Source organism: Sulfitobacter sp. 1A12056, from assembly GCF_043558125.1.
GTDB classification, from domain to species: Bacteria; Pseudomonadota; Alphaproteobacteria; order Rhodobacterales; family Rhodobacteraceae; genus Sulfitobacter; species Sulfitobacter faviae.
Genome location: NZ_JBIFFY010000008.1, coordinates 55,828 through 110,386 on the forward strand (window position 1 = coordinate 55,828; position 54,559 = coordinate 110,386).

A 54,559-nucleotide genomic window follows, 5' to 3' on the forward strand; every position below is an offset into this window, starting at 1 on the left:
TTCTCAACCCTGCCCACACAAGACGCACAGTTCATGCCGGAAACGGATAGACGTATCGTATTGGGGTCGGTCATGAGGGCCTCCTCGGTTGAACTTACCCTGATATAGGGCTTCCAGTTGCTGGAAGCTCAAGAGAGTATCTAATTTTTTTTGATATTTGCTTGACCTTCCTCCCGATGGAACGACCAAGTCTGAGGTTGTACCAAAAATGGAGGCCTTCATGATTTTTTCCGTCCCGAAAATGAGCTGTGGACACTGCACATCCGCTATAGAAAGCGGCATCAAGGCAAAGGATCCATCAGCCGTTGTCACGGCCGATCTGGACCTTCGCCTTGTCACTGTCCAAAGCACATTGGAACAGGCGACCGTGCGGCAAGCCATCGCTGACGCTGGCTACGACGCTTCAGCCGCGTAGGATTGTCCTTATTCGGCGGCCCGTGCCTGATCGACAAGCTCGATCATCTGGTCCGCCTGGATCAGGCCCGGCGCAAGACTGTCGCCGATCACAAATGAAGGTGTGCCACTGAACCCCAGAGATTGCGCAAGCCGCATGGAAGTCTGTATGTGTTCTTCGATTTCCGGTCCGTTCATGTCGCGACGCAACTGTGCAACATCGAGGCCGATGTCTTCCGCAGTGCGGAGAATCGATGCTTCCTCTGCGCGTTCCTTCAGTTGCATCATGGCCCAATGAAACTCTTCATATTTGCCCTGGTTTCGGGACGCCAGCGCCGCGCGGGCGGCAAAAACCGACCCGTCCCCCAGAATGGGCCATTCCCGGTAAACGACCCTGACGTTGGGATCAGCAGCGAGCAGGGCCTCCATTTCAGGTTTAACCCGGCGGCAATAGGGGCAGTTGTAGTCGAAGAATTCGACAACCGTGATATCGCCATCCGGATTGCCCAGAACGGGCGCATTGGGATCATTTTCAAGCGTGGCTTTTTCCGTATCGAAAACCTGCGCTGCGGCTTGCGCCTGCAACGCCTGCTGTTGCTGTTCGAACAACTGCGCGGCCTCGAACACGATGCCCGGATTCTCGCGGATGGCTTCCAGCACCAGTTCCTTGATCCGGTCTTCGTCCATGCCGTCTGCAATCGCAGCGATCGGAAGCATTAACAGTGCGGTGGTAGCCAAGAATCTTTTCATTATCCGTCTCCTTGTGAGGCAATATCCTGGGCCGTGCGCTCGGCTTGCGTGGCGCGTTCACGCTCCGGCCATGTTGACTTGATGTATGCGAGGATGTCCCAGATTTCCCCGTCGCTCAGTTGGTCGCCGAAACCGGGCATGCCGCTGTTGAAGTCAACGCCTTGCGCCGCGAGAACCTCGGCGCCCCCCAGCTTGGTGTAGGCGAACAGCATGCTGTCCGCGTGGTGCCAAGTGTGGCCGCTTGCATCATGCGGCGGTGCGGGCAGGCTTCCGTCATCACGCGGACTGCGCCAGTTTTCTTCACCTTCCAGATTTGCGCCATGGCACGCGGCGCAATTTTCGGCATAGAGGACTTCGCCCGCGGCCACATCGGCTGAGGAGTTGATGAGGTTTTCCGCCGTATGGTCGGTTCCGCCGGACCGGGTCCACAGGAATATGGTAGCCACCGCAACGGTAACTACGCCCAACGCAAGATAGACGGATCGCGGGGTCATCCAACGACGATCTTGGTCATCATGCCCGAAGCCGCATGCGACAGCATGTGGCAATGTAGCAGCCATTGGCCCGGGTTGTCCGCCACAAAGGCAATCTCGCGCGTCTGACCCCGTTCAAGAAGGGTCGTGTCACGCAGCGGTCCGAGGGTGCCGTTTTCGGCGACCTCGTGGAAGTGAATGCCATGCAGGTGCATCGCGTGCGGAAACGCCGTGTCGTTCACGATCTTCAATCGTACATTCTGGCCGCGGTCCAGCCGCGCAAGGGGATCACCGTTGATCCCGTCCACTTTGCCGTTGAACGACCAGAAATACCCGGCCTCGACGATCTCGCCGATCGGCTTGAGTTCGCCCCCAAGGGAAGCGGACCTCATCCGCCCCATGGCACCGCCTTCCATACTCAGGCTGAGCATCGTGGCTTCACTCAAGTCGACCATCCTGTGGTCGTTCGGCGGCAAGGCCAAAGGCGCGTCTCGACGATTTTTCGAGCCCCACTCAACGACCTCGAATGTAACCTGGCTGAAGGCCTCTTCCCGGCCGAACTGAAGAATATGAGCCGTTTCACCAACATCCGCGACCACATCGACGATCAGGTCGATCCGTTGAGCCGGAGCGAGGATCATCGGCTCCGTCACCTTAATGGGTGCAGCCAGGGGCATGCCGTCCAAAGCAACCGCCCAACCGTCAAGGCCTTCCAGCCCCAGTTGGAAATTGCGCGCATTGGCAGCATTGATCAGCCGCAAGCGCAGTCTTTCGTTCTTGCGTGCACTCAGGCCCAGATTGAAGGTTCCATTGGTCGTCAGCAGGTTGCCGATGCGCCCTGCGTGGCTGAGATCATGAGGCGCTCCGAAGTCGTCTTTGATCTGCGCGGTTTCGGGGTCAATAAGCCAATCATCCAGGATCAGGACTTCCTCGCGATCAATGTCGAGAGGCTCGGCCTCTTCCACGATCAGTGCACCGTAAAGCCCTCTGCCCACCTGCTCAAACGACCTATTATGGGCATGGTACCAATAGGTCCCGGCATCCGGGACAGTAAAGTCATAGTCGAATGTTTCCTCCGGCTGGACCACATCCTGTGTCAGGCCGGAAACGCCATCCATCGCATTGTCGATGCGGATGCCGTGCCAATGCGTCGACGTTCCCTGAGAAAACCGGTTGACCAATCTGCGCTGGACACGCCCCCCCTGCGCCACGCGAATCTCCGGACCGGGTGAGCCGCCGTCAAAGCACCAAAGCGATGTCTTGCCATAGTTGCCGGGCAGCAGCTGCACGTCGCTTTGCTGGGCTGTCAGGGTCGCGAATGGCGTGCCCGCAAATCCAGTGCTGGCCGACAGACCACTGAACGCAGCAGATGTTGCCAGAAATTGGCGGCGATTGAGCGTGATCATTCGTGGGTTCCCAAGATTATGATTTGTTGTCCAGCAGGTAGGTGGCCATCGCATTCAGGTCTGCGTCGCTCAGAAAGCCCGTGCCATAGCGCACGACTTCGGCCATTGATCCACCAAATACGTCGCCAGACGGCGTTATGCCAGATCGCAATGCATAAGCCATATCGTCTGTTGTCCAGCCTTCGGACACAAGATCGCGCGTCCGGATCGAAGGTGCTTTGCCACCTCCCGGCAAGGCGTCGTTGCCGGAAAACCTCTTCGATACTATGCGTGCGCCTGCAAAGTTCCGCGTTGTGTGGCAGGCAGCACAATGTGCCGCCCCGTTGACCAGCAGCTTGCCCCTGTTCCAAGCATCGCTTCGGTCCGCCTCTGGTGCGGTGTCAGGCTTTGTCAGAAAAGCCGCCCGCCAAAGTTTCATCCCCCATCGCTGATCGAACGGAAAAGGCACCTCATGGGACGGGGTCGGCACATTCACGGCTGGCACGGTCTGGAACGCGGCCCACAGATCGGCAATGTCCTGATCCGTGTAATTTGCATAAAACGGGTAGGTGAAGGTGGGATAATAGGGGTCTCCGTCCGGGGAAATTCCCTGCCTTACCGCTTTTGCAAACTCTTCTACTGTCCAGCCGCCAATCCCGAATTCGACATCGGTGGTCAGATTTGGCGGATAGAATGTCCCGAAATCGGTCCGGAGTGGCGCTCCTCCTGCCAATGGCGCCCCGCCAGCTTCAAAGTTGGTGTGGCACGCAATGCATCCACTGGCGCGCGCCAGATACGACCCCCGCTGGGCATCGCCTTGCAGGGTCAGGTCCGAGACTGGCGCACCGATCGGCCAGGCTATCGTTGCCGCGACAACGCCGATGCCGCCGACGACCCCCGCACCGATGATCCAACGCCACCACCGCATCTGATCACTTGTCCTCTTTGCGGAACTTCTGGTGGCAGGCCGAACAGGTCTGGGCGACCATCGCGAACGCACGGTCGGTCGGCATGTCCGCAAACATCTCGGTCGTCATGGGAAGGTCCGATCCCATCATGCCCCCTCCCATTGCAGGCGCGGACCCGCCACCCATCATCCCGTCAGTGGCGCCGCCCATCATTGATTCGCTACCGTTGCCCTGTGCTGCGGCCAACCCATTGCCTGCGCTCAACTTCAATCCTTCGGCGGCTGTTCTCAACTCTTGCGCAAGGGCCGCGAACTCTTCGCTGTTTTCCCAGACCGACGGCAACGCCTTGGACACTCCGCCACCCGAGCCTTCAGGAAACAGTCGCGTCATTTGCTCACCGGCATGGCCGATCATCGCGCCAGCTTCCCTGCGGACGACATCGGCGTCATAAGGTACCTGACCCCGCATCATGGGTGATAGCGTCTTGAGTGTTTTGGCCATCGCGGACATGCCCTGCATCCGCTCCAGCACCACGCCGGTTGCTCCGGAATGCGCCAAGGCAGCAACGCCGGTCGTCCCGATCGCAATGGCAGTAATCCATATCTTCATGTTCAAGTTGGTCATTCCTGTCAATTGATCCCGTTGGCGCGCTGAAGTTCCCGCACATATGCAACAACCATCTTCACATCGCCGGGCGTGACGCCTTCAACTGGCGGCATATTGCCAAACTTCCAATGGTGCGCTCTGACACCTTGTTTCGCGGCAAGCAAAAAAGCGGCGTCACCGTGATGGCTCGGTTCATAGATCTTGTGGACAAGCGGCGGTGCCACGCCATTCTGTCCGGCAGCATTCGCACCGTGACAAGCGGCGCAAGCGCCATCGAAAACACGCTTTCCCAATCGGGCATTTGCTGAGAATTCAGCAGGCACAACCACGTCTGCAATCGGCGCGCCCTCTTCCGTCTGCGAAAGATCAGGCGTTGTCATTGTGTGGCCGGGCATCGAAGACGATGGCTGCAATTGCTGCCAGATCACAACCGCGCCACCGACGACAAAAAACGCCGCAATCAGGATGCCGGACTTCGACATCAGATTAATCGTACCTGCGTGCCGACCGGTGTCCTTTCGAACACCTCGATGATTTGCTCGTTGTAGAGACCGATACACCCGCTTGAAGAGCGTCTTCCGATCTTGCGCGTATCATGGGTGCCGTGAATCCTGTAGTACGTCCAACTCAGGTGCAGGGCACGGACGCCCAACGGGTTATCCGGCCCGGGCGGCATATAGGCTGGCAAAGACGGGTCACGTTCGCGCATGGAGGGTGTAGGGGTCCAGTCAGGTTCGGGGTCCTTGAACGTGACTGTCGTGTAGCCGCGCTTTGTCAGCTCGTCAGACAAGGGAACCGATGTCGGATAAATGCGCATTTCGCCATCGGCCGTCCAGTGTTGCATCACGCGGGTAACGGTGTCTGCGATGATGATACCCTTGTCCAAAGCGTCAAAGTGGTCTTGCCAAGCGTGTGTACGAAACGATGAGATATTCCTTCGGACACTGGTTTGATCCACCTGCGCACGCAGGATGGACGGGGCCGCGAAAGCTGCCGATGCGGCACCTGCCGTGAATGCTCGACGCGTTACACGTGTTTGCTTGCGGGTCATCATATGGCCTCATGTTGTTGTCTGCCTATCCACTAGACTACCCGCCTGGTCGCATTTCATGAACAGTCCGGGGCCTGATATTATGTAACGATATGTATCCCGGCCAACGGACACGTCTTCGCGCTGCTGCCTCAAACCTCGATGGGTTTCAGGACAACACGCGTGTCGAGCGGGACCTTCTCATAGAGTTCGATGATCTGATTATTGGTAAGCCTTGCACAGCCGTTTGAGACACGTCGACCAATCGTCTTCGGATCCGTTGTGCCGTGAATTCTCAGGTAGGTGTCCCCACGCCCTGGCTGGTAAAGATACAAGGCGCGGGCACCGAGTGGATTGTTCAGCCCACCGGGCACACCGCCCGCAAAACGAAGATATCGGTCAGGATCTCTGGCTATCATGGCGGGTGTGGGCGTCCACCGCGGCCACTTTTGCTTGCGCGCGACATAGAACTCGCCGGATTCATAGAGCCCCTCCCGGCCAATTCCGACGGTATACCTGATTGCCCGATTGTTCGGCAAAGTCCAAAATAAAGCGAACTGGTTCGGATCGACATGTATTTCTCCCGGTTTGTCTGCCTCGGTGAACGGAACCTGGCGCGGCAACTGCTCCGGGGGCACCACAGATGGCCCGACGCGCCGGTCGTGCTCTGCGTCACTATGCGCGAATGCTGTTTTTCCACTCACCGAAAGAGCTGCAACAGAAGTCAGGAAATATCTTCGTTTCATATACTTGCCTCACTAAACTAGTCGGGTTTGAGGTGACGAACAACCCGCGCCATATGTGGCGAGCCTTCCTCTTTCGGGGCTGACTCGGCGCTTTGTTTGACGGGCAGCGTGATTTCAGCGCGCAGACCCCCATCAGTGCGGTTTTTCAGTTCGATAGAACCACCGTGCTCAAGGATGATGCTGCGCGCAATCGACAGCCCCAGGCCATGACCGCCGGTATCCTGTGATCGCGACGTCTCGAGCCTGACATAGGGTCCGAAAACAGCCTCCAGCTGATTGTCGGGAATACCGGGCCCCTGATCGTCGATGGCGACCACTACCTCACTGCCCATGCGTTGCCACGAAACCCTGGCCTCACTCCCGTAGCGGATCGCGTTCTCAATCAGGTTTCTCAACGCGCGCCCCATCGCGCTTGGTTTCACGGATACGATGAGTGGACCTTGGCTGGTCACCTGAACCTTGTCCAAGCCCATACCAGTGATCAGATCGTGCAAATCAACCGATTGGACCTCTTCATGCTGTCCGACGCCCTTCGCGAAATCGAGGGTCGCATCGACCATCCGTTGCATCTCTTCACTTGACGCCACCAAGGACGTGCGCGTGTCTTCGTCGTCCACCATTTCGGCCCGCACCCTAAGCGCCGTCAAAGGCGAGCGCAGATCATGCGCAAGCGCTGCAAGCATCTGGGTCCGGTCACTGACAAATCGCGTCAGGCGATCCTGCATGATGTTGAATGATCGGGTCAGATCCCGAACTTCCTTCGGCCCTACGACCGGCAGATCGCCCTTGGCGGCGCCGCGACCCAGACGTTCGGACGCAGTCGCGAGATCGTTGAGTGGTCCGGTCAATCGGGACAGGAGAAACCAGAAACTTGCAACCAGCAGAAGTCCCGCAGTCAGTGCAAAGGATATGTTGGACGCCAGCGACCTTTGCAGAGGCGGCCGTTCGAACCGCGTCTCGATGTTGAGCCAATTCCCACCGGACAGCGCAATGGACAGCTCCATCTCGATGGCCGCAAGGCTGCCCTGCATCATTTCGGCGTGCATTTGCGCCATTTCCGGTGACAGGTTCGGAAGGGGCAGCAGACCTCCCTCGATTTCATGAACCTCAACCCGGATATCCCGGCTGTAGCTTTCCTGAAGCAGTGCCCGTATCCGCGCTTCGACCGCTCCACCGTCATCGTGTTGTCCGTGTGCAACCGACGGCTCGTCTGTAAGGTCGAACCGTACGAGCGGAGACGTTGCCGCGCGGACGATCTGGGCATGCAATTCCGGGGGTGCGCCTTCAATCAACTGTGCGACATTTGCGGCCCTTCCGGCGGCTTCGGCACCGATGGCGGCCTGAATGGCTAACGAGCGTTCATCAACGAAAAACCAAAGACTCAGAGCTTGCGCGAGGATCAAGACACCGAGGACCAGAAGGGCAATCTGTGCACGCAACGTCCGCGGAAGCAGCTTCATTCGCAAATCTCGACATCGCAGGAAAGACTATACCCCCCATGCCGGACAGTCGCGATGATCTTCGGGCGCAAAACGTCCTCTTCCATCTTCCGGCGCAACCGGCTCACCTGATTGTCGATGGTTCGGTCCAATGGACCGGCGACCCGGCCGGTGCTCAATTTGAGCAGCTCGTCGCGGCCAATGACCGTCCTTGGCCTTTGCAGGAACAGGGTCAGGAGTTTGAGTTCACCGGATGTAAGTTGCGTACGCGAACCGCCTTGGTCAATCAGTGTGCGGCCATCGAAATCCAGCTTTAGGTGTGCAAACTTCAACGTTTTCCCCGCAAAACCATTCGGTTTTGGGATCAGCTGCGTCCGACGCAATATCGCGTTGATCCGCGCCACCAGTTCCTTGGGATTAAACGGCTTGGCGAGATAATCGTCTGCCCCGCCATCCAGACCCGCGATGCGGTCTTCGTCGTCACCCAATGCGGTCAGCATCAGGATCGGAATATGCCCTTCCTTGCGCAATCGCCTGCACGCGGACAGCCCGTCTTCCCCCGGCATCATCACATCGAGGACAATCAGATCGAAATGCGCTTCCGCCAGCCTTGCGTCCATCTCAACTGCATTTTCCGCCGCTGAAGCACGCATGCCGTTGCGTTCCAGATAACTGGTGACGGATTTCCGAATCTCTGAATGGTCATCGACGACAAGGATGCGTGGCAGATCGCTCATGCCGCCAACATAGTCATTTTCACCAAGGGACGCCCATCCCGTGTTTGTAGCCAAATGTAACAGCGCGGGCAGTCGACTTCGGGATACCGAGCAACTATTTAAGGAAGAACATCGAGGAGTTTTAAGTGAACCGACGTGAATTTGGCCTTACGGCACTCAGCCTGGCCTTGGCCGGGCCTGCTTTGTCGCAAACCGCCGCACCCACGTTGCAGGTGACAAAGACACCGACCTGCGGCTGCTGCGGCGCTTGGGTAAATGAGATGATCGCTGCCGGTTTCAAGGCATCGGTCGAGGACGTGGATTACGACACGCTTCAGGTTCTGAAGCAGAAACACGGCATCGCGCCGGAACTGGCAGGATGTCACACTACGTCCGTGGGCGGATATTTCGTCGAGGGTCACGTGCCTGCGGCTGACATCGGGCGGTTGCTGAGCGAAAAACCTGTCGCGCGCGGACTGACAGCACCGGGAATGCCCATGGGTTCGCCCGGCATGGGCCCCCAAGGTGATCCCTATGATGTGCTGCTTGTACTGATGGATGGGTCGACGCAAGTCTTCGCAACCCACGGCTGACGTGTTTGCCCGCGATACGTTCCGACAAAGTTTTTCGCCGACCTTACCATTCGGCAGATTTTGTTGGAACGTATCCGTTCTGAGCTTGGCAAGCATATTGCCGTTCCTGCTTGTCTACATCCTCGCAACGCCTGGTTTTGCGACGCTGCTGCTGACGAATGGGACCGCGCTCTCGCGCTTCCTCCGGCAGGTCTTTACCAATGGGTTTGTGGTCGTTTTCCTCGTGAATTACTTGGGGTTCGTTTCCGCATCGGTCGCGCTGAAGCAGTACCAGCATCGGCCGATTGTTTACCTGGTTTTAGATGGCCTGCTGCGGAGTGTCGCATTCATTGGGGTTCACATTGCCGTCTATGTGATGTCGGCCGATCTGTTCGGCTCGTTCAACGGCAGCCGTGCAACAGCTTTGAGCGTGGTCGGACCAACGCTCGAGCGGTCGTTCATGTTTGGGAACATCTCGGGCGTATATCTCTATGCCCTGGCGCCCGGCACCTTCATCGCGCTTCTGGTGGTTCTGACAGAACCTTCTGGCGAGGCATCGAAGCCTACCATGTTCAGGACAATGAGCATGGCCTTGCTGTTCAGCCTGACCCCGATCCCCCTCGTCACATTCCTGTCCTATGCGTTGGATCTGGCAACCTGACGGGCCAACTTGGTCAACGACCCGCAGGCTGTCATCTGATCAAATTGTATCCGAATGTACCCTTGACCTTGCCTCACTGGAATGTCGCAGAAGAACACGAGCATATTCTGGAGAGCTACATGTCTGACAATCAAAGTCAAAAATCCACCGGTTCATCGAAACTGATGCAGTATGGTATGATGGCCTGTTGTGCCGTTATGTTGTTTCCAGTCGCCGCATTCTTTATTGCAGGCGGCACGATCGCGGGTCTGTGGGGCAACGTCGGCCTTTTTGCGCCGCTCGCACTTTGTCTTGGTGCGCATGTCGTCATGCACAGGATGATGGGAAAGTCGTGTCACGGGTCAAGAGTTGAACAGGCGAACGAGGCGACTGTGGATGCAGAATTTGAAGATGGCCAAGCTCCCGAACGAGAACTGGTACGCGCCCGCTAGAACGCGGCTGACAATCGGAATTCCGATTGCAGGTATTCTGGCCCTCGGCGGTTGTGCCCAGTCGGCCTCGGGCAAGCTTTGCCCACTTGAGCCCCCTTCCGTGACACGGGATGCGGCACACGACGTCATGCTTCCCGTAGGATGTCGCTTGGTCGGTCAGTCTGAAGGTACTACCCACGAAATAGTCTGTGACGACGGCCGGACCGGATGGGCTTTCGATTAAGCGCCAAACCTTGATCCTGCCTCACATTCACCTGCACAGCGACGGTCGCCCACGCCACTACGGGCGCAACCGTTCCAACGCGCTTTGCACGGCTTGACGGCGCGGGTCATCTCCCGGCACCTCCGACAACAGGATTTCAGCGTGTTCAAACGCCGCGATTGCCGGCGCGGTATCACCCAGAACCGAATAGGCATTGCCAAGCCGCATCCATCCATCAAGATCGTCAGGCTCATCTTCCAGCCGCGTGGCCAGCCGTTCGACCATCGAGCGGATGAAATCCTGTCGTTCCTCCACACTCATGTCCTGCGCGTTTTCGATGTCTTCCTGTGTCGGGCCGGACGCACTGGTCTTCGGGGCATAGTCGGCCAGCGAGATCGGAGCCTTGCCGATCTTCGCGCCAATCCGGTTGGCTTCGCCAACAAAGCTTTCCATCCACGGGAAAAACCTATCCGCATCGTCCAGCCGGGCCACCAGCGTTTCGTGAGCCCGAGCCTCATCGCCCTTCTGCTCGAGCGAGACTGCCTTGAAAAAGGCAGCACCGGGATTGGAAGGATCCAGTTCGTACGCCCGATCAATCGCGGTGTCCGCTTCAGGTGTCACCACACCTTGCTCTGCGTAGATCAGAACCTCGGCCAACATGGAGAAGACGGCGGAATCGGCCTCCGGTCGTTGTGCGACAACTCTATATGCATCGGCTGCATCCGCATACCGGCCCATTTTCGAATAGGTTTGCCCCAGCAGCATCCAGCCTTCCGAAGGCCCGCCTTCGGGGTCTGAACTGAGCCGGACGTACAGACGATCTGTCAATTCGGCGATTTCCGCCGCTTCCTGCCGTTCAGTGGCACGTTCGGCAAAGGCGACACCTGGGATCTCTGGCGAGCCCATTGCGGAGTAATATCCAAAAGCGAAGACCGGCACGAACACTGCGCTCAGAACGACCATCAAGCGGCCCCCTGCCGCCGGTTTCCCATCTGACAGAACGGACCGGCGCGACTGCACGAGGATCCGTCTCTTGATCTCCTGCTCCGCCGCCGTGGCCTCGGTGTCGGAAATGACACCGCGCTCAAGATCCCGCCGAACCTCATCCAACTGATCCATGAGGACCGCATCCGTGGCGTCAGCCGGGACGGGTGTCCGCGACGACCGATGGCGCAGCGGCAGGCCCATGAAAAGCAGACCTACAACGGATAACAGGGCGAAAACCAACCAGATCATGAACCGTCCTTTGAAGCGTTCTCTTCAATGAAACGCGCAATTTCCGCTTTTTCGTCATCGGAAAATCCCGTTGCGGCAGCCCTGCGCCGGCTTCTCGAAATGACGGTCCAGCCGACAAGCAGCGAAACAAGCGCAAACACGAAGGGCGCCATCCAGAGCGCGAGAGTGGCGCGATTCAGGGGCGGGCGCATCAGGACATAATCGCCATACCGGGCGTGGATGTACGCGATGACCTCCTTGTCGCTGTCACCGGCAACAAGCCTTTCGCGCACCAGTATGCGCAGGTCCCGCGCAACCCCGGCGTTGGAGCTGTCGATGTCCTGATTCTGGCAGACAACGCAGCGCAGTTCCCGTGATATTTCACGGGCGCGTTGCTCCAGTACAGGATCCTGCAACATCTCGTCTGGCTCGACCGCCAAGGCCGTCACCGGAAGCAGCAGGAGGAAAGCAAATGCGATATACCTCATCCGTTCTGGCCCCTTGCTAACGCGCCAGCCTGGATCAATGCTTCCCTGAATGTGGAAATCGCCGTTTCGCCCACGACGGGGCCGACATATCTGAACAACACCGTCCCGTCAGAGCCGACAATGAATGTTTCAGGTACGCCCGAAAGGCCCCATTCAATCCCCACTCTGCCGCTCAGATCAGACCCGATCCTTTCGTAGGGATTGCCAAGCTCAGCAAGCCATTTAGTCGCATCCTCCGGCTTGTCCTTGTAATTGATCCCGAACAACGTCAGCCCGTCCTTTTCGACCATCTGGGTCAGAACCCCGTGTTCGGCCCGGCAGGGCACGCACCACGAGGCAAACACGTTCACGATGACCGGTCGCGGGTTCCCGACCAGATCGGCGCGGGAAAGCCCTGGCGTCTCCAACCCGTCGACAGCGGCCAGATCGAATTCGGGTGCCGGCTGCGAGATCAGAACCGAAGGAATGTTGTTCGGGTCCCGGTCCGGGTTCAAGCCCCACAGAAAAAACCCCCCGAAAATGGCCGCGATTGCCAGCGGAATGAATGCCAGTATACGTCCCATGCCTACTCCGCAGGAAGTGCTGCGGGCGCTGTCGCCTTGCGACGGGGTGCCCCGACGCGCAACCGCCGGTCAGACAGCGAAAGACCCCCACCAAGCACAAGCATCGCCGATCCGATCCAGATAAAGTTGACCAGAGGTTCATACAGGATGCGCAGGGTCCAAGCCCCTTGCGTGCTCTCGTCCTCGGCGGCCGGATTTGCGATGGACGCATAGAGATCACCGGCCATTGTCGATCTGATGGCGCTCTCTGTGGTGGTGGTTTGCGCGACCGGATAGGTACGCCGCTCCGGGAAGAGATCGGTGACATAGTTCCCCTCCCGGGCCACACGAAGCGTGCCACGATCCGCGAAGTAATTTGGCCCACGCACACGTTCGGCCCCCTCAAAGGTGACATCGAACCCACCAATGCTGACCTCTGTACCGGGCCGGACAAAGATGATTTCCTCGGATTTCCAGACCGTCGAGCCGATAAATCCGAACATCGCCATCGCGAGCCCCGCATGAGCCAGTGTCATCCCATGAGAGGATCTGGGCAGGTTGCGTGCACGGCGCACCGATTCCGGGAACGGTGCCTCAAACAGCTTTATGCGCATCGCCCATTCCCGCAGGGTTGAGAAAAACAGCCAGAATGCAAGCATCAGCGACAGATACCCCAACACCGGACCGCCCTCGGCGAGATACCAGGTCACCAATGTCGCGAGCACGGCCAGAACGACCACGAAACGCAACCGCTGCAGAACGCCCGCCAGATCGGCACGTTTCCAGGACAGGTAAGGCCCCAGCCCCATCGCAAAGACGAGCGGCAGCATCACGGGAATAAAGGACGCATTGAAGAAGGGCGGCCCCACCGACAGTTTTTCACCGCCCGTCGCGGCTTCGTAGAAGAGCGGGTACAAGGTGCCGAACAGCACAATGCCGGTGGCCGTGGCCAGCAGCAGGTTGTTCACCAATAGCCCCGCTTCCCGGCTGATCGGCTTAAACAGGCCGCCGGGCTCCATTGTCGGCGCGCGCCAGGCAAACAGAGCAAGGGAACCGCCGATCGAAACGGCCAGCAATCCAAGGATATAAAGTCCCCTTTCCGGGTCGACCGCGAATGCATGCACAGAGGTCAGCAGGCCCGATCGGACAATGAACGTGCCCAAGAGCGATAGGGAAAAAGTCAGGATCGCCAGAAGGATTGTCCAGCTTTTGAACGCATCCCGTTTCTCCGTCACGATTGCGGAATGCAGCAGTGCCGTGCCCATCAGCCATGGCATGAAACTGACGTTCTCAACGGGATCCCAGAACCACCAGCCGCCCCAGCCAAGCTCATAATAGGCCCACCAGGATCCCAGCGCGATGCCTGCGGTCAGGCTCATCCAGGCAGCCAGCGTCCACGGACGTACCCACCGTGCCCAGGCCGCGTCCACCCGCCCTTCGATCAGGGCGGCAACCGCGAACGAAAAGACAATCGAGAACCCGACATACCCGAAGTAGAGAAGCGGCGGGTGCATGGCGAGACCGACATCCTGCAATAATGGGTTGAGGTCCTGACCGTCGTCTGCCGGAGGGAAAACGCGGTCGAAGGGATTGGACGTCAGCAGCATGAAAGTCAGGAAACCGACACTGATCCAGGCCTGCACCGACAGCGTTCTTGCCTTCAGCGACAGAGGAATGTTCGATCCGAAGAGGGCGACCGCCGCACCAAACACCGTCAGGATAAGGGTCCACAGCAACAGGGATCCTTCGTGACTGCCCCAGGTGCCTGCCACCTTGAACAGCATCGGTTTGAGTGAATTGGAATTCTCCACCACGTTCTTGACCGTGAAGTCGCTTGTGACGAAGGCTTGCATCAGCGCCAGAAACGCGATGCCGACAAAGAAAACCTGACCGAACGAGGACCATCTGGCAGACTGCATCCACAGGATGTTTCCGCGCCCCGCACCGAGGATGGGCAGCACACTTTGAACAAGCGCCATGGCCAAGGCCAGTGCCAGCGCGAAATGACCGATTTCAGGTGTCAAAGGATCATCAGCCTCTTCAATGAATTCACTGGATCGACGTCTGTCTAGCAAATCGTCCGGCGAACTGTGAGTGGTTGCTTTGTCACCGTTTGTAACAGGATGCTGTGACAAATGATTACAAAACGGCCCGCGCTTGGCCTTTAATCAAAGCGCTATAACGCCAATGTATCTAGGGTAAGTCTGAAAGGAATGAGAAATGAAAAAACAAGAAATTATTGCGCTTGGCGTGGTGATCGCGGTTGGCATGGCGCAAACAGCATTTGCGGAATCCGACGGGGCTGCCGACAGCAAGCCTGACAGCGGGAATATGTCCGGCATGGCGATGGGCGATGGCGACAATCAGATGGGCATGATGGGCGGGGACATGATGCCGATGATGCGAAAAATGATGAAGATGCATGCCGCTATGATGGGTGGCCAGGGCAACATGATGGGAATGATGGATCGGGACATGATGTCGACAATGATGTCCGGTGGACAGCCTCATGAAATGGCCGCGCAGATGTCCGAAAAAATGCGGGAGTTCGATGCGAATTCCGATGGAGCGTTGACACTTGACGAGTTCGAAGCCTTGCATATGGACGCAATGCGCGCGCGCATGGTAGATCGCTTTCAGCATCTCGATGCGGACGGTAACGGCCAGATCTCTCAGGACGAGATGGAAGATGCCGGTACACGGATGAGCAAAATGAACGGTACTTCCACCGGAACGGACATGGAAGGTCATCATGACAGCGAATAAGGGTCAAGCCTGCGGCACTCAGCTTGATGGGGGCAAATTATGGCCTTCTTTCTGACGCGCCGCGGCGCAAGCCTTGCGATGTTGGCCAGTTCCGTTGCACCTTTCTCGGCTGTCGCCCAGACCGCCGAGGTCTGGTCGGCGGACATGGCAGCAGATGCGCTGCAACAGGACCTGATCCGGATGATCGACGTTCGGTCGCGACCGGAATGGACCGACACCGGCGTTGCCGACGGTACCTGGCCCATCAGCCTGCATGAGGACCGTTTCGCCGAGCGGCTTTTTGCCGCCCGGGAACGGGCCGAAGGGCGGCCTGTCGCGCTCATCTGTGCGACAGGCGGGCGGTCTGGCCGCGTCATGCGAAGTCTTCGGCAGGCTGGCTACAGCGGCTTTCTTGACGTATCCGAAGGCATGCTCGGTTCTGCCGCCGGACCGGGCTGGATCGCGGGCGGTTATCCGGTCGTCAGTGTCGATATGGCTCTGGCGGCGCTGCCAGAGGAATTGAGTTGAAGTGAAACTGTTGAACCGTCGAGAACTGTTGGGCCATGCCGCAGGCTTTGGGGCTGCATTTGCCCTGCCATCGGCTGCATTCGCGGCATCGGACAAGAGGCTCGCGTATCCTCCCCTTCTCGATGCGACGACATCCCGGCTTTTTCAGCTGGAAGCCCGCACGGGCGAGACCCGTTTTGACGACGGTGCCGCCAGCGAAACGTTCGGCTACAACCAGGGATACCTTGGCCCGACGATCCGGGTGCAGGCCGGGGTCGAGACACGGGCAGAGGTGCACAACACGCTTGGCGAGCCGATGTCGGCGCATTGGCACGGGTTGGTTGTTGCCGGTGAGTTCGATGGCGGACCACATCAGGCCATCGCACCGGGAGACACCTGGAAGCCGGTGCTGGACCTTGACCAGCCCCCGGCAACGGCCTGGTATCACAGCCACATTCACGGCGCGACGGCACGGCAGGTCATGCTGGGGCTGGCGGGTGTTCTGCAGGTGACGGATGACGCGGATGACGCCCGTGGATTGCCATCCGCCTACGGGGTCGATGATCTGACCCTTGTATTGCAGGACCGTCAGTTCAACTGGCGCGGACGCCTGAAATACGATCCCGGGATGCACCAGTCCATGAACGGGTTTCAGGGCGACACAATGGTTGTGAACGGTCAAATCGGCGCGTCGGCAGCGGTTCCGAAGGGGATCGTGCGGTGCCGTGTCGTCAACGGCTCGAATGCGCGGGTTTACCGCCTGTCCATGTCTGACAGCCGGTCGCTTCATCTCATCGCGACAGATGCCGGATTTCTGGATCGACCGATTGCGCTGAACCGCCTGACCCTTGCACCAGGAGAGCGCGCAGAAGTGCTTGTGGATTTCACAAGCGGGCGGGACAGTGTTTTGAAGTCCGACGATATCATTAATTCGGCCATGGGCGGAATGATGGGCGGCGGCGGTTCCGGCAGTCCATTCACCGTGCTGCCTTTCGCTGTCGACACAACCCTTCCGGTTCGCATCGACGCCCTGCCCGGCTCTCTGGACGGGCAGTTGCCTGATCTTGCGGTCAAGGACGCGCCAGTCCGACGTCTGTCACTGGATATGTCGATGGGCATGGGGATGATGTTCTCGCGGTCCGGTAACCGATTTTCGATCAACGGCGCGTCATACGATTCGGGAACGCTCAATTTTTCCACCAAACTCAACAGCATCGAGCGTTGGATTGTGCGTGGGGCCATGATGATGCACCCGTTCCATGTTCACGGCGTCCGGTTTCAGGTCCTGTCGGAAAACGGTACGGCACCGCGTGCAGAGAACAGGGGTTGGAAGGATACGGTACTGGTGGATGGTGAAGTGGAGCTTGCGATGAAATTCGAAAAACCTGCCTCAGCGGCTGCGCCCTACATGTATCACTGCCACATTCTGGAACACGAAGACGGCGGCATGATGGGGCAATTCAGTGTTGCTTAGCGCAGAAATCCCTTTACCCTCCGCTGACAGGAACCTTTAGGGGAATCCTATTCCTCGATAGAGGTTTGAGATGAAAACCGAATTGCACATCAAGCGGCTGACCCTCGCCGGCGGGCTGTTGATCGTCATCTCTGCGCCTATGCATTTCATCTTGCCCGAGCAAAGGCCAATTGTCTTCGCAGCTCTCTTTCTTTTGGTGCTCCATGCCGCTTAGCAAACCGCGCCTGCATCGGGTTGGGCTATGGTTGGTGGTTGCGCTTGGCGTACTTTTGATAGCCATATGGGCAATGGGATATGGCCCGGCGATAGCCCGCGAGACTATCGAGGTCTGGATAGAGCGGGCCGGCGCTTTGGGACCGTTGCTCATCATCGTGCTCATGATGGTTTCGATCGTGGCAAGCCCCATTCCAAGTGCACCGGTCGCACTGGTGGCAGGCGCGGCGTATGGTCATGTTGCCGGAGCTGTCTATGTCGCCATCGGGTCGGAACTGGGTGCACTCGTGGCATTCATCATCGCCCGCTATATCGGGCGCGACCACGTTGAGCGCTGGCTTGGGGATAAGGCCGGTTTCGGGTTATTGGGCTCTCAAAATCTGTTGATGTTGACGGTGTTCGCGTCTCGCCTCTTGCCCTTCATCTCGTTTGACGCAATGAGCTACGCTGCCGGTCTCAGCCGCCTGCGCCTTTGGCGGTTCCTGATCGCAACTCTGGCAGGCATTCTTCCAGCCAGTTTCCTGCTCGCGCATTTCGGAGCAGAGGCCATGTCGGGAGATTTCGGCACTGCTGAGTGGATCATCATCGGTCTTGGATTGATGACTGCCGCACCGTTGCTGGTCGCAGCGCTCTGGCGAACAAATCGGTCAACCAACGCTTCCTAAGTCTGAGTATGTCAGCAAAAATGAAAACCGTGATTGCCTACTTTACCATTGACCTTCCCCCACAGGAAGCTGCGACCGTGAATCGCTATGGATACACAAACACCACAACTCCGCCGGGATTTCCTGTACTACGCCACCGCCGGAACGGGCGCGGTTGCCGTAGGGGCTGCGGTCTGGCCATTGCTCAATCAGATGAACCCATCCGCCGATGTCCGCGCGCTGTCCCAGATCCGCGTCGATATCTCCGGTGTGGAACCCGGAACGCAATTGACTGTCAGTTTTCTCGGCAAGCCGGTGTTCATCCGGCACAGGACCGACGCGGAAATCGCGCAGGCCCGTTCGGAAGATGTGCTTTCCCTTCCTGATACCGTCGCCAGAAATCCCAACATATCCGGAGATGACCTGGCCACCGATGCAAACAGGGCAGTGGCGGGAAATGAGAATTTCTTGGTCATGATAGGCGTTTGCACGCATCTGGGATGTGTACCACTTGGTGACGGAGCCGGCGATTTTGGTGGTTGGTTCTGTCCCTGTCATGGCTCCCATTATGATACAGCAGGACGCATTCGAAAGGGTCCGGCACCGGAGAACCTGCATATTCCCACGATGTCCGTTTCGGAAGACATGATACTGACCCTGGGCTGACAGGAGCTTCGCGCATCGCGAAGGCCCATAAAATTCATACGCAGCGTTGTAGGAAGAGTCTTGACCCTCCAGTAACTGGAAGGGTTATGTGTTCAATTGTCTTGAAAACGGGAATTAGAAGATGGCCACGGACCAAGAACATCATCACGACATGACGCGCACCTCGACCGCATCAGACCCAGATACAGCGACCGACCCGGTGTGCGGCATGACCGTCGAGATAGACGAAGACACGCGCAGTGCCGAGTATGATGGAGAGGTCTTTCATTTCTGCTCGGAAAACTGCGAAACCAAGTTTGGCAAAGACCCATTTTACTATGCGTCGGGAAACGCCCAAAAGACACCAGCACATGGCGAGGCCGGTACGCAATGGACCTGCCCGATGCATCCGCAAATCCTGAAGGATGAGCCCGGGTCCTGTCCGATCTGCGGCATGGCGCTTGAACCGATGCTTCCATCGGACGAGCCGTCAGAAGAGTTGTCCGATTTCACAACACGCATGTGGATCAGCGCGGCAGCCGCCGTTCCGCTGGTTATCCTGACGATGGGTGAACTGGTCGGCCTACCTGTGCGGGAATGGATCGGACATCAGACGGCTGTCTACATCGAATTCGTCCTCGCAACCCCGATCATTCTCTGGGCGGCTCTTCCCTTCTTCAAAAGGGGGTGGGAATCGATCAGGAATATATCGCCGAACATGTGGACCCTGATCGCGCTTGGCGTCGGGGCTGCCTATATCTATTCGCTTGCCGCAACATTCCTGCCCGGCATTTTCCCCGAAGCGTATCGAAACGGCCAAAGCGTCGGGACATATTACGAAGCTGCGGTTGTGATCGTTGCGCTGATCTTTGTCGGTCAGGTGCTCGAGTTGCGCGCCCGCGAACGGACGGGTGATGCCATCCGTGCATTGCTCGATCTCGCACCAAAAACGGCGCGGCGGATCCTGCCGGACGGGACGGAATATGACGCACCTCTCGAACACATTGTTGAGGGTGACATGTTGCGGGTACGCCCCGGCGACAGCATACCCGTCGATGCCGAGGTCCTCGAAGGGCATTCATCTATCGACGAAAGTATGATCACCGGAGAGCCGTTGCCGGTCGAGAAAACACAAGGCGACCGGGTCACAGGCGGCACGATCAACAAGAACGGCACATTGGCGATCCGGGCCACACAGGTCGGTGCGGACACGGTCCTGTCCCAGATCGTGGACATGGTGGCAGGTGCAAAGCGGTCGCGCGCGCCGATTCAGGGTCTGGCGGACCGGGTATCGTCCGTCTTTGTTCCGACGGTTGTCGTCATTGCGATCATATCCTTCGTTGTCTGGCTGTTCTTAGGGCCCGATCCCGCGCTCGCCTTCGCTGTTACTGCAGCCGTATCCGTTCTTATCATTGCTTGCCCCTGTGCCTTGGGCCTTGCGACGCCCATTTCGATCACAACGGCGGCGGGCCGCGGGGCACAGGCTGGCGTTCTGATCAAAGACGCCGAAGCACTGGAACGCATGGCGCGTGTCGATACCGTCATCGTTGACAAGACCGGAACACTCACCGAAGGGCGCCCCAAGCTGACAGACGTGGTGCCCACGGGGGACAAGGCTGAAAATGACCTGCTGACAATGGCTGCGGCCCTCGAACGGGGCTCCGAACATCCGCTGGCCGAAGCAATAGTCGAGGGTGCGCTGGCACGGGGGCTGACGCTTCCGAACGCAACGGAATTCGAAGCCGTGACTGGCAAGGGCGTGAAAGGCATGGTCGATGGCCAGGTCGTGGCACTTGGGAATCCCGCCATGATGGCAGAGATCAACGTTGACGCTTCGATTGCGGAATTTGCTGCGGACGACCTTCGTGAATCTGGAAAGACAGCAATGCTTGTGGCGATAGATGGCACTTTTGCCGGCATTGTCGCTGTTGCCGATCCCATCAAGGAGTCCACGGCAGACGCCATCGATGACCTTCATCGCCTCGGTCTCAGGGTCATAATGGCAACCGGTGACAATCAGAAAACCGCCGAAGCCGTCGCCGCAAAGCTGGGTATTGATGAAGTCCACGCAGGCGTCTTGCCCGAAGACAAGAAGGCATTGGTGGACTCCCTCAGACAAGAAGGGGCCCGGATCGCCATGGCAGGAGACGGCGTGAACGATGCCCCTGCCCTGGCGGCGGCTGATGTGGGCATTGCGATGGGCACCGGTGCCGACGTTGCCGTGGAAAGCGCAGGCATCACCCTTCTGGGTGGTGATCTTGTCGGCATCGTGCGTGCGCGCCGATTGGCAAAGGCAACGGTGCGAAACATCAAGCAGAACCTGTTTTTTGCCTTCGCCTACAATACCGCAGGTGTGCCCATCGCGGCTGGTATTCTCTACCCGTTTTTCGGCCTTCTTCTGTCGCCGATGATCGCCGCCGCCGCGATGAGCCTGTCTTCGGTCTCCGTCATTAGCAATGCACTGCGGCTGCGACGGGTACGGCTTTAGTCGCAAACTAAGGAGATAGATGATGGCAGGCGGACATCAGGGGCATATGCCGTCCGGCGGCAAGGGGCTGGCGATATCAGCCTAGTTGACCGGCATCTATTTTGTGATTGAACTGGCGATTGGCCTATGGACAGGGTCAATCGCGGTCATCTCCGACGCGTTCCATACCTTTTCGGCCGTGGGCGGTGTGCTGGTCGCCATTGTCGCGGCGCGTATGGCGTTGCGTCCGGCGGATGAAGAGCGGAGCTTTGGCTGGGCGCGCGCCGAAATCATCGGCGCCCTTGTGAATGGCGGCTTCTTGCTGGCCATGGCGGTTGTTGTCATCGCGATGGCTGCCATGCGCATGTCTGCGCCAATTGATCTTCCAACGGGTCCGATGCTGATTGCGGCTGCCGGGGGGCTCTTTACGGAGTTCATTTCGCTTGCGCTGATCTGGAAGCAAAGCAAGGAAGATCTGAACACGAAGGGAGCGTTCTGGCATATCATCCAGACCTTTGTTGGCAGTCTGTTGATCATCGTGACCGCCCTCGCAATCGAATTCACCGGGTTTCTGCTGATCGACCCGCTGCTTGGCATGGCGTTCGGGTTTGTCCTGCTATGGGCGAGCTGGGGATTGCTGAAAGAAGCGGCGCATCTTTTGATGGAAGGCACGCCTCCCGAAGTGAGTCTGCCTGAAATCAAACGTACCCTTGAAGAACTGCACGAGGTTTCCGATGTTCACCATATTCATGCCTGGGCGCTGACAAGTGGCAAGCATGTCTTCTCCGCGCATCTGCGTGTCACAGATCAAGAAGAGGTCCTGCAAACCGCCTACGACATGCTGCGTAAGGACTTCGGGTTCTTTTTCGCAACCCTGCAGATCGAAACACGGTGCTTCGACGAAAGCGGCGCTGAGGCAATCGACCTTTCAGCGGCGAGCAGTAAGACAGGGCATAACGGCGATCTTTGAAAACAGGTCATCGTCGCGGGCAGCAATTCTCATTGTTATCGGGCAAGCGAAATACCCGCCAAGCTTTGCTACCGCACCTTTTGTTATCTCGAACCGGGCATGGTCCGGCTGATCCATTCAGGGGCGCAAATGATACGTTCCCCGGGTCGGATTTGCGATCCGGCCATCATTCACAAGCTTTCGCAAGGCCCGATAGGTGGCCTCGTGCGAAAGGTGCAGCGCGCTGGCAAAATCGACAACGGAGCTTTCAAGCAGGCCCGCCACCATACCGGCATAGACCCGTTCTTCTGCGCGGCGGATGCCTACGATCTCAAGCGCCTGACGTTGCGCTTGTATCCGCTGTGCCGCTTGCCGCGCATAGGCGCGTGCAAAATCCGGATCTGCAAAGGCAGACAAGACCGCCGCTTTGTCGATCTGTACAAACGCCCCAGCCTCCGCCACGACCGCATCGCAGTGGTATCTATCCGAAAACACCGATGCTTCGGCAAGGCTCATCCCGGGCTCGGCACGGTAGATGATAAATCGTTCGCCATCCGGGCCGACACGCTCAAGATGAACGCGCCCGCACTTAACAACATAAAGGCCGCAGGTCCGCGCGCCCTGACGAAAGACCGTATCCCCTGCGGCCCTCGTCAGCGGACGCAAGGCGGAGGGCGGTATGAGATTATAGGGTTCAGGCATCATATGATCCAAATCATATTTCAGGGTCCGATCAGGTACTAGGCTGAATCCGAATACACTCAGGAAAGGCTGGTCCATGCGACTGATACCCGTTCTCTTCGCTGTCTTGCTTGCGACACCCGTTACGCCGCAACAAATGCATTCATCCATGGGTCACGCGTCCGACGCCCCAGGAAACCGGCCAGTCCGCCTTCGCCGCATTGGCCGAAATAGTTGTGCTGCTCCAGGCCGATCCCGAAACCGATTGGGGCGCCGTCAATATCGACAAACTGAGGGACCATCTGGTCGATATGGACCTTTTGACACGAAAGGCAGAGGTCACCCGCATTCTGCGGCCCGACGGGGCACGGTTCGAAGTGCGTGGCAGCCCGCGTGTCCTGTCGGCCATCAACACAATGGTTCCCGCCCATGCACCGTTCCTTGCCGGTGAAACAGGCTGGAGTGTTGCGTCAGAAGAAATGGAGGATGGTGTCGCACTGATCGTGGGTGGCGATGGTGAACAAATACAGGGCCTTGGTTTCTTTGGTCTGATGACAATCGGTGTACATCATCAAGAGCACCATCTGATGATTGCGAAAGGACGCAAGCCGCATCATTGAGCACGCGCCCAAGGCTCATATGCGGACCCAGGCCGCAATGGTCACTTCGCCAACACTACGCTCGGATATTCACAAAGAATCTGATGTCGACACCAGATCCGCAGAATTAACCGTCACACGCCTGCGGGACCATACGATCAGGGCCGCGCCAAGGATAATCATCGGCAACGACAGCAGTTGGCCCATTGTCAGCCCATAGCCCGCCCAATGAACCGCATGTCCAATCGGGTTGTCCTGCGTGACGAACTGCATATCAGGCTGCCGGAAGAACTCGACAAGGAACCTTGCGCTTCCGTATCCCGCCAGGAACAGGCCAGTAAGGCTTCCGGGAAAGCGCAGCCAACCGCGTTTCCAGGCCAGAAAGATCAGGACCGAGCCAAGCAGGATACCCTCCAGAAGAGCCTCATAAAGCTGGGACGGATGGCGGCCACACAGGCCCACGACGCCCGCACAGGACTGGGCCGCCTCGCCGGGGAATGCCACCGCCCAGGGCACATCGGTCGGACGGCCCCAAAGCTCGTTATTGGTGAAGTTGGCCAGCCGACCGAGGAAAAGACCCGGTGGTGTTGCAACAGCGAGCAGATCCGCCGTTGATAGAACGGGTGCGCCGTTGCGATAGCAAAAAAGCAAGGTGGCCACGACCACGCCGAAAAAGCCGCCATGAAATGACATACCACCCTGCCAGACCATGAAGATTTCGACGGGGTTCTGAAAATAGTACTGAGGTTGATAGAAAAGCACGAACCCCAGCCTGCCCCCCACGATCACGCCCAGAATGATCCATGTCAGCAGGTCTTCCAGTTGCTTGGGTTGCAGCGGCGGCGCCCCGGCCCCCCAGACTGACGAAGAGCGGACCAATGCGACACAGATGCGCCAGCCGATAAGGAGGCCAACAATATAGGCCAGCGCATACCAACGCAGGGCAAAGCGGAACGATCCGATATCAACGGCAAAAATCTCTGTTCCGATGTCAGGAAATTGGATAATCGAAGTCAGCATTCTTTGTTACCTTTGCCTGTTTCACACAAGGCCACATTTTGTTTCCCGCAACGGACGTTGGCGCGTTCAACCCTGTTGTCCCCAGCCCAAAGCGCTGTGGTGAATGTGCCATCCTTGCGTGCGGGAGTCGGTTCCGTTGAACCAGAGATGACGCACATCGGCACCCGCGTCCATGTGTTCAGGCGCTTGTATCCCATGAGTTTTGTACTTGTTTGTAACGGTTGGAAGCTCCGCCGCCTACTGGATCCGTCCGTCGCGGGAAATCAGCCGATCAAGGTCGCGCTCCATGATCTGAATTCGCTCCCGCGTCCTGCAACGACCATTGCGCAACCACATCTATGATCACGGATATGTTCATTGAAGTTGCGCGCGCCCGGCACAATTCAACGGATCATGACGGCACATAATGGTGATAACCGGGATCAAAGCAGGACCAGCGGCATCGCAAAAGGAGTTCAGATGTTTATACGGTCCCTCGCAGCGACACTTTTCATCGCTTTTGTTGCATTAGCTGCAAACGCCCCGCCCCTCTATGCGCAAGGAAAGACAATTCCATTCGATGGAAGCTGGAAAGAACAGGGCCTCTTGCGGCTCTTTTCGAACGAGTACGGCCTGCAAGGTCGGCGGCTGGACGTGATTTCCGATGGCACGGTTTCGGTTCTCTGGCGTCCGGTCAGCGCAGCCCTTGGCACCGCAAAGGCAGCAATGTGGGAATGGTCCGTCACGCAGGGTGTTAAGGGAACCGACCTCACACGGCGCGGCGGCGATGATCGCAATCTTGCTTTGTACTTCATATTCGTCGATCCGCAGACCGCAAGCACGCTTGGCCGAACAACGGCGCGCAAATTGCTGCGTGATCCCAATACGCGGGCGCTGGTTTATGTCTGGGGTGGCAATCATGCGAAAGGCGCATTGCTGAACAGCCCCTACTCGACGGGTCTCAAATCGAAAATTCTGCAAACGGCGCAAACCGGCAACTTCACCGAGAATGTGAACCTGGATCGCGATTTCGTGCGTGCGTTCGGGGACATGCCAAAGGTTCTGGTCGGTCTTGCGGTGACAGCCGACAGCGATGATACCGACGGAAAGATCCTTGCGGCCATTCAGGACCTGCAGATACGTTAGGTGCTCTCCGGTATTCCGCCAAACCTGGGCGCCGATCTGCAATGTATCAATATATCTCGCCGGGACGCCCTTCCGCAACGGTGGGGGATGTGGGTTGCAGGCCCCAGAAACGGAATACACGGAAACCCATGCTTAAGCGTCTTCAGATGATGGTTGCGCTTGGCGCAGCCACGCTCCCCCTGCCCCTGAGTGCGGCTTCGGTGCCTGTCACCCTGACGCCCGGCCTTCACCCGGATCGGGTCGCGGGACATTGCAATGCTTGGATTCAATGGCACCTGTCCCGGCCCCGAAATCAGACAGCGCCAGAACGATATTCTGCGGGCGCGGGTGGAAAACGGGCTGGAGGAAGGGACCCTCGTACACTGGCATGGCATTCGGTTGCCCAACGCGATGGACGGCGTAAACGTGCTGACACAGGATGTCATCATCCCGAATGAGGGTTACGAGTACCGGTTTCCGGTTTCCGGTTCCCGATGCCGGAACCTACTGGTATCACTCCCACTACCTTTCCTACGAACAGGTCGCCCGCGGACTGTTCGGCCCCTGATCGTCGAAGAACCTGCCCCGCCAGACGTGGATCAGGACATCACGGCCATCCTCTTCGACATTCGGCTTGATGACACCGGCCAGTTCGACATGGAATTCGACCGCGCTGATTTCATAACAGCAGGTAGGCTGGGGAACTTGATGACCACCTTCCTGTCGTCTGAGCAGGCGCGGCTGGGGGATCACATCCGGTTGCGTCTGATCAATCCGACACCGGATCGCATTTTCGAGATACGTATCGACGGGCTGACGGGCTTTTGTGTGGCCTATGACGGGATGCCGCTGCCCGAGCTGGTTTCGCTGGGCAATCTAAAACTCGCACCGGCGCAGCGCATCGACATCATCGCAGATGTGACGGGTGATGTGATCCTAAGAGAAACCGTGCCTTCGGGTGGCGAGGAACTGGGGGGCATTATGTTGAACGGTCAGCGACAAATCCGGTCTGCGCCGATAGCTCCCCTCCCCGCGAACCTCGTGCCCGCGCCCGGAGAGATCACGCAAACGGCAGATCTCTTCATGCAAGGCGGTGCCGGGGACGGCGCGCACGGCGGGTTCGGGGGCTGGGCCTTCAACGACGTGAGCGGTCTGCCGAACAAACCGCTGATTTCGGCAAGACGTGATGAAGCAGTGCAGGTGCGGATGGTGAACGACACTGCTTTTCCGCACGGTATCCACCTGCATGGCCACCATTTCTGGGAAACCGATCAGAATGGTGCGCGAACCCACCTTCGCGACACGACCCTCGTAGCGCCGGGCGAGACGATGACGATTCAGACAGGCAGTTTGGGAGGGAATGGATCAAGCGACGGATTCGTGCCGAGTGAGATCAGAGGTTCGGCACCCCGGACGGCAGTACCAAAAGGCCTCGTGAGCCGCGCTGACGGCATCTTGGCAAGGAGGCCAGAAGTACCGCTGGAGGCGCAAGGAACAGGACACCCACCTTCACAGGCAGTGCCCTCAGCAAATCCGGTGGGATCGCACCCGCCGCAACGGCCATCCGCGCTTTCGGTGGGTTCCATCTGCGCCATAGCCGTGATTGACATACTGGCCGACGACATATCCGGCGCAGTCACTGCACCGAAGGTCAGCATGAGAATCAAAACAAGGCGAAAAACGCAGGTCATACAGTTACTGCTACAACCTTCCAGCAAGGGGAGGTCAAGTGACATTCTGTAACTTGGACGTGATACCCCTGTAGTGTATCCGCCTCAGACCTTCCCTACTGCCCTTCGCAGCCAGTTGCTCATGCAAAGGTTCATCAGTCCACTTGACGTTGGTCGACGTCAACTTGCCGTCGCAAATGAGGAAATGATATCCTCATGCTCGGTCAGCTTTTTTCGTGAGTATGAGTTTCCTCCCCATCTCTCGAATTACCGTGACCATAGAGATCGGCGTTCTGATGAGCGCGATCCTCGTGCTCGAATTCGAGGCTGGAATGGCTGATGCCGAATTCTCCCTTCAGCCGCTTCTTGATCGCGCTCTTGATCTCTTCAATCTTCGACCACCCCTCGGCTGCCACGACGACATGGCAGTCGAGCGCAGCCTCGTGCTCTTGCATTTGCCAGAGATGGACGTGGTGGACGTCGGCGACGCCTTCGACTTTCCGCATCGCTTCGACGACGGCCTCGTTGTCGATGTCCGGCGGGCTCCCGAGCATCAGGGTTCGGATTGGGCCGCCTATTTCAGTGAAAGACAGATACAGGATGTAGATGGCGATGCCGATGGTGATGGCAGGATCGACCCAACGCATGTCGTAAAGGATGATCAGCGACCCAGCGACGATAACCGCGACCGAAGCAAGCGCGTCCGACAGGTTATGCAGGAAAAGCGCGCGGATGTTCACGCTGCCCTTCTGCATCGAATAGGTCAGCATTGCGGTCAGCGTGTCGACCACAAGCGCAATTCCACCGAGAATGACGACGGTCCAACCCATGACTTCGGGTGGATCAATCATGCGCATGCCACCTTCGTAGATCAGTTAGAAGCCGATCAAAATCAGGGTGGTGTAGTTAACCAGGGCTGCGACGATTTCGACCCGACCATAGCCGAAGGTCATGCGCTCATCGGCTGGGCGGCGCGCGATCTTGCGTGCGGCGAAGGCAATGACAAGCGAAGCCATATCGGAAAAGTTGTGCAGCGCATCGGCGATCAGTGCCAGGCTGCCCGACAATATGCCCCCGACGATTTGCGCAACGGTAAGAAGCCCGTTCGCCCAGATCGCGATGGCAACCCGCCGATCGCCAGAATCCGGATCGATATGCGCGTGCCCGTGGTCATGTAGCATTGGCAGGCTCCTCATGCGCGTGTGTCGCGCGTCGGTCAGTCTTGAGGCGGTCGCTGCGGAAACCACGAACGCGCGCATTCATCCAGTGGCGTATGATATGACGGTAAAGGGCACCACGCAGCCATCCAAAGGATTGCTCATGGGAAAAATAGAAGGCGTCCGGCGTATCAAACACGCCGAAATCCTGCACGATGCCGGTTTTCTGAATGTAGGTATCTTCTCCGTTCCAGGCGACGGGAGGCGCGCCAAGGCAATCCGTGCCCGCGCCATAACCGCAGAGACTGTCCGTGTCCGAGAAAGACGTTTGCAGGACTTTGAGGAAAGCGTCATCCAGGATGAAGCCTTCAAGGTTGATCCAGGCACCTTGAAATTCGATCTCGACCCATGAGTGGAGAATTTCCTGCGGAGCAAGCGGATACACCAGCTCAGGTACAACACCGCGCTGCAAGCCTTTATGGATCGTAAACCCATGCAACCGGCAACGAATGCCGACACCACGCAGCAGCGCCATCAAGAGCGTGCCTTTGGTATTGCACTGCCCGTAGCCGTCGGAAAGCACTTCCGATGCGGGGATGTCGTCAGCTCGATTGTATCCGAACGCGATTTCATTCCGAACGAAATCATAGGCAGCTCCGATCCGATCGTATTCGGATAAGCCGCGCCAGCTGCGGTTCTCAATTAGATGCGCAAGAGGCGCGGCATCAAAATCCAGTAGTTTGGTGGGTACAAGTAGGGGGTCGGTCATATGCAACGGGTCGCTCCTCGAATGTAAGCGCTGTCTGCGCCCCACGCGGGATCAGCTTGACGTGGTGAAGTTCCAGGGCATCAGCTCGTCGATCCTGCTGGCGGGGTGACCGGCGGTGATCGCTTCGAGGGTCGCCTCGAGGTAGGCGAAGGGCTCCACGCCGTTGATCTTCGCGGTGGCGATCAGGGAGGCGATGCGGGCCCAGGTGCGGCCGCCCTCGTCGTGGCCGGCGAAGAGTGCGTTCTTTCTTGTCAGGGCGATCGGGCGGATCAGGTTTTCGACGGCGTTGGAGTCCATCTCGACGCGGCCGTCGTGGAGGAAGGTCTGCAGGCCGCCCCACTGGCGGTGGATGTAGGTCAGTTTCTCGCCGAGGCGCGACTTAACCGAGATACGCAGACGCTGTGCCTGCAGCCAATCACCGAACTCGGCCACGAGGGGCGCGCTGCGGGCCTGACGGGCCGACAGACGTTGGCCCGGGCCCATGCCCCGGATCTCGAGCTCGATGCGGTAGAGCTCAGCGATCCGGCGCAGGCCCTCGGCGGCGATTTCCGAGCCGTCGCGGTCGAAGACCTCCTTCAGCTTGCGCCGCGCATGCGCCCAGCAGTGGGCCACCGTGATCGGCGCGCCGCCCTTGCGGGAGGGGCGCGTCAGTCGATCGTAACCGGTATAGCCATCCAGTTGCAGGATGCCGTCGAAGCCCTGCAGGATCTGCTCGGCATGGGCGCCAGCACGGCTTGGACGATAGGTGAAGACCACGCCGGGCGGGTCATCGCCGCCCCATCCACGATCATCCCGGGCAAGCGCCCAGAGGTAGCCGGTCTTGGTTCGGCCACGGCCCGGATCCAACACCGGGGCGGTCGTCTCGTCCATGAACAACTTGCCGGAGGACTTGAGATGCTCGGTTAGCCTGTCGACCACGGGGCCGAGGTGGAAGGCCGCTGTGCCAGCCCAGTCCGCCAAGGTGCTGCGATCGATCTGGATGCCGGAGCGGGCAAGGATCTGGCTCTGTCTGTAAAACGGCAGGTGGTCCGCGAACTTGGACACCAGGACATGTGCGATGGACCCTTCGGTCGGCAGCCCGCCTTCAATCAGCCGGGGTGCGGCGACAGCCTGAATGACCCCATCCGAGCAGATGCCGCAGGCATACTTCGGCCGGATGTCGACCAGCACCCGAAGCTGCGCGGGCACGATGTCCAGCCGCTCGGTCCGATCCTCGCCGATCCGGTGCATGCGGCCGCACCCACACGGGCACTCAAGGCTCGCCGGTTCGATGACACGTTCGATGCGCGGCAGATCAGCGGGCAGATGGCCGAGATTGCGCTGCCGTCTCCGGCGCGGCGTCGTGGTGGATGGCGCGGCCTGCTCCTTGCGGGCCTCGACCTCCGTGACGGCGGTTTCCAGGTCTTCGAAGGCCAGCTGCCGGTCGTCTTCGCTCAGCTTCTCGGACCGTTTGCCATGCACGACATGGTTCAACTCGGCGACGAGATGCTCGAGGCGCCGGTTTGCGTCCTTCAGCGCACCATTCTCCTGCAGCAGCGCCAGAACGGCGGCGCGCTGGCTCTCGGGGATCGCGGACAGGTCGATGGGCGGGGCGTTGGACATGCGCAGATTATACCGCGCCAAATGCGTCGATGCCCTATCATTCCCTGGGGCGAGTCACTCTGCCACAGCTGGTCTGCGCACCTCCAGCGATCGCACACGGCGCCAGTCCAGGCCGGCAAACAGGGCCTCGAACTGTGCCCGGTTCAGCGTCATGGCCCCATCCCTGATCGCAGGCCAGGTGAAAGTGCTTTCTTCCAGCCGCTTGTAGGCCATCACGAGCCCGCTGCCGTCCCAGAATAGGATCTTCATTCGGTCGGCGCGCTTCGAGCGGAAGACGAAGACCGTTCCGGTAAACGGATCTTCCGCCAGAGTAGACTGGACCAGGGCCGCGAGGCCGTCATGGCTTTTGCGGAAGTCGACCGGCTTCGTCGCCACCAGAATCCGCACACCCTGCGAGGGCATCAGCATGGATGCGCCTCGAGCGCGTGGACGATCTCAGCGACCCGGGCGACGGGCATGTCATGCGCCAGTTCGATCACAACAGCCCCCGAATGATCCTGATCGGGGCCGCCTGCGATGTTACCTCCGGACGCGCTTCCTCCTCGGCGACCTCGCAGACGACGAGCGGCGCAAAGACAGGTTCCTCGACTTCGGCTGCAGGCAGCACCAGCTTGCCCTGTTTGGCCTCTCGTCGCCACGCCGAAAGTTGATTGGGCAGAATGCCAAACCGCTCCGCTACGGCATTTACAGTCGCTCCAGCTTCCAGGGTCATCGAGACGGCCAAGGCCTTTGCTTCATCCGGCCACCGACGATGACCCGACGCGTAGATCTCGACGCCCAGCGATTTGAGAAACGAATTTGTAGCGCACATTGCGAAACGCACTCCCCATCATGAGATGGAGATCACTTCGCAGCCGAAGCCATCAGCAGCAACGTGGGGTCGAGACGACGCTTACCCTCGAATCGTCTTGGAACAAAACTAATTTCTATAGTCACTGTAGCTTCAATCCTTTCTTTCAGAAAGAATCTCCCGCAACTATTTGTCCGTGTGAACCGCTTTGTGGTGTTCGCCGTGTGCGTCGCGCAGAATGTCGATACCTCCCCAGGCCGCGATCTCGGCGACAATCACGCCGACGACGAGGTCCGGCCAGTTGGTTCCTAGCCAGGCGACGAGGCCACCGGCCACGACGATCCCAAGGTTCGCGGCGAAATCGTTGTAACTGAAGGTGTTGGCCGCGCGGATGTTGACGTCCGGATTTTTGAGCTTAGCGAGCAGCCAGACGCAGACCGCGTTGATGGCTGCTGCGATCAGGGCCATGGCGATCATGATCGTCCCGAGCGGATCTGACCCACCGATGTAGCGGCGCCACGCATCGTAGAGGATGCCTGCAGCGAACAGGATCAGCAGCCCGCCGGAAACGTTCGCCGCCCCGCGTTTCCATTTGGCGGATCGGGACAAAGCGAAAAGGCTGATCGCGTAGACGAAGCTGTCGGAGAGGTTATCGAGCCCGTTGGCGATCAGGGCACTTGAGTCGCCGAAGGCGCCTGTTGCGAAAAAGGCCACGGCCAAACCAATATTGAGCGCCAGAACGATCCAAAGCGTCCGTCTCTCCATTGAATCTTGTCTAGCGGCCATTTTGTGGTTCCAGCTTGTGTTGTACGACACATTAACTTCTGCGGCTGATCTGCGTTCCAGCCGGATTGTTGGCTGAATTCCTTCAGGCCCCGATTTCCTCGTGTTCGGTCAAGCATTCCGAATGGTCCCGCAACACCTCAAGCACCTTGCAATCTCCCGTCCGCCCGCCGCTGCATTCGTGAACCATGCGTTTCAGTTCCGTGCGCAGCGCCTTCAGGCGGGCCATGCGCTGCTCCACCTGTTTGAGCTGGCGACGCGCGATGGCATCAGCCTCATCACAGGGCCGGTTGGGATGGTCGCTGAGGTCGAGCAGCTCGCGGATCGCATCGAGCGAGAAACCGAGTTGTCGCGAGTGGCGGATGAAGGACAGTCGATCAAGCTGTGCATTGTCGTAGCGCCTCTGTCCGCCTTCGGTCCTGCCAGGTTCGGGCATGAGTCCGATCTGTTCGTAGTACCGGATGGTCTGCACTTTTGTGCCAGTCTTCTTTGACAGAGTACCGATCGTGAGCATTTTCGCCTCCATGAAAAAGATACAGTCTGTGTAGGTTTTGCCGTCGGAATAAACAAGTGTCGGATTCACAGACGCGTGAGTTCAAGCTATACCATGATTTCGTGCTTGAACCTCTAGCGGCTAGAGGATGTATCCGCACAGGCAATAAGAATCAAAATCAGGCGAACAGGATTGTCCCTTACATCGGCACAGAAGTTTCTTTGGGTTTTGGCAGGCGTGGCAGCGCTTGCCTTCGTGTGGCTTCTGCTCTGGTCCGACTATCGTTCCGATAGCGCCCGAACCGACGCCGAACCGCCTTTTTTCGCTGAGTTCGAACTGACGGACCACCAGGGTATGGTTCGAACCGAGGAGGACTTTGCGGGGCGCTGGATGCTGGTTTTTTTCGGCTTTACCAACTGCCCCGACGTCTGCCCGACGACCCTATCCGAGGTCGCGGCGGTGATGGACGGTCTGGGCGACGATGCCGCCAAGGTCCAGCCGATTTTCATAACAATCGACCCTGAACGAGACACGCCCGCAGCACTCGCCGAATACGTCCCGCTGTTCGATGCGGGCATCATCGGGCTGACCGGCATGCCGGAACAGATCGCCGCCACATCCGAGACCTTTCCGATCTTCTTCGAACGCGTCGAAGAGGCTGCGGCGCCGGATGGTTACACGATGGGCCACACGTCGCATCTGTTCCTCTTCGATCCCGACGCGGGCTTCGCCGACTCGTGGCCCTACGGCACCTCCGCCGAAGAGATCCTCGCCGACCTGGAAGAGAGGATCTGACCGACATGAACCGTATGTCCGGAGAAACAGCCCTCGGGCTGGCGTGGATCATCGCGCTCGTCGCCTCGCTTGCCGTGCTTTTCATCGGCGAGGTGCTGGGGCAGACGCCCTGTGTGCTGTGCTGGTTCCAGCGCGCCTTCATGTTCCCCTTGGCCATTATCCTCGGGCTGGGCCTTTGGTGGCGGGACGGCCGCGTGGGGCGCTATGGCATCGCATTGGCGCTTGGCGGCGGCGCAGTCGCCCTGTGGCACATGGGACTGTACGTCGGTCTTGTTCCCGAACGCATCCAGCCCTGCACGGCGACCGGCCCCTCTTGCACCGATGACAACCAACTGGTCTTAGGCATCCCTATCCCGCTGATGGCGCTCGCCGCCTTCGCGCTGATCGGGGCGCTTTCGGCCCTTTCATTGAAGGACACACGAACATGAACCGACGCGGCCTGATCCTGTCCGTTCTCGCCCTCGGCGTCGCCGGTTTCGGCGGAGCCACCTGGTTTGCAACCCGCCCCGGCCCGGTGGCCGAAGCGGAGCCTGTTGCGCCGGAACTCGCGGACGCGATGATCCGCCCCTACTCGCCCATCCTCGGGCCTGCGGAAGCGCCCGTCACGATCGTCGAATTCTTCGATCCGGCCTGCGAGGCCTGTCGCGCCTTTCATCCCATCGTGAAGGACATCATGGCCGAGCATGGGGATGCTGTCCGCGTCGTGATCCGCTACACGCCCTTCCACGGCGCGGCATCCGAGGAAGCGATCCGCGTGCTCGAGGCGGCGCGCATGCAGGACATTTACGTGCCGGTGCTCGAGGCCGTTTTGCGGGAACAGCCGAGATGGGCGTCGCACGGTGCCCCGGAGCCTGGTCTGATCCTTCAAATCGCCGCCACGGCCGGACTCGATGCCGAGGCCGCGCGCACGCAAATGCTGGCACCCGATGTCGTGGCGATCCTGAACCAGGATCGTGCTGACGTCGAGACCGTGGGAATTCGCCAGACGCCCACATTCTTCGTGAACGGCAAGCCGCTCGATCCGTTCGGGGAGGCAGAACTGCGGCGATTGGTGGCTGCCGAAGTCGCTGCCGCGTAAAGCTGAATGGAAAGGGCAGGATCAGAACGATGAAAAAGTATATTTTGACCGGCACACTGGCCGTGCTTTTGACCTTTGGAGGGCTCTCAGTGCCCGCGCTGGCCGGACCAGAGGATGTTGTCGTCGAGAACGCGTGGTCCCGCGCCTCCATCGGGATGAACCGCCCCGGGGCCGCCTACATGGCGATCCGCAACACTGGCGACGAACCGGTGACGCTGATCGGCCTTACAACACCGCTCGCGATGATGCCCGAAATTCACGAGACGAAGACCAATGCCGAAGGTGTGAGTTCCATGAGCCCGGCGGGGGAGATCGCGATCGCCCCTGGCGAAAGCGTCGCGCTCGAGCCGGGCGGCCTGCACGCGATGCTGATGCGGCTGAAAGAACCGATGACGGAAGGGGACACCTTTCCGCTGACCCTGCTTTTCGACGACGGAGGCGAAGTGACGGTCCATGTGCCGATCCTCGGCATCGCCGCGCGAGGGCCGGAGGACTGATGCGGCGACGGGCGATCCTGGGGTACGGCGCGGCTGGTGTCGGGGCGGTCGCCCTGATGCTCTTCGTCGGTTGGTGGCAGGTCGATGGACCCGGTGGACCCGAACCTGTCGGGCAGCGGCCTATGGCCCTGACCGAGATGGATTTCCGTCTGACGGATCATGAGGGCAACGCGGTCGGGCCGGAAACCCTGATCGGTAGCCCGACGATGGTGTTCTTCGGCTTCACCTACTGTCCCGATGTCTGCCCGACCACGCTCTCGGACATTTCGGGATGGCTCGACGATCTGGGAGACGAGGCCGACGAGATGAACGTGGTCTTCATTACGGTCGACCCCGAGCGCGATACCGTCGAGGCGATGGCGGAATATGTCGGCTACTTCCATCCTGGGATACGTGGCTGGACGGGACCGGAAGAGCAGATAGCGCGCGTCGCGGACGGCTTCCGCGCCACCTACGAGCGAGTACCGGCGGAGAGCGGCGATTACACGATGAACCACACCGCGAGCGTCTTCCTGTTCGCAGCCTCTGGGCGATTCGTCACCATGATCGACTATCACGAGCCCAAAGAATTCGCGGTGCCGAAGATCCGCCGCGCGCTGGAAGAAGAAATGGAGGGGGCGACATGAGGCTCAGATCTTTGGCGGCTTGTGTCGCAATTGCGGGGACGGTTTCGGGAGCGGCTATCGCCATCTCTGATTCCATGTCGAAAGAACCCGTGCCGCCGGAACTTGCCCAGGCAGGTAGCTGGATGCCCCAAGGTCCTGAAGCCCCCCAGAACGTTGACATCCCCGTGACGTTGCCCGCGGCGGCATGGGCAGACGATGCACCCGACCTCAGCCCGCTGCCCCTTCTGCAGGCCGCGTTTGCCGACAGGCCGGTGCAAGCGATCGAGCCACCCCTGTCGACGTGGTCGCGCGACATTGCTCCGGGCGAAACGCTCGATTTCTTGCTGTCAGAGGCCGGTCTTGCGGCACCTGACAGAGCCGAAGTTGCCCTCGCGCTTGGTGCGGAATACGATCTGCGACGGCTGCGGCCGGGGCACTCGGTCACTGTCGCTTCGACCGTGGACGGCAGCCCCCGCACCGTCTCACTCGCCGTCGAGGACGGGGTTCGGATCGAGGTGGTTTTCGGCGAGCAGTTGTCCACACAGGTCGTGGCTCCGGATCCGGAGATCGTAACCCTTGCCGGCGAAGCCGTGATCGACAGCTCGATCTTCGCGGCACTCGACGAAGCCGGCATACCCGCCCGTTTTTCCGTGGACCTTGCGCAGATGCTGGGTGGGACCGTGGATTTCCGCCGCGAGATGGCCGGTGGCGAAACACTAAGGCTTCTCTGGCGTGAGGCGCGGGTCGGAGAGGACAGGATCGGACAGCCCGAACTCGCCTTCGCCGCACTGGAGGTCGGCGGTTCGCTTTACGAGATCGTATGGCCGGACGACGGCAGCGGTCAGGCGACGATCTACGTCGATGGCGAGGTGCTGCGCGTCTTCGCACAGCCGGTCGAGGGTGCGCGCCTCAGCTCGGTGTTCGGACGCCGCACGCATCCGGTCTTTGGCAACGTCCGGATGCACACCGGCGTCGATTTCGCAGCGGCACGTGGGACACCGGTTCAATCGACGGCACCGGGGCGGGTTAGTTTCATTGGCTGGCGCGGTGGCTATGGCCGTGTGGTCGAAATCTCGCACGGCTCCGACACCATGACGCGCTACGCGCATCTGAGCGCCGTGCCGGAAGACCTGGCACAAGGCCAACGCGTTGCGGCGGGAGATGTGATCGGCCGCGTCGGCGCGACTGGCACGGCGACAGGTCCGAACCTGCACTACGAAGTCCTCGTGGATGGGCGCCCGACTGACCCCCTCACTGACGACCGGCTCGCCGAAGCAGCCGAGAGCGAAGCGGATGATACCGCCGCGCTCTCGCGTCTGGCCGAGGCGCGCGCGCTTCTGAATGAAAACCTCGGCAGCGAGATTGCCAAAACGACAACCGAAAGGCTCTGACCCATGAAACGCATGACCCAAGCTCTCGCCATCACGCTCGCCCTGTTCCCAGCGGCCCAGGCCCTCGCAGAGGCAACGGCGATCGACGTCCGCAAGACCAACGGATGCGGCTGCTGCCTCTCGTGGATGAAACATCTCGAAGAGAACGGGTTTGTGCCGACCGGCCAGGACATGTTCGGCGGGCTTCTCGTGCGCTTCAAGCTAGACAACGGCGTGCCGCAGCGCATGGTCTCCTGCCACACCGCGCTCATTGACGGCTACGTGATCGAGGGCCATGTACCGGCCGCTGACATCCGCCGCCTTCTCGAGGAGCGCCCGGACGCCGTCGGCCTCGCTGTTCCGGGGATGCCCTATGGCTCGCCCGGCATGGGGCCAGAAGACGACCGTGAAGCCTATGATGTCTTCCTCATCCGCAAGGACGGGTCGACGGAAGTCTTTTCGAGCTACGCCGAAGGATAATCTGGCCCGCCCATGGGAAATCTGTCTCCGATAATGCTCGGCTTTCTCGGAAGTCTTGCCGCCGGATCGCTCACAGCAGTCGGAGCAGTTCCCGTGCTGTTCGGGCGCATCCCGTCTCGGGCCACACGCGCTCTGTCGCTCGGCTTCGCTGCCGGTGTGATGCTCGCCGCTTCTTTCTTTTCGCTGATCATCCCGGCATTGGATGCGGCGGAGCCGATGTTCGAAAACGGCGCGATGCCTGCGGCCATCGTATGCGTTTCGATTCTTCTGGGCATGGGGGCTGTCGCCCTGATGAACGAAAAGCTGCCGCACGAGCACTTCAAGATGGGACGCGAAGGGCCCGAAGCGGCGTCTTTGCGGCGGGTCTGGTTGTTCATCATTGCGATCACGATCCACAACTTCCCCGAAGGCCTTGCCGTGGGGGTCGGCTTCGGATCCGGAGGTATGGAGGGCGGTTTGCCGCTTGCTGTCGGCATCGGGCTTCAGAATGCGCCCGAAGGATTGGCCGTCGCTGTATCTCTGCTGGGCGAGGGATATCCGAAGCTGCGCGCCTGGGGCATCGCGGCGCTGACGGGCATGGTCGAGCCGATTGGCGGCCTGCTCGGGGCCGGGATCATCACACTGTCGGAACCGCTGCTGCCATGGGGACTGGCCTTTGCCGCGGGCGCAATGCTCTACGTCATCAGCCACGAAATCATCCCCGAAACCCATCGCAGCGGCCATCAGAACAGGGCGACGCTCGGTCTCGCAGTCGGGCTCGTTCTGATGCTGTTTCTCGATGTCTGGTTGGGATGAGGCAATGTCACTAAACAAGGTATCTCCGGTGATCGGCGTCTTCGCGGCGCTTGCTGCGTTCGCGATTGATCAGATCACCAAAGCCATTGTTGTTGCGGATGCCGCCACTTTAAGCGCCGGGATTTCCGTGTTTCCGGGATTCAACCTCGTCTTTTATCGTAATGACGGCGTGACTTTCGGGATGCTGGGCGGCGCTCCGTGGTGGAGCCTAATCGCTCTCGCTCTTGCCATCTGTGTTTGGCTAGGGGTTATGCTGTTTCGCGCCGACAATGCGGTGGAAATGCTTGCCTACGGTGCGATCATTGGCGGAGCCCTGGGCAATGTCATCGATCGTGTGCGGTATCGGGCTGTAACAGACTTTCTCGATTTCTACATTGGCACAACACATTGGCCTGCCTTCAACTTGGCCGATGTATTTGTCGTCAGTGGCGTGGGGCTCTTGCTCGCCGCGCCATGGATCAGCGCGCGGCGTTCGATCAAGTCGTGAAGCCGGAAATTCTGAACCGCATCGCTCTGCGCCACCGTTTTCTTTCGCGGATGACGCTTGGTTTCGCCGCCGGGGCGATGACCGTTCTGACTTTCCCGCCTCTTTCGATTCTCCTGCTTGTTCCCGTTGCCTATTCCGCGTTGTTTGTCGGGCTTCGCGATCTCTCCTTCGGGCGTGCTTTCCTCGTCGGCTGGGCGTTTGGTCTCGGCCAGTTCGGTTTCGGGATTTGGTGGATCGCGGAAAGTTTCTACGTCGAGGCCGAGCGGTTTGGGACGATGGCGATTCCGGCGGTCGCGGGATTGTCCGCAGGTCTCGCGATTTTCCCAGCCATTGCCGCTGCGCTTTTTGCCGAAATCGCGCGGCGCGGAGCCATGGGCAGTCTCTTGGCCTGCCTCCTGTTCGCGACCTCCTGGACCGTGGCCGAGTGGTTGCGTGGTCACGTTCTGACAGGGTTTCCCTGGAATCTGGCCGGTTACGCACTTGTAGACTACGCCGCCCTTCGCCAGACCGCCGCCTGGGTCGGAAGCTATGGGCTAAGCTTTCTCACCGTGTTCGTCGCGGTACTCCCTGGCGCGGCTGCTATGGCGTCCGGGCGGCAACGATTGACCGTTTCGCTCATGGCGCTGGCCGGAATCGCGACGATGTGGGCTGTCGGCACGCTGCGCCTCCAGTCGGATGCACAACAGCCACCCGGTGTCGACCTGCGCATCGTCCAGGGCAACATTCCACAAGAGGAGAAATGGGCGCCCGAGAACCGCGAGGCGACATTCGCGCGCTATCTTGAGCTTTCAACCCGGCGCGGCGATTTCGACGTGCTTCTCTGGCCGGAAACCGCCTTTCCGGGTTTCCTCGACGAGGATACGGAGGCGCAGGCCCGCATTGCCGCTGCGCTCACAGAGGGCAGGGTGCTGCTCACCGGTGTGCCGGACCGTGTACCGAGCGAGGATGGCACCCGATATTTCAACACGGTCCAGGCTTTTGGCGCGACCGGCAGAATCCTGACCGGATACGCGAAACACCATCTCGTACCCTTCGGCGAATATGTGCCATTCCGTGGCTGGTTGCCCATCGAGCGGCTCACGGCGGGTCTGGGCGACTTTACGCCCGGACCGGGCCCGCGAACGCTTGCGCTTCCGGGTGTGCCGCTGGTCGCCGTGGCGATCTGCTATGAGATCATCTTCCCAAGCCATGTGGTCGACGATCTGTTCCGGCCGGACTGGATTTTCAATGCGACCAACGATGCTTGGTTCGGAACCAGCATTGGACCGGAGCAGCACCTCGCGTCCGCACGCATGCGCGCTGTCGAGGAAGGGCTTCCCATCGTCCGGGCCGCAAACACAGGGATCTCCGCGATCATCGACGCAAACGGTGACCTCGTCGCGCGGCTCGGCAACGGAGAAACCGGTGTCATAGATGCGGCTCTGCCCTCTGCTCATCCGTCAACGCTCTATGCGCGCTTCGGTGACTGGGCGCTGCTGGCTCTCATCTTCACTACTTGGGCCGTCGGACTGGCTGCAGGTCTGGTCGGCACACACCGGTGCAACAAGAGAACAAGAACGGAGAAAAAGTCATGCTGGTAATCGCGGGCATTGTCGCGGGTGCGATCTGGGGTGGATATCTGGCGCGACGCCGAAAAGGAAACCGGCTGGATATCCTCCAGTATGCGGCGAGTTCGGCGATCGCCTTCGGTCTTCTCACCTATTTCATATCGGTGGTCCTCTTGCGCATCTTTTTTTAAGAAGGGTTTCGAAACAGCACCGACATGAGACGGCTTTTCAACATATTGCTGTACGGGTTTCTGGCAATCTGCATCACGGTATCGGTTGGTTCCGGGTTGGTCTATTTTCTGCTGAGCGCATCCGTTCCCGACTACGACGAGGACTTCACGGTCGCAGGCTTAGGCGGACCGGTCGACATTCTGCGAGATTCTTCGGCAGTCCCGCACATCTCCGCGACTTCCGCTGCAGATGTCTACTTCGCGATCGGCTTCGTTCACGCCCAAGACAGGCTCGGTCAACTGTTAAGGGCAAGGCGAAAAGCGGAAGCTTCGTGGCCAGCCGATGGGACATTGTCCGTTGCGCCAGCGGTCTCAGACGCGCTCGCGTCCTATGCCGCGGGCGTCAATGCGTGGCTCGAGCTTGTGTCGGAAGGCGGGCGTGGCAGAGGCTCTCCGGAGCTGCTGATCGCAGACGAACGGTCGATCGCGGCCTGGACACCCGGCGATAGCCTGAGGATTGCCCGGTCTTTCCTGAATGGCCTGCGACCGGGAAGCGCACGGGAAGGAATGCCGAGTATATCAGGTGCCATTATACCGACGGATCGCCCGAGAGCGCCCGAACTACTGGCGACTGATCCGCAGCAGCGCCTCAATGCGTGGGCGATGGACGGTGACCGAACCGCTACCGGGACGCCAATTCTCGCCGCCGAAATCAGCGGTTCCCTGTCGCTTCCCTCGGAATGGTATCTCGCTGATCTTCAATTTTCGACGGGGCCGGCCATAGGGGCCACAATGCCGGGCGTACCTTTCGTTATTGTTGGTCGCAACGCGCGCGTCGCCTGGGCCTTCCGGTCACTTCCCGTGCCAGACGAGGAGGCGCCAGGGGGGCCATCACCCATGCAGACGGCAGGTTTCCTGACGATGCTGGAGCTGTTTGCGCGTTCAGCCGACGCGAACGATGCCACTAGAGTTGCCGCAGACATGTTGCCGAAGGGCATGGAGGCATTGGTAATTGATCGAGAGACCGTTGACCGTTGGCCAAAAGAGGAAGCCGTACGGGCGTCGTCATTTCGCGACATTCGACTGGCGGAGCTTGAAACGCGGCAATCGATCTTCTCGACAGAAGGCGTCATGGGTGTTCAAAGGGACACCGTAAGTTCCGTGGCGCGAACCCTCCTGCCCCTAATGGCGAAAGAGCTTTGGTTCGTGCAGTCCAGAGACAGCATCGAAGGCACCGATACGGACGACCTTCGTCGTGAGCTACTGGACAGGCTTGCGTCGTGGAATGGCGAAATGGATCGATATGCGCCGGAACCTCTGCTGTTTTGGACCTGGGTCTGGGCTTTGCAGCAGCGCATTTTGAAAGACGAGTTTCCGACAGCGAAGCAACTCTGGACCCGTCCGAACCCGGACTTTCTTTATGCGGTACTCAGCGATCGTCGCGGCAGCGCGATCTGGTGCGACATCCGTCCATCGTCACCTCGAGAGACATGTGAGGAGCAGGTTCGCGTGGCCTTGGATGATGCCCTTGGCTGGCTGGTCGATCGATATGGGCGCGATCTTTCGACCTGGACCTGGGGGGAGGAGCATACATTGGACATGCAGTGGTCGCCGATCAGTTCACGTGGGTTGCTGACCGACCTGCTGTCCCTTCAAGCGCCGATCTCAGGCGATCCCTTTACGCAATTCTTGACGTCATTTGGTGTTGAAGAAGACCGTCCATTCCTTGTAAGTGCCGGAAGCAATTTTCAGGCGGTCATGTCGATATCGGGAGCAGCGGGATCATACTACATCTCGCCCGCCGGACAGTCGGGACATCCGCTATCTCGATTCTACGACAATCTTTTTCCCTCGTGGATACAAGGCGAATACCTCGCCATGTCGACCGATCTGTCACTAGCCCGTGGCGGCGCTTCCGGGATATCGCGGCTCACACCGGCTACCTCCGACAACCCTCGGATGAGCGAGGGCCAGAGCGAATGATCACGAACTTCTTCTTCCTTTACGACCCTTTCGGCTATGTGCTGTCACCGGTGTCGCTCATTGTTGTCGGTCTTACAGCATGGCTGTTTTTGCGTGGGCTCAAAATACACGCTCGCTGTCTCGGAAGGGTTTCTGGCTGGCGTCGAGCCGTCTTCTTTGTCGGCCTCGCGGCCGTCCTCGTCGCGACGAATGGGCCGCTCCCGCCATTGGGGCACAGTCTGTTTTCGGTACACCAGGCCGAGCATCTTCTTCTGCGACTGGCAGGACCCATTCTCATTGCGGTTTCTCAACCCTGGCTTGTCCTTCAAGCCGGATTGAAAAGGGGATGGCGCCGACGCCTTGCCGCGATTGGGCGTGCGCGCATCCCGCGATTCTTGGCGCTTCCTGCATCTGCCACCTCCTTGTTGATTGGTGCGCTTTTCGTCTGGCAGATCCCGATGATCTACGCCCTTACACAACGTATTGCGGCGATGGAAGCGCTAGCACATCTGTCTATGGTGCTGGCTGGGCTTTGGTACTTTGCTATGCTGTTCGATCTGCGTGATCCGCCTGAAGGAGCGCGGCGCGGTGCTCGGCTGATGTCAGGGTTCGTGGTGATCGTTTCCAACATCTTTCTGGGCTCCCTGACAACGCTCAAAGAGGTGCCTCTCTATGGATCAGAAATCATCGCAGCGAGCGGTGGCCGACTTCGCGCCCTGGCTGACGAGACAATCGGTGGCTACGTAATCTGGGTCCCGTCGTCGATGGTTCTCATCGCGGCAATCATTCTGGTGCTGAACGGCTGGAACGCGGCGGAGGAACGGCGCTGGACGTCCCGCTACGACCTGATGCGCCAATCGAATGCGGCGGCGCTCGAGTTTCCGGAAACCGCGGAGGAACTGCGTCTGAAAGTAGGGAAGCCGAACCGAGACATGGGCCGTACGCTCGCCCTTGGCGCATTCTCCATGTTCATGGTTGTCATGGTTACCGTCGTGACCATCGTCTATGCCCTCGGATAGATTGAATTCGACATGAGACCAGACGTATTCTTCTCCGCTAGGGCCCGCCTGTCTCGCCACTGCCACGGCTGGACACATATTGTAGTGTCCTTACGCGTACCGGGTGCTTGCGCTGGCCCACGGCGGCAAGTGTCACTTTGGCCGTGATCGCCATCGAAGCGATCAACGTGGCCCTGTGCCGACGATTTGCCTGATCTGACGGAAGATCATCTCCTCCCATCAGGCGTAGATGTCGATCGGTGTTCCGTCTTTCACCATTGCATAGATGTCCTCGATCTGCCGATCTGTGACCGCGATGCAGCCAGCTGTCCAGTCGCGGACGTCCGTTGGGTCGATGCCTGGGCGTGGACCACCATGGATGAAGATGTCGCCGCCGGGGGAAAGGCCCTGCGCTTCAGCAAAGGCGATGTCGGCCTCATTCGGATAGGAGATGCCAACCGAAAGATGATACGTACTGTCGGGGTTGCGCTTATCGACTACGTAAGCGCCCTCAGGGGTCCGGCCGTCTCCCTCGAATTGCTTGTGACCCTCAGGAGCGAAACCCAGCCCGACCGGATAGGTTTGCAATACGCGATCGGCTCCGTCCAGAACAAGCAAACGCTGCCCCTTGTAAAGCCGAACACGGGTCACTTCGGGTCCGCCATAGCTGCGGAACTTGCTGGCACAGCCAGACAAAAACGCTGCCAATCCGCCCAACAGGACGGCGCGGCGGGGAAATCGGATGGTTTTCACTGCTCGATGCCTCTTTCGTGAGGTCTGATATGGACATTACGTTACCTTGCAAATGCTGCGTGATCAATGTCCGTGGGCAAGCGCGGCCTTTGCCATCTCTGGACCAACCTGCTCACCGCTGAATGCCTTGCGGGCCTACCGCAGCGCCTTGAGGGCGACCGGCAGGGAGACCACGGCAAGCCTTAATCGAACAACTCGTGAAGCCAGGATTTGCGTCGATAGCCGTGCTTGCGGTCGCCGCCGCCGTGCTTTCCGCGCCGGTAGCCGCGATCATCGTCGTAGCCGCGCGGCTCAGGCACCCGCTGAGGCGCCACATCGGGTGCCGAACGCTCGATGATCTTGTCCAGTTCACCCCGGTCGAGCCAGACACCCCGGCAATCGGGACAGAAGTCGATCTCGATCCCCTGGCGGTCGGTCATGCTCAAGGGCACCTCGCAAACCGGACACATCATCCTGCCCTTCACGCTCATGTCTCGTCTCGGCTCCTTTCCGGGTTCTCCCAGTTCAATGACCATGTGCCAGCGCTCCTTTGGCCAAGCCTTCGCCAACCTGTTCACCGCCAGACGGCGGCGCCTTGGCCTCTTGGCTGTTCAGCAGGCGCAGGGCGTTGGCCACCACCAGCAATGACACTCCTACATCGGCTGCAATAGCGCCCCACATCGATGCCACTCCGAAAGCGGTAGCGACAACGAAAACGCCCTTGGTCGCCAAGGAAATACCGATGTTCTGATGGATAATCGACATTGTCCGGCGCGAATGACCGATCAGCCAAGGCACCTTCCCGAGGTCGTCTGTCATCAGGGCAATATCCGCCGTCTCGATTGCCGCGTCCGAACCAACGGCACCCATTGCGATGGCGTAATGCGCGCGCGCCATGGCCGGGGCGTCGTTGACCCCGTCGCCGATCATGGCCACCATGTCATGCGTTTCGACCAGTTCTTCGATAGCTGTCACCTTGTCTTCGGGCAGAAGCTCGGCACGGACCTCGTCGATGCCGACCTCGGCTGCAACAGCGCGCGCTGTCCGCTCGTTGTCGCCCGTCAGCATGACGATGGTCTTCACGCCCTGCGCGTGGAGCTGTGCCACGATGCCCTTGGCATCGGGGCGGATACGGTCGCGCAATTCCAGGATGCCGGTGACGCCGGTGTCGTCGCCCACGGCAACAAGGGTGCTGCCGGCCCCTTCGATGCGGTCGCGCAGATCCTTCGGAATGGCGTCGCCGAAACCCTTCTCCTCGGCAAACCGGTCGGACCCTAGCCAGATCGACCGGCCGTCTGTGCGTCCTTCAAGTCCCCTACCTGGAACGGTTCGGGTATCTTGCGCGGCGGACACATTGATGCCTTCGGCTTCTGCCCGCGCGAGAATGGCGCGCGCCAAGGGATGCGAGGAACGTGCCTCCAGCCCAGCGGCGAGGGTCATCAGATCTTGCGCCGATGCTTTGCCCAGCGGATGCACCGCCGCCACCTCCGGCTCGCCCATGGTGATCGTGCCGGTCTTGTCCATGGCCAGTGCAGTGGTCTTGCCCGGTGCCTCAACATATGCACCGCCCTTGATCAGCACCCCAGCCCGCGCTGAGGCGGTGAGTGCGGCGACGATGGAGACCGGTGTCGAGATGACCAGAGCACACGGGCAGGCGATCACCAGCAGCACGAGTGCATTGTAGAACCAATAATCCCAGGCCCCACCGAAAATGAGCGGCGGCAGCAGGGCAATTGCAATGGCGAGAGCCATGACGATAGGCGTGTAGATGCGGGCGAACTTCGCCACCCACTGCTCCACCGGCGCACGGCGGGCATGGGCGTCGCCGACCATGCGGATAATCTTGGCCAACACGGTGTCCGAGGCGGCCTTCGTGGCGCGCACCGTCAGTGTGCCTTCGCCGTTGATCGTACCGGCATAGACTTCGTCGCCCCGTTCCTTTGGGACCAGCGCACTCTCTCCGGTGATTGGCGCCTGATCGACGGCCCCTGCCCCATCGACAACCTCACCATCCAATGGGATGCGATCTCCGCCGCGCACGACGAAACGTGCGTTGATAGCAACCGCGGAAGCCGGTACGTCCGCTTCCGAACCGTCATCATAAAGAATTCTTGCCGTCGGCGGCGCCAGGTCCAGCAGAGCTGAAACCGCATTCCTCGCACGCCCGACGCTCCAGCTTTCGAGGAAAAGCGAGAGCGAGAAGAAGAACGCAACCGTCGCCGCCTCGAAAAATTCGCCGAGGCCAATTGCACCCGCGACTGCGACGACCATGAGCAGGTTCATGTCGGGCGACAGCCGCCGTGCGGACGACCATGCCTTGGGCGCCACGAGCCAAACACCGAACAGGATCGCGACCGCGAATAGCCCTGCCTCGACCAGTGGCATCGGCGCTTCGCCGTGCCCTGCGAAGAGGCCAAGTGCCCCCCCCATGCCGGTCTCGATGATGTGCCACAGAAATCCCGCGGCCCAGAAGCCACCACTGAGCGCCGTAAACAGCCGCTGGCGTGCAAGATGGGCCGCCTGGTCGACCGACGCGTTTTCGGCATCCCAGGGCTTGGCGGTCATGCCGGTGCTTGCGACCAGTTCTGCAATTTCGCCGTCCGATACACTCTTGGCGCTGTCGAGGATAGTCATCCGTCCATTGATCACGTCGAACGCAAGATGTTCGGCCCCGCCGATCTTCGGGCCGACCACCTTGTTCAGGATTGCTACCTCCTCGGCGCAATCGAGGCCGGACACCTGAAAACTGCGCCCGCCCGCTGGCGCGGGGGTCGCCGGAACGATGTCGCCGCACGTTCCGGCGCTCCCGCAGCAGCTGCCGCCGCTTGTCTGGGCATCTTCGGCGTGATCGTGGTCGTGACGATGGGTGTCGGACGGCATGAATGGACCTCTGGATTCGGGTGCTTTACCATGACATAGCCCCTACAGTGGCTAGAGCTTCAAGAGCAAAATACGGTGGTATTTCAGATTGTTTTATTGCTAGAGGATGCGGTGACTGGCTCTATCACGCCTTGAGGCATGAACAGCCGCTGCAAAGAAAAACAGTCACGAAAGGAAACTTAATGCGGGTTTTGATTCTGAAGCAAAAAATGATGGTTGCAGTGGCGCTGTCGCTCACGGCCGGGTGCGCAGTCCAGCCGACTGGACCGGGCGACGTGGCAAAACAGGGGGGCAACGTTCCCGAAGCCGTGATTGCAATGGCTGCCCCGGATCAGGATGTTGCAACTGCGCGCTTGGTACCGGAAGACGGGTGCTACTGGTACAAACACAGCGGCCCCGTAGAAACAACCTTGCTGCCGCTGCGCACGGCGAACGGCAATCGTATCTGCACCCCTCGCGAAACTTAATTGCGTTTGCCGTCCGCTGCTTGGCTTAGCTGCGGGCAGTCACGCTGTCCTCCGCCGAGTAAAGATAGGCCGTAGAGCCGGTCTCGACGTTCGGGTAAAGATCATTGATATGAGCCATGACCATCCGTACGCAGCCCGAACTTGCGCGGCCACCGATACTCCGTGGGCTCGGAGTGCCATGGATGCGCAAAAGGGTATCGCGATCCCCGACGTAGAGATACAGCGCCCTCGATCCAAGCGCGTTTTCCGGTCCCGGTTCCATGCCATCGGCAATGTCAGCATAAAGTTCGGGGTCGCGATTGATCATGCTCTGTGTCGGTTGCCAGTGCGGCCACCTGACCTTGCGCTTGATGGTATAGACACCCGGCTCGTAGAGGTTCCCCCGCGCGATGGCCACGCCGTAGCGCATCGCGGTTCCACCCTCTTCAATGTGGTAAAGATATCGTGCGACCGCGTCGACATGGATATCTCCCGGCACGAGACCGGCCTTCGCAAGGACTCGTTGCGGCAGGAACCGCGGGTGCAAATCCCAGGGATTGGAGGTTTCGGGGACATAATTTGGAGGCGTCACCTGTGCGTCCCATTCAGCCTTCTGCGCCTCGGTGGGCCAGCTATCGGCAAACGTCACGCCGGGAACGGTCGCAGAAAATAGCGCCGTTGTTGTTTGAATGAAGTGTCGTCTTGTCAGCATGTCGTACCCTTTCGGTTCCCACCGGCGATTGATGGCAAGAACGGTATGTGTTCTCCTTGAACAGATAGGACTTCTAGTGGCTAGAGGTTCAAGGGCAAATTTTCGTGAGTAAACATGCGATCCTTGCAGTTTCCAGTTTGCTTGGGAGGAGAAAACTGCTCGCACGATACCTGGTCCGAAGTTGCGCAGCGACAATTCGTTAGGGTCAGGATTCATAACCAGTAGATGACGGTTGCTGCGAGCGCGATGGCTGAGAGAAAGACCTTTGGACAGCGGTCATAGCGGGTTGCCACGCGCCTCCAGTCCTTGAGGCGCCCGAACATGATCTCGATGCGGTTTCGCCGCTTGTAGCGGCGCTTGTCGTATTTGACCTGGGTCTTGCGTTGCTTTCGGCCGGGAATGCAGGCGCGTATCCCCTTGTCTTGCAATGCTTCTCGGAACCAATCAGCGTCGTAGCCCCGATCCCCGAGCAGCCATTCGACATTTGGAAGGCTGCTGAGCAGCGCCCGTGCGCCGATGTAGTCGCTGACCTGTCCGGCGGTGACGAACAGGTTGAGCGGTCGTCCTTGGCTGTCGCAGATGGCATGCAGTTTTGTGTTCATGCCGCCCTTGGTTCGACCGATCAGGCGACCGCGCCCCCCTTTTTGGCGGCCATGCTGGTCGCGGTACGGTGTGCTTTCAGATAGGTCGCGTCGATCATCACGGTTTTTTCTTCGCGGTGTCCGGTAGCCAGGCCGACCATCATCCTGGCGAAGATGCCTTTCTCGCTCCAGCGCTTCCACCGGCTGTACAGCGTCTTATGCGGTCCATAGGCTTCAGGCGCGTCGCGCCAGCGCAAGCCATTGCGATTGATGAAGATTATCCCGCTCAAGACGCGTTTGTCGTCGACCCGAGGCTTGCCGTGGGACTTGGGAAAGAAAGGGGAAAGCTTGGCCATCTGCTCGTCGGTCAGCCAGAAAAGGTCGCTCATGTCACCGCTCCGTTTTCCGGGCCGTGAATCACGCAGCGCTTTGAAAATCAATGCATCCTGACCCTAGAAAGTTGCGGGGTACAGGATCACACGCGTGTCCAGCGGAACCATATCATACAACTGGACAATCTGATCGTTAACCAATCTGGCGCATCCGTTTGAAACGGCACTGCCAATAGTGCTTGGGTCATTTGTGCCATGCACACGTAAAAAGGTATCCCCGCGTCCCGGTTGAAAAAGGTAGAGGGCCCGCGCACCTAGAGGGTTGCTCAGACCGCCAGGCATTCCATTCCGAAACGGTCCATACTTTTTCGGTTCACGACGCAACATGCCCGGGGTCGGTGTCCAGCTGGGCCACTCCTTCTTTGCCCCCACATAGAATTCGCCTGCCTCGTAAAGGCCCGGGCGACCGATCCCGACAGCGTAGCGAATTGCAGTGTTATCGGGTTGGGTCCAGAACAGGGCAAACTGGCTTGGAACAACATGGATTTCGTATGGAGCGGAGCCCTCTGGAATGCTCACTACTTGAGGTAAATACTCCGGCGGTAAATCATACTTTGGCAGCACTACATGGGCTGAAACTGGCTGACTGGCCAAAGTGCCAACAGCCCCGGCGGCAAGGAGGAATTTTCTTCGATTCATGAAGCTGTGGCTTTCGAACGGTGAACGTTGAATGAACGCCGGTACACGAAAAAAGACTTTAACAAGTCATGCTAGGTGCGCGATCAGAACAATTTCACTTGTGTTCCTACCTCAGCCAAAGCGAACAGTTCTTTGATATGTTCGTTGTAAAGGCCGATGCATCCGTTCGACGATTGGCGGCCAATTTTCCGCGTGTCGCCCGTTCCGTGGACGCGGTAATATTGCCATGAAAGGTAGAGGGCGTGTGTACCCAAGGGGTTGTCTGGACCGGGTGGAAAATAGTCTGGCCAATCCGGATTGCGGATCTTCATCGAAGGCGTGGGGCGCCAGCTTGGTCCTTCCACTTTCTTGATAACGCTAGTGTATCCGCGTTTTGTCAGTTCTTCGGATTCCGGAACGCTCGACGGATACAGCTTATAAACACTTTCATCCTCTGACCAATATTGCACCGCTCGGGAATCAATGTCGCACAGGATTGCACCGTGGTTTAGATTATCGAAGTGATCCCGCCAGTTTGAGGTGCTGAAGGATGAAATATTGCGGCGCACTGGTGGCGTAGCAAGTGGTGCTGTGGTTTGCGCTGTTGCAACGCCTGCTCCTAGGAACACGCCACTTGCGGCCGCACCGAGCAGCGCTCCGCGACGTGAGATAAATGAGTCTTTAATTAGCTTCATGATCAATCCTTCGGTCGTGCCTCTTTCGCCTGGTTACAACCTTCACCCACTGGAGCTTCAAGCGATCAATTGTCACAAAAACGTGAGACGAATGGCTAACGAACGCTTTGGGCTGGAAAAGCCTTCTCGCATTCGAACGGAAAGTGGCTTAAACGATCATCTGGGGCGGCACTAAAGCGTGCCAGGTCAAGCCGGTGTCAGCCTCGACAAATGACCTATATTAGGTCAGCTTTCCACATGCGATACCTCCCGTGCCCCGTCACCTCGCGGATCAAACCGCTTGCCTCCATCCATGCGAGATTGCGCTGAACGGCGGCGCGGCTGGCTCCGGTCATGGCCTCAGCCATCGGGGCGGAGACCAAGGGCCATTCCGTGAAAACCTTTCGCAAGGCAACCGGCGTGCGGCCAGATAATTGCGCCATGACGTTTTCTGCCCGCCCGATCCACACTTCAATATCATCAAGTGTTCGCATCGCCGTTAGAATTGCGCTGTTCATCCCATCCAACCAGCGGGCCAAACGCTCGGGTGGCAAGCCCGAAACGCGCAGCCCCCCGGCCCCGGCCATAGCGAGCGGCGCGAAGATGGCACCGCTTCCATCGCTGGTCGCGATCCTGGACGCGGTGACGGCAGCTTCGATCTGGTCGCCGTGGCGTCCGAGGCCCGCCAAGCTCCACAGGTGATACCCCATGCACGCCCGCGTGATCGGGTGGAGACCCTTTGCGGCTGCCATGACGTCCAGCCACCCACCCGCGCGATCCTCGAAACGCTCAGCGCTGTCTTCAATGTTCTCGGGATCGCGGCGATCCAGGAAGGCGGCCAAGTCAGCTTTCGGTCCAGGACCGCCTGTTAGGCGCCGAACAGCCCATCCAACTCTTGCCAGTGCATTTGGGTCATCCTGTGCACCTGACAGCCGCATCGATATCCAGAGCGCCAGACGATCAGAACTCACGCGATCCCCTGCGAACCAGCTGAGATCCGCTGCCTCGATAAGAGCGAGGCGATGCCGCCAGCCTTCCGGGCCACGCAGCAGCCGGTCATCCAGAGCTCCCAGGCGTCCAGCCACTCTTGCCAGTCGCGCAGCGTGAACGCCTTCTGCTTTTGCCCAGTCTTCGACGACAGCAGTGTCGGGCGGTTCCGCCCGTGGCCCTGGAGGCAAATCATCCGGTTCTTCTTCAAGTGACCTAGGTAGAAACCAGAGATCGTCTTCGTGAGCCTCTTCATCCTCCTCGATGGTGATAAGGAGGTCGCCGTAATCATCAGTCAAAGAAGAGGCTTGCGTCATCTTGTGTGCAAAATACTGATTTTTTGCACATTGCCCAGGCGTTTTCGTGGCCGCTGCCTGCGCCATTTATATAGTACGCGCGCGCGACTGCAGGTGAAACCTCTCAGATCGCTTTCAGCGCAAGGAAACCAAAGGTTTTTGGACGAGCACGACGAGAGAGCACCTACTTGCATTTGGTTACAAACGGTCGTTTAGTAACGGTATATGAAATTGCAAACGGCCGATTTTCATGCCCCTGATAGGCTATGCGCGCGTATCCACAGAGGATCAGACCCCCCTGCCCCAGTCTGAGGCCCTGCAAACTGCCGGATGCGTCGAGATCTTCGAAGAGCACGCCTCAGGCGGCAATCGTGCCCGGCCGGTGCTTGCCCGCTTGCTGGAGCGCATTAGCAAGGGCGACACGCTGGTTGTCGTACGGATCGACCGGCTCGCGCGGTCTCTGTCGCACCTTCTCGAGGTGATCGAACGGTTGGAGGCCAAGGGGGCGTTCTTTCGTTCCATTCAGGACCCGATCGACACCGGATCCCCGCAAGGCAAGTTCACGCTGCAGGTTCTGGGCGCCGCGGCCGAGTTCGAGCGGGCGCTGATCCGGGAACGTACCAAGGCGGGGCTGGCGAGCGCCCGTACCAAGGGCCGGGTCGGCGGGAACCCTGGGCTTCGCACCAAAGACCCCGACGCGCTGCGCAAGCTACGGCTGGCGCGACAAGACGGCTACATGGAGCGTCTGAACGAGACGGCACAAGATTGGGTGCCCCATGTGCGCCGGTTGCGACCCGACTTGGCTTGGGAAGACGTGGTGCGCATCATCAACGGCCCCTTGCCCGAGGCGCGTCGCTGGACCCAAAGCCGTCTCTTGCGCGCTGTGAAGGCCTATGTCGGCGACGGCTTCCTGCCGGCCGAGGTGCTAGCCCGCGCCGGGCGCCGCGAAACCGACGACCGTCTGCCCGCCATCGTCGCCGGCATCAAGGGCGCGGACCCTGACATCACGCTCCAGGCGATCTGTGACCGGCTGGAATCCATGCGCGAACGCTCCCCGCGCGGACGCGCCAGCTGGCAGCCGTCTTCGGTGAAAATGCTGTTGGAGCGGGCGGAACGACTCGGCCTCATGCCGTACGAATCGAGCCAAGATCAGGTGTAGCTTCTGACCCGAATCCAAAAAATTTCACCGGGAGAAAACTCCGCAGGAGGCAGAAAGTGCCATTAGTTGCTTGGGGTTAGCTACTATTGTGCCAACTCAACAGAGTGGTGGCTCGATTCGGTTAGATCTGCATTTAATATATCTATTTCAATGACTTGCTGATTTTTTTGCGTGGCAACACCTATAGGTGCTGTGGATAACTTTTGCACTACATCTAGATTCTTCTTGCCGGACTCACTGGATCGTGGCATTCCCATTCTGACGGCAAATTGCGTCAGACACGTTGTGCGTCGTCAAAATGATCAAGAGCCTTAACAGAGGCCAAGAGCGGGCGGCAGGATATGGATGATCAAAACGTTGGATATGCGCAAGGCATAGGCTCTTCTGACATCGGCACGTTTGCCGACAATCTGGCCGAGTCCTTGGATCGGCAGATGAAGATCGCCTTCGAACCCGAAGAGCGTAAAGCCTTGCGGCGTTTCAGCTCGACCGAAGTTGCCGGTCTCCTGCGCGTAAGCACGTCTAACCTGCGCAACCGGCACAAGGACGGTAGCTTCCCGGAAGTGCATACTGATAACCGCGGGCACCGGTTCTACACAGCCCAAGAAGTGGACGAATTGCGCAACATCTTGGAGCGCACAGGAAAGAACGCCGAATCGTATCGGCCAGGTCGACGCGATGGCGACCGACTTCAGGTGCTATCGGTCGTCAATTTCAAAGGTGGTTCGTCGAAAACAACAGCGACGATTCATCTTGCACAGCGTTATGCCTTGCGCGGCTACCGTGTTTTGGTCCTGGATCTCGATCCGCAAGCAAGTTTGACCACATTTTTCGGCTTTCGGCCTGAGCTCGAGTTCGCCGAGGGCGGAACAATCTATGATGCTCTGAGATATGAGGATCAGGTTCCGCTCTCTGACGTGATCCAAAAGACCTACTTTCACAAACTCGACATGGTTCCGGCCGGCTTGATGCTCTCGGAGTACGAAACCGAGACAGCAAACGCGCTCGCCCGTCGGATGCAGCCCATTTTTGCGGAGCGCCTCGCCTTGGCACTTGAGGAGGTAGAGGCAAATTACGACATCGTACTGATCGACTGCCCTCCTCAACTCGGCTTTCTGACTCTCACGGCATTGGCGGCCTCTACAGGGCTCCTGGTGACGGTCGTGCCAGGAATGCTGGATATCGCTTCCATGAGCCAATTCCTGAAACTTGCGTCAGAAACGGTAAAGGCCGTTGAAGAAGCGATTGGACGCCGTGTGACATGGGATTTCGTCAAATTCCTGATCACAAGGTATGAGCCGTCAGATGGGCCACAGACCCAAATGGCTGGCTACCTGAGATCAATTCTCGCCGGCCAGGTCATGACTGAACCCATGCTGAAGTCTACCGCAATCTCTGACGCCGGAATGACCCAGCAAACCGTCTATGA

At 59.3% G+C, this 54,559-nt stretch carries 63 protein-coding genes and 2 pseudogenes (2 of these 65 running past the window's edge); 33 read left to right on the forward strand and 32 right to left on the reverse strand.

The features are described 5' to 3' along the window. On the reverse strand, positions 1-74 hold the start of the coding sequence (locus ACGYLD_RS14400) for a heavy metal translocating P-type ATPase (protein ID WP_043847201.1). The gene continues 2,437 nt to the left of window position 1, outside the view; the window shows 74 of its 2,511 coding nt (coding positions 1-74); the start codon lies at positions 72-74; its stop codon lies beyond the left edge, outside the window. A 146-nt stretch (positions 75-220) separates the two neighbouring features. On the opposite strand from ACGYLD_RS14400, the gene ACGYLD_RS14405 reads away from it, so the two are divergent. Continuing rightward, a complete protein-coding gene (locus ACGYLD_RS14405; protein ID WP_043847225.1) occupies positions 221-415 on the forward strand; it encodes a heavy-metal-associated domain-containing protein in 195 nt (64 codons plus the stop codon). Positions 416-423: 8 nt separating this feature from the next. Here ACGYLD_RS14405 and ACGYLD_RS14410 read toward each other — a convergent pair whose 3' ends face one another. The 10 genes from ACGYLD_RS14410 to ACGYLD_RS14455 all read right to left on the reverse strand — a co-directional run bounded on the left by ACGYLD_RS14410 (position 424) and on the right by ACGYLD_RS14455 (position 8,467). Next, positions 424-1,143 carry a DsbA family protein gene (locus tag ACGYLD_RS14410; RefSeq protein WP_043847202.1) on the reverse strand — a complete coding sequence of 240 codons (720 nt, stop codon included), beginning with the start codon at positions 1,141-1,143 and terminating at the stop codon, positions 424-426. Continuing rightward, positions 1,143-1,637, reverse strand: a complete 495-nt coding sequence (locus tag ACGYLD_RS14415; protein WP_005619169.1) for a cytochrome c — start codon at positions 1,635-1,637, stop codon at positions 1,143-1,145. The genes ACGYLD_RS14410 and ACGYLD_RS14415 overlap by 1 nt, the downstream gene beginning before the upstream one ends. Further along, positions 1,634-3,022 carry a multicopper oxidase family protein gene (locus tag ACGYLD_RS14420; protein WP_050686572.1) on the reverse strand — a complete coding sequence of 463 codons (1,389 nt, stop codon included), beginning with the start codon at positions 3,020-3,022 and terminating at the stop codon, positions 1,634-1,636. The genes ACGYLD_RS14415 and ACGYLD_RS14420 overlap by 4 nt, the downstream gene beginning before the upstream one ends. A 16-nt stretch (positions 3,023-3,038) precedes the next feature. Further along, entirely contained in the window at positions 3,039-3,929 is an 891-nt protein-coding gene (locus tag ACGYLD_RS14425) for a cytochrome c (protein ID WP_009824485.1), read from the reverse strand. A 4-nt stretch (positions 3,930-3,933) separates the two neighbouring features. After that, positions 3,934-4,518 carry a cytochrome c gene (locus ACGYLD_RS14430; protein ID WP_037953571.1) on the reverse strand — a complete coding sequence of 195 codons (585 nt, stop codon included), beginning with the start codon at positions 4,516-4,518 and terminating at the stop codon, positions 3,934-3,936. A gap of 20 nt (positions 4,519-4,538) precedes the next feature. After that, the gene (locus tag ACGYLD_RS14435; RefSeq protein ID WP_394402950.1) at positions 4,539-4,997 is read right to left on the reverse strand and encodes a c-type cytochrome; all 459 of its coding nucleotides are present in this window, start codon (positions 4,995-4,997) and stop codon (positions 4,539-4,541) included. Further along, the gene (locus ACGYLD_RS14440; RefSeq protein ID WP_043847205.1) at positions 4,997-5,569 is read right to left on the reverse strand and encodes a L,D-transpeptidase; all 573 of its coding nucleotides are present in this window, start codon (positions 5,567-5,569) and stop codon (positions 4,997-4,999) included. Before ACGYLD_RS14440 ends, ACGYLD_RS14435 begins: the two co-directional genes overlap by 1 nt. 128 nt (positions 5,570-5,697) lie before the next feature. Next, positions 5,698-6,291 (reverse strand): L,D-transpeptidase, encoded by a 594-nt coding sequence (locus ACGYLD_RS14445; protein ID WP_005619183.1) that lies wholly within the window; start codon positions 6,289-6,291, stop codon positions 5,698-5,700. Between the two features lie 17 nt (positions 6,292-6,308). Then, complete coding sequence (locus ACGYLD_RS14450) at positions 6,309-7,751, reverse strand: ATP-binding protein (RefSeq protein ID WP_050672446.1); 1,443 nt, start codon at positions 7,749-7,751, stop codon at positions 6,309-6,311. Further along, entirely contained in the window at positions 7,748-8,467 is a 720-nt protein-coding gene (locus ACGYLD_RS14455) for a response regulator (protein ID WP_050672447.1), read from the reverse strand. The genes ACGYLD_RS14450 and ACGYLD_RS14455 overlap by 4 nt, the downstream gene beginning before the upstream one ends. A 125-nt stretch (positions 8,468-8,592) precedes the next feature. Between ACGYLD_RS14455 and ACGYLD_RS14460 the strand changes: the two genes are divergently transcribed. The 3 genes from ACGYLD_RS14460 to ACGYLD_RS14470 all read left to right on the forward strand — a co-directional run bounded on the left by ACGYLD_RS14460 (position 8,593) and on the right by ACGYLD_RS14470 (position 10,110). After that, positions 8,593-9,039, forward strand: coding sequence for a DUF411 domain-containing protein (locus tag ACGYLD_RS14460; protein WP_043847208.1), 447 nt, complete (start codon positions 8,593-8,595; stop codon positions 9,037-9,039). 97 nt (positions 9,040-9,136) lie between these two features. After that, positions 9,137-9,679 carry a hypothetical protein gene (locus tag ACGYLD_RS14465; RefSeq protein ID WP_050672448.1) on the forward strand — a complete coding sequence of 181 codons (543 nt, stop codon included), beginning with the start codon at positions 9,137-9,139 and terminating at the stop codon, positions 9,677-9,679. A gap of 119 nt (positions 9,680-9,798) precedes the next feature. Beyond that, on the forward strand, positions 9,799-10,110 hold the full coding sequence (locus ACGYLD_RS14470; RefSeq protein WP_037953520.1) for a DUF2933 domain-containing protein: 312 nt from the start codon (positions 9,799-9,801) through the stop codon (positions 10,108-10,110). A gap of 280 nt (positions 10,111-10,390) precedes the next feature. Here the strand turns inward: ACGYLD_RS14470 and ccmI are convergent, their stop codons facing one another. Genes ccmI through ACGYLD_RS14490 form a run of 4 tightly spaced genes read right to left on the reverse strand, consistent with a single transcriptional unit; the run spans position 10,391 to position 14,581 of the window. Next, positions 10,391-11,548: a c-type cytochrome biogenesis protein CcmI gene (gene ccmI / locus ACGYLD_RS14475; RefSeq protein WP_043847209.1), complete on the reverse strand. Its 1,158-nt coding sequence runs from the start codon at positions 11,546-11,548 to the stop codon at positions 10,391-10,393. Next, positions 11,545-12,015: a cytochrome c-type biogenesis protein gene (locus ACGYLD_RS14480; protein WP_009824475.1), complete on the reverse strand. Its 471-nt coding sequence runs from the start codon at positions 12,013-12,015 to the stop codon at positions 11,545-11,547. Before ACGYLD_RS14480 ends, ccmI begins: the two co-directional genes overlap by 4 nt. Next, entirely contained in the window at positions 12,012-12,578 is a 567-nt protein-coding gene (locus ACGYLD_RS14485) for a DsbE family thiol:disulfide interchange protein (RefSeq protein WP_009824474.1), read from the reverse strand. The genes ACGYLD_RS14480 and ACGYLD_RS14485 overlap by 4 nt, the downstream gene beginning before the upstream one ends. A 2-nt stretch (positions 12,579-12,580) precedes the next feature. Further along, the gene (locus ACGYLD_RS14490; protein WP_043847210.1) at positions 12,581-14,581 is read right to left on the reverse strand and encodes a heme lyase CcmF/NrfE family subunit; all 2,001 of its coding nucleotides are present in this window, start codon (positions 14,579-14,581) and stop codon (positions 12,581-12,583) included. 196 nt (positions 14,582-14,777) lie between these two features. Between ACGYLD_RS14490 and ACGYLD_RS14495 the strand changes: the two genes are divergently transcribed. The 8 genes from ACGYLD_RS14495 to ACGYLD_RS14530 all read left to right on the forward strand — a co-directional run bounded on the left by ACGYLD_RS14495 (position 14,778) and on the right by ACGYLD_RS14530 (position 22,222). Continuing rightward, positions 14,778-15,323 carry a calcium-binding protein gene (locus ACGYLD_RS14495; protein ID WP_043847211.1) on the forward strand — a complete coding sequence of 182 codons (546 nt, stop codon included), beginning with the start codon at positions 14,778-14,780 and terminating at the stop codon, positions 15,321-15,323. 39 nt (positions 15,324-15,362) lie between these two features. After that, entirely contained in the window at positions 15,363-15,830 is a 468-nt protein-coding gene (locus ACGYLD_RS14500; protein WP_043847215.1) for a rhodanese-like domain-containing protein, read from the forward strand. 1 nt (position 15,831) lies between these two features. Then, positions 15,832-17,283 (forward strand): multicopper oxidase family protein, encoded by a 1,452-nt coding sequence (locus ACGYLD_RS14505; RefSeq protein ID WP_043847217.1) that lies wholly within the window; start codon positions 15,832-15,834, stop codon positions 17,281-17,283. Positions 17,284-17,353: 70 nt separating this feature from the next. Further along, complete coding sequence (locus ACGYLD_RS14510) at positions 17,354-17,497, forward strand: hypothetical protein (RefSeq protein ID WP_009824469.1); 144 nt, start codon at positions 17,354-17,356, stop codon at positions 17,495-17,497. 73 nt (positions 17,498-17,570) lie between these two features. Then, a complete protein-coding gene (locus tag ACGYLD_RS14515; RefSeq protein WP_227512171.1) occupies positions 17,571-18,161 on the forward strand; it encodes a TVP38/TMEM64 family protein in 591 nt (196 codons plus the stop codon). Between the two features lie 87 nt (positions 18,162-18,248). After that, entirely contained in the window at positions 18,249-18,806 is a 558-nt protein-coding gene (gene petA / locus ACGYLD_RS14520; RefSeq protein WP_009824465.1) for a ubiquinol-cytochrome c reductase iron-sulfur subunit, read from the forward strand. A 121-nt stretch (positions 18,807-18,927) separates the two neighbouring features. Beyond that, on the forward strand, positions 18,928-21,273 hold the full coding sequence (locus ACGYLD_RS14525; protein WP_394402952.1) for a heavy metal translocating P-type ATPase: 2,346 nt from the start codon (positions 18,928-18,930) through the stop codon (positions 21,271-21,273). Positions 21,274-21,358: 85 nt separating this feature from the next. Further along, a complete protein-coding gene (locus ACGYLD_RS14530) occupies positions 21,359-22,222 on the forward strand; it encodes a cation diffusion facilitator family transporter (protein ID WP_227512169.1) in 864 nt (287 codons plus the stop codon). Between the two features lie 117 nt (positions 22,223-22,339). Here the strand turns inward: ACGYLD_RS14530 and ACGYLD_RS14535 are convergent, their stop codons facing one another. Beyond that, positions 22,340-22,981 (reverse strand): Crp/Fnr family transcriptional regulator, encoded by a 642-nt coding sequence (locus ACGYLD_RS14535; protein WP_394402954.1) that lies wholly within the window; start codon positions 22,979-22,981, stop codon positions 22,340-22,342. Between the two features lie 137 nt (positions 22,982-23,118). Here ACGYLD_RS14535 and ACGYLD_RS14540 point away from each other — a divergent pair, with 137 nt between their 5' ends. Beyond that, positions 23,119-23,502, forward strand: coding sequence for a hypothetical protein (locus tag ACGYLD_RS14540; RefSeq protein WP_009824461.1), 384 nt, complete (start codon positions 23,119-23,121; stop codon positions 23,500-23,502). A 69-nt stretch (positions 23,503-23,571) separates the two neighbouring features. Here the strand turns inward: ACGYLD_RS14540 and lgt are convergent, their stop codons facing one another. Next, entirely contained in the window at positions 23,572-24,501 is a 930-nt protein-coding gene (gene lgt / locus ACGYLD_RS14545) for a prolipoprotein diacylglyceryl transferase (RefSeq protein WP_050672452.1), read from the reverse strand. Positions 24,502-24,894: 393 nt separating this feature from the next. On the opposite strand from lgt, the gene ACGYLD_RS14550 reads away from it, so the two are divergent. From ACGYLD_RS14550 to ACGYLD_RS14565, 4 genes and pseudogenes are all read left to right on the forward strand, one after another. Continuing rightward, the gene (locus ACGYLD_RS14550) at positions 24,895-25,626 is read left to right on the forward strand and encodes a DUF3047 domain-containing protein (RefSeq protein ID WP_236629003.1); all 732 of its coding nucleotides are present in this window, start codon (positions 24,895-24,897) and stop codon (positions 25,624-25,626) included. 255 nt (positions 25,627-25,881) lie between these two features. After that, positions 25,882-26,007, forward strand: a pseudogene (locus ACGYLD_RS14555) (multicopper oxidase domain-containing protein); the annotation flags it as partial. A gap of 52 nt (positions 26,008-26,059) precedes the next feature. After that, entirely contained in the window at positions 26,060-26,173 is a 114-nt protein-coding gene (locus tag ACGYLD_RS14560; RefSeq protein WP_233152357.1) for a multicopper oxidase domain-containing protein, read from the forward strand. Between the two features lie 26 nt (positions 26,174-26,199). After that, the gene (locus ACGYLD_RS14565) at positions 26,200-27,348 is read left to right on the forward strand and encodes a multicopper oxidase domain-containing protein (RefSeq protein WP_346348277.1); all 1,149 of its coding nucleotides are present in this window, start codon (positions 26,200-26,202) and stop codon (positions 27,346-27,348) included. 151 nt (positions 27,349-27,499) lie between these two features. On the opposite strand, the pseudogene ACGYLD_RS14570 reads toward ACGYLD_RS14565, so the two are convergent. The 7 genes and pseudogenes from ACGYLD_RS14570 to ACGYLD_RS14600 all read right to left on the reverse strand — a co-directional run bounded on the left by ACGYLD_RS14570 (position 27,500) and on the right by ACGYLD_RS14600 (position 32,890). Continuing rightward, positions 27,500-28,456, reverse strand: a pseudogene (locus ACGYLD_RS14570) (cation diffusion facilitator family transporter). Then, on the reverse strand, positions 28,446-29,201 hold the full coding sequence (locus ACGYLD_RS14575) for a transglutaminase family protein (RefSeq protein WP_100161091.1): 756 nt from the start codon (positions 29,199-29,201) through the stop codon (positions 28,446-28,448). Before ACGYLD_RS14575 ends, ACGYLD_RS14570 begins: the two are co-directional and overlap by 11 nt. A gap of 51 nt (positions 29,202-29,252) precedes the next feature. Then, positions 29,253-30,803 (reverse strand): IS66 family transposase, encoded by a 1,551-nt coding sequence (gene tnpC / locus ACGYLD_RS14580; protein ID WP_271690355.1) that lies wholly within the window; start codon positions 30,801-30,803, stop codon positions 29,253-29,255. 54 nt (positions 30,804-30,857) lie between these two features. After that, complete coding sequence (gene tnpB, locus ACGYLD_RS14585) at positions 30,858-31,211, reverse strand: IS66 family insertion sequence element accessory protein TnpB (protein ID WP_271690354.1); 354 nt, start codon at positions 31,209-31,211, stop codon at positions 30,858-30,860. A 67-nt stretch (positions 31,212-31,278) separates the two neighbouring features. Beyond that, the gene (locus ACGYLD_RS14590; protein WP_276154111.1) at positions 31,279-31,614 is read right to left on the reverse strand and encodes a transposase; all 336 of its coding nucleotides are present in this window, start codon (positions 31,612-31,614) and stop codon (positions 31,279-31,281) included. 165 nt (positions 31,615-31,779) lie between these two features. Continuing rightward, positions 31,780-32,358, reverse strand: coding sequence for a cation transporter (locus ACGYLD_RS14595; protein ID WP_271690428.1), 579 nt, complete (start codon positions 32,356-32,358; stop codon positions 31,780-31,782). 103 nt (positions 32,359-32,461) lie between these two features. Then, a complete protein-coding gene (locus tag ACGYLD_RS14600) occupies positions 32,462-32,890 on the reverse strand; it encodes a helix-turn-helix domain-containing protein (RefSeq protein WP_013959865.1) in 429 nt (142 codons plus the stop codon). A 207-nt stretch (positions 32,891-33,097) separates the two neighbouring features. On the opposite strand from ACGYLD_RS14600, the gene ACGYLD_RS14605 reads away from it, so the two are divergent. Genes ACGYLD_RS14605 through ACGYLD_RS14665 form a run of 13 tightly spaced genes read left to right on the forward strand, consistent with a single transcriptional unit; the run spans position 33,098 to position 43,674 of the window. Continuing rightward, positions 33,098-33,664, forward strand: a complete 567-nt coding sequence (locus ACGYLD_RS14605; RefSeq protein WP_088635930.1) for an SCO family protein — start codon at positions 33,098-33,100, stop codon at positions 33,662-33,664. Between the two features lie 5 nt (positions 33,665-33,669). Further along, a complete protein-coding gene (locus ACGYLD_RS14610; RefSeq protein WP_088635910.1) occupies positions 33,670-34,092 on the forward strand; it encodes a disulfide bond formation protein B in 423 nt (140 codons plus the stop codon). Continuing rightward, entirely contained in the window at positions 34,089-34,742 is a 654-nt protein-coding gene (locus tag ACGYLD_RS14615) for a thioredoxin domain-containing protein (protein ID WP_088635911.1), read from the forward strand. The genes ACGYLD_RS14610 and ACGYLD_RS14615 overlap by 4 nt, the downstream gene beginning before the upstream one ends. Positions 34,743-34,771: 29 nt before the next feature. Then, positions 34,772-35,239, forward strand: a complete 468-nt coding sequence (locus ACGYLD_RS14620) for a copper chaperone PCu(A)C (RefSeq protein ID WP_088635912.1) — start codon at positions 34,772-34,774, stop codon at positions 35,237-35,239. Next, on the forward strand, positions 35,239-35,865 hold the full coding sequence (locus ACGYLD_RS14625) for an SCO family protein (RefSeq protein WP_394402957.1): 627 nt from the start codon (positions 35,239-35,241) through the stop codon (positions 35,863-35,865). The genes ACGYLD_RS14620 and ACGYLD_RS14625 overlap by 1 nt, the downstream gene beginning before the upstream one ends. Then, on the forward strand, positions 35,862-37,235 hold the full coding sequence (locus tag ACGYLD_RS14630) for a M23 family metallopeptidase (protein WP_271690352.1): 1,374 nt from the start codon (positions 35,862-35,864) through the stop codon (positions 37,233-37,235). The genes ACGYLD_RS14625 and ACGYLD_RS14630 overlap by 4 nt, the downstream gene beginning before the upstream one ends. Before the next feature lie 3 nt (positions 37,236-37,238). Next, positions 37,239-37,694, forward strand: coding sequence for a DUF411 domain-containing protein (locus tag ACGYLD_RS14635; RefSeq protein ID WP_043772538.1), 456 nt, complete (start codon positions 37,239-37,241; stop codon positions 37,692-37,694). 12 nt (positions 37,695-37,706) lie between these two features. Beyond that, a complete protein-coding gene (locus ACGYLD_RS14640) occupies positions 37,707-38,489 on the forward strand; it encodes a ZIP family metal transporter (RefSeq protein WP_088635914.1) in 783 nt (260 codons plus the stop codon). Next, on the forward strand, positions 38,473-38,976 hold the full coding sequence (lspA, locus tag ACGYLD_RS14645; RefSeq protein WP_369824853.1) for a signal peptidase II: 504 nt from the start codon (positions 38,473-38,475) through the stop codon (positions 38,974-38,976). The genes ACGYLD_RS14640 and lspA overlap by 17 nt, the downstream gene beginning before the upstream one ends. Continuing rightward, positions 38,943-40,556, forward strand: coding sequence for an apolipoprotein N-acyltransferase (gene lnt, locus ACGYLD_RS14650; protein WP_088635916.1), 1,614 nt, complete (start codon positions 38,943-38,945; stop codon positions 40,554-40,556). Before lspA ends, lnt begins: the two co-directional genes overlap by 34 nt. Continuing rightward, positions 40,547-40,714, forward strand: coding sequence for a hypothetical protein (locus ACGYLD_RS14655; RefSeq protein WP_009815492.1), 168 nt, complete (start codon positions 40,547-40,549; stop codon positions 40,712-40,714). The genes lnt and ACGYLD_RS14655 overlap by 10 nt, the downstream gene beginning before the upstream one ends. A gap of 24 nt (positions 40,715-40,738) precedes the next feature. Continuing rightward, a complete protein-coding gene (locus ACGYLD_RS14660; RefSeq protein WP_088635917.1) occupies positions 40,739-42,676 on the forward strand; it encodes a penicillin acylase family protein in 1,938 nt (645 codons plus the stop codon). Further along, positions 42,673-43,674: a cytochrome c oxidase assembly protein gene (locus ACGYLD_RS14665; protein ID WP_394402959.1), complete on the forward strand. Its 1,002-nt coding sequence runs from the start codon at positions 42,673-42,675 to the stop codon at positions 43,672-43,674. The genes ACGYLD_RS14660 and ACGYLD_RS14665 overlap by 4 nt, the downstream gene beginning before the upstream one ends. A gap of 219 nt (positions 43,675-43,893) precedes the next feature. On the opposite strand, the gene ACGYLD_RS14670 is transcribed toward ACGYLD_RS14665, so the two are convergent. The 3 genes from ACGYLD_RS14670 to ACGYLD_RS14680 form a co-directional block, all read right to left on the reverse strand. Continuing rightward, the gene (locus ACGYLD_RS14670) at positions 43,894-44,406 is read right to left on the reverse strand and encodes a murein L,D-transpeptidase family protein (protein ID WP_035367119.1); all 513 of its coding nucleotides are present in this window, start codon (positions 44,404-44,406) and stop codon (positions 43,894-43,896) included. Positions 44,407-44,588: 182 nt separating this feature from the next. Continuing rightward, on the reverse strand, positions 44,589-44,876 hold the full coding sequence (locus tag ACGYLD_RS14675) for a zf-TFIIB domain-containing protein (protein WP_071974146.1): 288 nt from the start codon (positions 44,874-44,876) through the stop codon (positions 44,589-44,591). Between the two features lie 34 nt (positions 44,877-44,910). Further along, positions 44,911-47,265, reverse strand: coding sequence for a cation-translocating P-type ATPase (locus tag ACGYLD_RS14680; RefSeq protein ID WP_271690351.1), 2,355 nt, complete (start codon positions 47,263-47,265; stop codon positions 44,911-44,913). Positions 47,266-47,447: 182 nt separating this feature from the next. Between ACGYLD_RS14680 and ACGYLD_RS14685 the strand changes: the two genes are divergently transcribed. After that, positions 47,448-47,732: a hypothetical protein gene (locus tag ACGYLD_RS14685; protein WP_088635920.1), complete on the forward strand. Its 285-nt coding sequence runs from the start codon at positions 47,448-47,450 to the stop codon at positions 47,730-47,732. A gap of 25 nt (positions 47,733-47,757) precedes the next feature. Here the strand turns inward: ACGYLD_RS14685 and ACGYLD_RS14690 are convergent, their stop codons facing one another. The 5 genes from ACGYLD_RS14690 to ACGYLD_RS14710 form a co-directional block, all read right to left on the reverse strand. Further along, positions 47,758-48,423: a L,D-transpeptidase gene (locus tag ACGYLD_RS14690; RefSeq protein ID WP_088635921.1), complete on the reverse strand. Its 666-nt coding sequence runs from the start codon at positions 48,421-48,423 to the stop codon at positions 47,758-47,760. Positions 48,424-48,635: 212 nt separating this feature from the next. Then, a protein-coding gene (locus ACGYLD_RS14695) for an IS5 family transposase (RefSeq protein WP_088635922.1) occupies positions 48,636-49,393 on the reverse strand; the annotation gives its coding sequence in 2 pieces (ribosomal slippage) (positions 48,636-49,069 and positions 49,069-49,393; 759 coding nt in all). A 63-nt stretch (positions 49,394-49,456) separates the two neighbouring features. Further along, positions 49,457-50,035 carry a L,D-transpeptidase gene (locus ACGYLD_RS14700; protein WP_009815505.1) on the reverse strand — a complete coding sequence of 193 codons (579 nt, stop codon included), beginning with the start codon at positions 50,033-50,035 and terminating at the stop codon, positions 49,457-49,459. Between the two features lie 83 nt (positions 50,036-50,118). Continuing rightward, entirely contained in the window at positions 50,119-50,709 is a 591-nt protein-coding gene (locus tag ACGYLD_RS14705) for a L,D-transpeptidase (RefSeq protein WP_088635923.1), read from the reverse strand. Between the two features lie 215 nt (positions 50,710-50,924). After that, on the reverse strand, positions 50,925-51,992 hold the full coding sequence (locus tag ACGYLD_RS14710; RefSeq protein ID WP_088635931.1) for a hypothetical protein: 1,068 nt from the start codon (positions 51,990-51,992) through the stop codon (positions 50,925-50,927). Between the two features lie 229 nt (positions 51,993-52,221). On the opposite strand from ACGYLD_RS14710, the gene ACGYLD_RS14715 reads away from it, so the two are divergent. Both ACGYLD_RS14715 and repA read left to right on the forward strand, forming a co-directional pair. Then, on the forward strand, positions 52,222-53,130 hold the full coding sequence (locus ACGYLD_RS14715; protein ID WP_394402961.1) for a recombinase family protein: 909 nt from the start codon (positions 52,222-52,224) through the stop codon (positions 53,128-53,130). A gap of 341 nt (positions 53,131-53,471) precedes the next feature. Beyond that, positions 53,472-54,559, forward strand: the 5' portion of a protein-coding gene (repA, locus tag ACGYLD_RS14720; RefSeq protein WP_394402963.1) for a plasmid partitioning protein RepA. It continues 112 nt past the right edge of the window; the window shows 1,088 of its 1,200 coding nt (coding positions 1-1,088); its start codon is at positions 53,472-53,474; its stop codon lies beyond the right edge, outside the window.

Bases quoted from the DNA above. Each gene is read 5' to 3' on its own strand.
- ACGYLD_RS14485 (WP_009824474.1), bottom strand. From the start codon at position 12,578: ATGGGACGTATACTGGCATTCATTCCGCTGGCAATCGCGGCCATTTTC.
- ACGYLD_RS14700 (WP_009815505.1), bottom strand. From the start codon at position 50,035: ATGAATCGAAGAAAATTCCTCCTTGCCGCCGGGGCTGTTGGCACTTTG.
- ACGYLD_RS14455 (WP_050672447.1), bottom strand. From the start codon at position 8,467: ATGAGCGATCTGCCACGCATCCTTGTCGTCGATGACCATTCAGAGATT.
- ACGYLD_RS14550 (WP_236629003.1), top strand. From the start codon at position 24,895: ATGACGGCACATAATGGTGATAACCGGGATCAAAGCAGGACCAGCGGC.
- ACGYLD_RS14630 (WP_271690352.1), top strand. From the start codon at position 35,862: ATGAGGCTCAGATCTTTGGCGGCTTGTGTCGCAATTGCGGGGACGGTT.
- ACGYLD_RS14675 (WP_071974146.1), bottom strand. From the start codon at position 44,876: ATGAGCGTGAAGGGCAGGATGATGTGTCCGGTTTGCGAGGTGCCCTTG.
- lspA (WP_369824853.1), top strand. From the start codon at position 38,473: ATGTCTGGTTGGGATGAGGCAATGTCACTAAACAAGGTATCTCCGGTG.
- ACGYLD_RS14685 (WP_088635920.1), top strand. From the start codon at position 47,448: ATGCGGGTTTTGATTCTGAAGCAAAAAATGATGGTTGCAGTGGCGCTG.
- ACGYLD_RS14440 (WP_043847205.1), bottom strand. From the start codon at position 5,569: ATGATGACCCGCAAGCAAACACGTGTAACGCGTCGAGCATTCACGGCA.
- ACGYLD_RS14640 (WP_088635914.1), top strand. From the start codon at position 37,707: ATGGGAAATCTGTCTCCGATAATGCTCGGCTTTCTCGGAAGTCTTGCC.
- ACGYLD_RS14560 (WP_233152357.1), top strand. From the start codon at position 26,060: ATGAGGGTTACGAGTACCGGTTTCCGGTTTCCGGTTCCCGATGCCGGA.
- ACGYLD_RS14590 (WP_276154111.1), bottom strand. From the start codon at position 31,614: ATGTGCGCTACAAATTCGTTTCTCAAATCGCTGGGCGTCGAGATCTAC.
- ACGYLD_RS14595 (WP_271690428.1), bottom strand. From the start codon at position 32,358: ATGGAGAGACGGACGCTTTGGATCGTTCTGGCGCTCAATATTGGTTTG.
- ACGYLD_RS14660 (WP_088635917.1), top strand. From the start codon at position 40,739: ATGAGACGGCTTTTCAACATATTGCTGTACGGGTTTCTGGCAATCTGC.
- ACGYLD_RS14425 (WP_009824485.1), bottom strand. From the start codon at position 3,929: ATGCGGTGGTGGCGTTGGATCATCGGTGCGGGGGTCGTCGGCGGCATC.
- ACGYLD_RS14710 (WP_088635931.1), bottom strand. From the start codon at position 51,992: ATGACGCAAGCCTCTTCTTTGACTGATGATTACGGCGACCTCCTTATC.
- tnpB (WP_271690354.1), bottom strand. From the start codon at position 31,211: ATGCTGATGCCCTCGCAGGGTGTGCGGATTCTGGTGGCGACGAAGCCG.
- ACGYLD_RS14405 (WP_043847225.1), top strand. From the start codon at position 221: ATGATTTTTTCCGTCCCGAAAATGAGCTGTGGACACTGCACATCCGCT.
- ACGYLD_RS14665 (WP_394402959.1), top strand. From the start codon at position 42,673: ATGATCACGAACTTCTTCTTCCTTTACGACCCTTTCGGCTATGTGCTG.
- lnt (WP_088635916.1), top strand. From the start codon at position 38,943: ATGGATCAGCGCGCGGCGTTCGATCAAGTCGTGAAGCCGGAAATTCTG.
- ACGYLD_RS14635 (WP_043772538.1), top strand. From the start codon at position 37,239: ATGAAACGCATGACCCAAGCTCTCGCCATCACGCTCGCCCTGTTCCCA.
- ACGYLD_RS14715 (WP_394402961.1), top strand. From the start codon at position 52,222: ATGCCCCTGATAGGCTATGCGCGCGTATCCACAGAGGATCAGACCCCC.
- ACGYLD_RS14690 (WP_088635921.1), bottom strand. From the start codon at position 48,423: ATGCTGACAAGACGACACTTCATTCAAACAACAACGGCGCTATTTTCT.
- ACGYLD_RS14625 (WP_394402957.1), top strand. From the start codon at position 35,239: ATGCGGCGACGGGCGATCCTGGGGTACGGCGCGGCTGGTGTCGGGGCG.
- ACGYLD_RS14610 (WP_088635910.1), top strand. From the start codon at position 33,670: ATGAACCGTATGTCCGGAGAAACAGCCCTCGGGCTGGCGTGGATCATC.
- ACGYLD_RS14480 (WP_009824475.1), bottom strand. From the start codon at position 12,015: ATGAGGTATATCGCATTTGCTTTCCTCCTGCTGCTTCCGGTGACGGCC.
- ACGYLD_RS14515 (WP_227512171.1), top strand. From the start codon at position 17,571: ATGGGATATGGCCCGGCGATAGCCCGCGAGACTATCGAGGTCTGGATA.
- ACGYLD_RS14420 (WP_050686572.1), bottom strand. From the start codon at position 3,022: ATGATCACGCTCAATCGCCGCCAATTTCTGGCAACATCTGCTGCGTTC.
- ccmI (WP_043847209.1), bottom strand. From the start codon at position 11,548: ATGATCTGGTTGGTTTTCGCCCTGTTATCCGTTGTAGGTCTGCTTTTC.
- tnpC (WP_271690355.1), bottom strand. From the start codon at position 30,803: ATGTCCAACGCCCCGCCCATCGACCTGTCCGCGATCCCCGAGAGCCAG.
- ACGYLD_RS14525 (WP_394402952.1), top strand. From the start codon at position 18,928: ATGGCCACGGACCAAGAACATCATCACGACATGACGCGCACCTCGACC.
- lgt (WP_050672452.1), bottom strand. From the start codon at position 24,501: ATGCTGACTTCGATTATCCAATTTCCTGACATCGGAACAGAGATTTTT.
- ACGYLD_RS14575 (WP_100161091.1), bottom strand. From the start codon at position 29,201: ATGACCGACCCCCTACTTGTACCCACCAAACTACTGGATTTTGATGCC.
- ACGYLD_RS14430 (WP_037953571.1), bottom strand. From the start codon at position 4,518: ATGAAGATATGGATTACTGCCATTGCGATCGGGACGACCGGCGTTGCT.
- ACGYLD_RS14680 (WP_271690351.1), bottom strand. From the start codon at position 47,265: ATGCCGTCCGACACCCATCGTCACGACCACGATCACGCCGAAGATGCC.
- ACGYLD_RS14445 (WP_005619183.1), bottom strand. From the start codon at position 6,291: ATGAAACGAAGATATTTCCTGACTTCTGTTGCAGCTCTTTCGGTGAGT.
- ACGYLD_RS14410 (WP_043847202.1), bottom strand. From the start codon at position 1,143: ATGAAAAGATTCTTGGCTACCACCGCACTGTTAATGCTTCCGATCGCT.
- ACGYLD_RS14495 (WP_043847211.1), top strand. From the start codon at position 14,778: ATGAAAAAACAAGAAATTATTGCGCTTGGCGTGGTGATCGCGGTTGGC.
- ACGYLD_RS14655 (WP_009815492.1), top strand. From the start codon at position 40,547: ATGCTGGTAATCGCGGGCATTGTCGCGGGTGCGATCTGGGGTGGATAT.
- ACGYLD_RS14600 (WP_013959865.1), bottom strand. From the start codon at position 32,890: ATGCTCACGATCGGTACTCTGTCAAAGAAGACTGGCACAAAAGTGCAG.
- ACGYLD_RS14510 (WP_009824469.1), top strand. From the start codon at position 17,354: ATGAAAACCGAATTGCACATCAAGCGGCTGACCCTCGCCGGCGGGCTG.
- ACGYLD_RS14615 (WP_088635911.1), top strand. From the start codon at position 34,089: ATGAACCGACGCGGCCTGATCCTGTCCGTTCTCGCCCTCGGCGTCGCC.
- ACGYLD_RS14500 (WP_043847215.1), top strand. From the start codon at position 15,363: ATGGCCTTCTTTCTGACGCGCCGCGGCGCAAGCCTTGCGATGTTGGCC.
- ACGYLD_RS14705 (WP_088635923.1), bottom strand. From the start codon at position 50,709: ATGAAGCTAATTAAAGACTCATTTATCTCACGTCGCGGAGCGCTGCTC.
- ACGYLD_RS14535 (WP_394402954.1), bottom strand. From the start codon at position 22,981: ATGGACCAGCCTTTCCTGAGTGTATTCGGATTCAGCCTAGTACCTGAT.
- ACGYLD_RS14415 (WP_005619169.1), bottom strand. From the start codon at position 1,637: ATGACCCCGCGATCCGTCTATCTTGCGTTGGGCGTAGTTACCGTTGCG.
- ACGYLD_RS14450 (WP_050672446.1), bottom strand. From the start codon at position 7,751: ATGAAGCTGCTTCCGCGGACGTTGCGTGCACAGATTGCCCTTCTGGTC.
- ACGYLD_RS14620 (WP_088635912.1), top strand. From the start codon at position 34,772: ATGAAAAAGTATATTTTGACCGGCACACTGGCCGTGCTTTTGACCTTT.
- petA (WP_009824465.1), top strand. From the start codon at position 18,249: ATGGATACACAAACACCACAACTCCGCCGGGATTTCCTGTACTACGCC.
- ACGYLD_RS14435 (WP_394402950.1), bottom strand. From the start codon at position 4,997: ATGTCGAAGTCCGGCATCCTGATTGCGGCGTTTTTTGTCGTCGGTGGC.
- ACGYLD_RS14470 (WP_037953520.1), top strand. From the start codon at position 9,799: ATGTCTGACAATCAAAGTCAAAAATCCACCGGTTCATCGAAACTGATG.